The organism is Microbacterium sp. (assembly GCF_052099035.1).
In the GTDB taxonomy this organism is placed as follows: Bacteria; Actinomycetota; Actinomycetes; order Actinomycetales; family Microbacteriaceae; genus Microbacterium.
Genome location: NZ_JBQDSX010000002.1, coordinates 1 through 57303, shown reverse-complemented (window position 1 = coordinate 57303; position 57303 = coordinate 1). Strand labels below are relative to the sequence as shown.

The window sequence follows — 57303 nt, the reverse complement described above, 5'->3', positions numbered from 1 at the left end:
CCGTTCGACACGCTCAAGCTCAAAACCGGTGGTGGGCACGGCGGGCACAACGGCGTCCGCGACGTTGCCAGCGCGCTCAGCACGGCAGACTTCCCGCGTGTGCGCGTCGGCATCGGGCGTCCCCCCGGGCGCCAGGATGCTGCCGACTGGGTGATCTCGCCCTTCAGTAAGAACGAGCGCGAGTCGCTGCCCGTGCTCGTCTCGGACGCCGCTGACGCCGTCGAGCTGCTGGTCTCAGAGGGGCTGCTCGCCGCACAGCAGAAGCATCACGCTCCGCGCTGACTGCGCTGCCGACGCATGCGCCGGCGGGTTATGAGAACTGCGACACGGCGCCGGAGCCCGCGCCGCTGGCCAGTGTGATGCTGAGAACGATGAAGAAGATCATCGGTCCGATCACGCCGAGGATCAGCGCGATGACTCCCCACACGCGTCCCTGACGCTTCGCGATCGCCATGATGCCCAAGACGATGGCGGCGATCCCGGCCAGGGTGCCGACCCAGAATCCGATCTCGCCCATCAACACCTGGTCGCGCACGGGGGAGAGGGCCGCGAGGTCGGATGCCGCGGAGTCGATCTCATTCGCGATCGACGGGAGACGGAATCCGATCTGGTAGCCGGCCACGCCCGCGATGATCGGCATCACGATAGCCGCGACGATCGAGCACACGAACGCGATCACGCCGAGTACAGCAGATTTCGGCGCTGTCGGCTGTGGGCCTCCCGGCTGCGGGGCCTGGAAGGGCCCGGCCGGAGAGTTGTATCCACCGACGGGCGCGCCATATCCACCGACGGGAGCGGCATAGGCTCCCGGAGGCGCCTGATAGGCCGGATTCTGGTACGCCGGTGCCGGTGGCTGCGCCGGTGGGGCCAGGTAGTGCTGCCCCTCCGGCGCGGCGGGAATCGGCGGAACCGGGTTGGACGGCGGCGGAGGAAGCTGCGGATCTGTCACGCCCCCATCTTAGAGGGCAGGGCAGCTCCGGCAGTCAGACTCGACGGAGCAGGCCCACCCGGTCGTAGACATCGGCGAGGGTGGCATTGGCGACAGCCTCTGCGCGTTCTGCATTCGCAGCGAGGATGCGGTCGAGCTCGGCGGGGTCGTCGAGCAACTCGAGGACGCGCTCGCGCACGGGCCCGAACTCGGACGTGACCACTTCGGCCAGGTCCTTCTTGAAATCACCGTAGCCACGCCCCGCGTACTCGTTCTCGAGCGATTCCACTTGGCGACCGCTGAGAGCTGCATAGATGGTGAGCAGGTTCGATACGCCCGGCTTGTTCTCGCGGTCGTAGCGCACGGAGCCCTCGGCGTCGGTCACCGCGCGCATGATCTTCTTCGCCGATTTGGCCGGCTCGTCGAGAAGCCACAGCACTCCGGCATCCGACTCAGCGGACTTCGACATCTTCGATGTCGGATTCTGCAGGTCGTAGATGCGTGCGGTGTCCTTCTGGATGACCGGCTTCGGGATGGTGAAAGTTTTGCCGAATCGCTTGTTGAAGCGCTCAGCCAGGTCACGGGTGAGCTCGACATGCTGCTTCTGATCGTCACCGACGGGGACCAGTTCGCTCTGATAGAGGAGGATGTCGGCGGCCATGAGTACGGGGTAGGTGAACAGACCCACCGAGGTGGAGTCCTGCCCGAAGCGTGCGGATTTGTCCTTGAACTGCGTCATGCGGCCGGCTTCGCCGAATCCGGTGATGGTTCCCAGCACCCAGGCCAGCTCGGCGTGTGCCTGTACGTGCGACTGCACGTACAGCGTGGACTTCGACGGCTCGATGCCCGCGGCAATGTACTGCGCCGCCGTGCGACGGGTCTTCTCGCGCAGCTCTTTGGGGTCCTGAGGGACGGTGATCGCGTGCAGATCGACAACGGAGAAGAACGCGTCGTACGAGTTCTGCATGTCCCGCCACTGCAGCAGCGCCCCGATGTAGTTGCCGGCCTGCAGAGAGTCGGCGGAGGGCTGCATTCCTGAGTAGAGACGAGGCTTGTTCACAGCTCCAATCCTACGGGCACCCAGGATCAGTACGAGTAGTCGACCACCACGGGCGCGTGGTCGCTCCAGCGTTCTGCATAACTGGCGGCACGGGCGACGCGGTAATCGATGACACGCCCGGCGAGGGCGGGTGTTGCGAGGTGGTAGTCGATGCGCCATCCGGTGTCATTGTCGAAGGCCTGCCCACGCGCCGACCACCATGTGTACGGGCCATCGACCTCGCCGTGGAACCGGCGCCCGACATCGACCCAGCCGAGCCCCGTGCCGACCGTGCCGTCGACACCGGTCACCTCGGTACCGGCCTCGCCGAGATAACGATCGAAATAGGTACGTTCTCGGGGAAGGAACCCGGATTTCTTGCGGTTGCCGCGCCAGTTCTTGATGTCGAGCTCGCGATGACCGACGTTGAGGTCACCGGTGACGACGGCGAATGCGCCATCGCCCCCGAGCTCTGACAGCCGCGTATCGAAGGCGTCGAGGAACTTCCACTTCTCGTCTTGCTTGGGAGTGTCTGCTTCGCCGGAGTGCACATAGGCGCTCACGATTGTAAGCGGCTCGTCACCGAGCAGAAAATCTCCCTCGATCCAGCGGCCCTTCGAATCGAAGTCGTCCGCGCCGAAGGCGGTACGCGAGGCGAGAGCAGGTGTCCGGCTCGCGATGGCGACGCCAGCGCGACCCTTCGTCGTCGCCTCGTCGTGAATGATCGACCAGCCAGGGAGGGCAGCTGCGAGATGGTCGTCCTGTGCGCGCACCTCTTGCAGGGTGAGCACATCGACCTCGGCAGCATCGAGCCACCCGTTCATGCCGTTGCGGACCGAGGCCCGGATTCCGTTGACGTTGACCGAAGCGATACGCAGATGAGGCATGGAACCAGCCTAACGAGGGCCGGTGACATCCCCCGATTCGGTCTCCTCGATCGCCGCGGTGAGCGTCGCTTTCGCATGGCGCACGGCACGTCGGGCGAAGGGACGTCGATACCATCGCGCTTCGGCGTACGCGTCGCGTGCACGTCGCAGCTGCACGCGTGCGGCGAGTACCAGCGCCTCTTGCTCCGCGAGGCGAGCGGCCGCTTCGTCCGTGATCTCGAGGGGATGGTCGTTGTCAGCGGCGGTCACCGCTATCCATGACGCTGCGACGAGGATGACGCTCGAGAGAAGCCGGCACCACAGCAGCAGAGCGATGATCACGGCGAACGAGGCGAGGAGCGGGTTGCTGGGCACGCGTGTGAGCAGCGCGCCGGCGGTGAGCTGGAGAAGCACCATCGCACCCGCGCCGATCAGGGAGGCCGGCCAGATGAAGCGCCATCGTAGATCTGCGCCGACGAGGAAGCGGACGAGGCTCGCGAGCGCTCCCGCGTCGATCACGAACGCGCTGACGATCCACAGTCCTCGCCCGGTACTGGACAGCAGCCAGGTGTTCTTGTCCCACTGGAACAGATCGACCAGCGAGTCCAATGCCCACGAGCTGAATGTGCTCAGTGCCGCGCCGGCGACGAGCGCAAGTCCGAACATCACCCCGGCGAGCAGATCGCGGGCTTTGAGGATCCAGTACGAGCGCGTATCGAAGGGCAGTCCGAAGATGTCACGGATCGCGCGACGCGTGAAGGTCACCGCGGAGATCGCCGTCCATGCGGCGAAGCCCACGGCGATAGCACCGGTGATCGTCAGCAGGCTGGTGCTGCTCTGTGCGATCGTCACTACGTCTTTTTTGCTGAGCAGACCCGATGTCCCGATCAGTCCGGGCAGGTAGCTGTTGACCAACTGGATGAGGACATCGATCGCGCGCGAGCTGGCGCCGAGCCAGAGTCCGACGCCGGCAAAACTCACATAGAGCGCCGCGAACAGCGAGAACAGGACGTAGTAGCTCATCCCTGCCGACAGCAGGAATCCATTCCCGCGGAGGAACCCTCGCCACACCCGAACGGGGAAGGTGGCGAGAGTGCGATCCTTCAGATCGGTCGCGCGCTCGATGGGCTGTTCGAATCGTTGACGCAGGGGGACGCGATCTTCGGACACGTTCTCACCCCTCTCGGCGAACGACCTCCCCACTCGGGGGAGTAGGGCAGTCTCAGACGCGGCCGCGCAGGACCGCCTGCTTGACCTCGGCGATCGCCTTGGTGACCTCGATGCCGCGGGGGCACGCCTCGGTGCAGTTGAAGGTCGTGCGGCAGCGCCACACGCCCTCCTTGTCGTTGAGGATGTCCAGGCGGGCGTCGCCGTTGTCGTCGCGCGAGTCGAAGATGAAGCGGTGCGCGTTGACGATGGCAGCCGGTCCGAAGTACTGACCATCCGTCCAGAAGACCGGGCACGACGAGGTGCACGCCGCGCACAGGATGCACTTGGTGGTGTCATCGAAGATCGCGCGGTCCGCGATCGACTGCACGCGCTCCTTGCCCTTCTCCGGAGTGGAGTTCGCCACGAGGAAGGGCTGCACCTCGCGGTAGGAGGCGAAGAACGGCTCCATGTCGACGATGAGGTCCTTCTCGAGCGGCAGCCCCTTGATCGCCTCGACGTAGATCGGCTTCGAGATGTCGAGGTCCTTGATCAGCGTCTTGCAGGCGAGGCGGTTGCGACCGTTGATGCGCATCGCATCCGAGCCGCAGATGCCGTGCGCGCACGAGCGGCGGAAGGACAGCGAACCGTCGACCTCCCACTTGATCTTGTGGAGCGCATCGAGGACGCGGTCGGTGGCGAACAGCTCGACGTCGTAGTCGACCCAGCGCGGTTCGGCATCCTTCTCGGGGTCGAATCGGCGGACGATGAACGTGACGAGGAAGGACTGGACGGCCGGATCAGCGGCGGCAGGAGCCTCTGCGACAGCATTCGACATGGTCAGTACTTCCTCTCCATCGGCTGGTAGTTGGTGATGACAACCGGCTTCCAGTCGAGTTTGATGTGGTCGGACGGAGTTGACGAGTGCGGGTCACCCGTGAGGTACGCCATCGTGTGCTTCATGTACTTCTCGTCGTCGCGCTTGGGGAAGTCGTCGCGCATGTGGCCACCGCGGCTCTCCTCACGGTTCTGCGCGGCGTAGACGACGACCTCGGCGATGTCGAGCAGGAAGCCCAGTTCGACGGCTTCGAGCAGGTCGGTGTTGAAGCGGTGTCCCTTGTCGTCGACGTAGACGTTCTTGTAGCGCTCGCGGAGCTCCGCGATGACGCCGAGCACGTGCTCGAGCGACTCGTGGGTGCGGAACACCTGAGCTCCGAGGTCCATCTCGTCCTGGAGCTTCTTGCGCAGCACGGCCACGCGCTCGGTGCCGTTGCTGTCGCGCAGCTGCTCGAGCAGGCCCGAGACGAAGGCCGCCGGGTTCTCGGGGAGCGGCACGAACTCCGCGGTCTTGGCGTAGGCGACGGCGTTGTTTCCCGCGCGCTTGCCGAACACGTTGATATCGAGCAGTGAGTTGGTGCCCAGGCGGTTCGAGCCGTGCACAGAGACGCACGCGCACTCGCCGGCGGCGTAGAGGCCCGGGACGATGGTGTCGTTGTCGGAGAGCACCTCGGCGTTGTTGTTGGTGGGGATGCCGCCCATCGCGTAGTGCGCGGTCGGCATGACCGGAACCGGCTCCGTGACCGGGTCCACACCCAGGTAGGTGCGCGCGAACTCGGTGATATCCGGCAGCTTCGTCTCGAGGACTTCGGCACCGAGGTGCGTGCAGTCGAGATACACGTAGTCCTTGTGCGGACCAGCGCCGCGTCCGTCGAGGACCTCCTGCACCATGGAGCGCGCCACGATGTCACGCGGTGCGAGGTCCTTGATGGTGGGGGCGTAGCGCTCCATGAAGCGCTCACCGGACTCGTTGCGGAGAATCGCTCCCTCACCGCGGGCACCCTCGGTGAGCAGGATGCCGAGACCGGCGAGGCCGGTCGGATGGAACTGGAAGAACTCCATGTCTTCGAGCGGCAGGTTCTTGCGCCAGACGATCCCCACGCCGTCGCCGGTGAGGGTGTGCGCGTTGGAGGTGGTCTTGAAGATCTTGCCGAAACCGCCGGTCGCGAAGATCACGGCCTTGGCCTGGAAGACGTGCAGCTCGCCGGTGGAGAGGTCATAAGCGACGACACCGGCGACCTGGGTACCGCCGTCCTCGCCTACGACCGTGATCAGATCGAGCACGTAGAACTCGTTGAAGAAGTTGATGCCGAGCTTGACGCAGTTCTGGAACAGCGTCTGCAGGATCATGTGGCCGGTGCGGTCAGCGGCGTAGCACGCACGGCGCACCGGAGTCTTGCCGTGGTTGGCCGTGTGGCCGCCGAAGCGACGCTGATCGATCTTGCCCTCGGGGGTGCGGTTGAACGGCAGCCCCATGTTCTCGAGGTCGATGACCGCGTCGATGGCTTCCTTGGCGAGGATCTCAGCAGCATCCTGGTCGACGAGGTAGTCGCCACCCTTGACGGTGTCGAATGTGTGCCATTCCCAGCTGTCCTCCTCGACGTTCGCGAGGGCTGCCGCCATGCCGCCCTGCGCGGCACCCGTGTGGGAGCGCGTCGGGTAGAGCTTGGAGATCACGGCCGTCTTCGCACCGGGACCTGCCTCAATCGCCGCACGCATGCCGGCGCCGCCGGCGCCGACGATCACGACGTCGAACTGGTGGTAGTGCACACCGTCGCGGACGACGGAATCCTGAGTCTCAGTAGTCACTCTTCAAGCCTTCTCTTCTACTTGCCCAGAGCCTGGCACGACTCCCACAGGGAGCTGGTGTCGGTCACGCCCAGGCAAGGGTCGAATGTGAACACGACGAGTGTGCCGAGGATGATGAGGAGTCCGGCGGCGAGTGCAACAGCGCCGACCAGAGTCTTTCGGACCTTCTCGTGCGTCACGTAGTCGTTGATGATCGTGCGCATGCCGTTGCCGCCGTGGATGAACGCCAGCCACAGCATCACCACGTCCCACCACTGCCAGAACGGTGAGGCGAACTTACCGGCGACGAATGCGAAATCCAGCGCGTGGATGCCTTCGCCGGTCATGAGGTTGACGAAGAGGTGGCCGAAGATCAGGACGATCAGGACGACACCGGATGCTCGCATGAACACCCAGCCCCACTTCTCGAGGTTGACGCCACGGCGACGGCGCGGCTGATCGGTACCGGCTTGTGCGGCGATGGTCTGTGCGGACATCAGTGGCCTCCGCCCATGCTGGAGAATGCGAGTGAGAGGTGGCGGCCGGCAAAGCCCGCCATCAGAACGACCCAGACGGCCAGCACGCCCCAGAACAGCTGACGCTGGAACCGCGCGCCCTTCGACCAGAAGTCGACGAGGATGATGCGGAGGCCATTCATCGCGTGGAACACGATGGCGGCGACGAGCACGACCTCGCCGAGCGCCATGATCGGGTTCTTATACGTGCCGATCACGGCGTCGTACGCCTCGGGGGAGACCCGGATGAGTGCTGTGTCCAGGACATGGACAAGCAGGAAGAAGAAGATGGCGACTCCGGTGATGCGATGAAGCACCCACGACCACATGCCCTCACGACCGCGGTACAGCGTGCCGCGTGGAGCCTTGGACGTGGTTTCCGAAATCGACGGTGTCAAGCGAGTGCCTGCGGACACGGTCGTCCTCCCTATCGGTGCGAGGTCGGCAGCATGTACTGGGTCTGAACCGACCTCAGGGCATGCCCGATCGGGTTCCATCCTATTCCTGTTCAAACGCTGGGAGCGACGAAGGGTGGCCTAACTGTCTTGACGTCGAGATTTCTCCCGCCCGCTACGCTGAACGCATGACCTCGGCCTTCGATGACTTCTACGCAGTGATCCCCGCAGGCGGCATCGGCAGCAGACTGTGGCCGCTCTCCCGTGCGGACGCGCCGAAGTTCCTCCACGACCTCACCGGCTCCGGCAACTCGCTTCTGCGGGATACCTGGGATCGCTTGGAGCCGATGGTCGGTCCGGACCGCATCGCGGTCGTCACGGGCCGCGCGCATCGGGCGGCCGTCGAGGCTGAGCTGCCCGGCATCCAGGACTTGAACGTGTTCCTCGAGTCCGAGCCTCGCGACTCGGCAGCTGCCATCGGGCTCGCCGCCGCGATTCTGCACCGTCGAGACCCGGACGTCATCATCGGCTCGTTCGCGGCTGATCATGTCATCCGCGGACTGCGCACGTTCGAGTTCGCCGTGGAGCAGGCTGTGGCCGTCGCCCGCGACGGATACATCTGCACCATCGGCATCCAGCCGTCGGAGCCATCGGTCGGATTCGGCTACATCCAGAAGGGCGACGAGCTCATCGTGGACAAGGCGCCCGAGGCCGCCACGGTCGTGCGCTTCGTCGAGAAGCCGGATCTCGAGACCGCGAAGGAGTATTACGCGGATCGTTCCTTCTTGTGGAACGCCGGCATGTTCATCTCCCGGGCCAGCGTGCTTCTGGATGAGCTCGCTCAGAACGAGCCGGAACTGCATGCCGGACTCCTCGAACTCGCCGAGGCGTGGGACGACCGGGACAAGCGCGGACCGGTCGTCGATCGGGTCTGGCCGACGCTCAAGAAGATCGCCATCGACTACGCCGTCGCGGAACCCGCGGCCGAGAAGGGGCGACTGGCTGTCATTCCCGGACACTTCGACTGGGATGATGTGGGGGATTTCGCCTCGCTGACCAAGCTCATCAGCAACGGACGCAAGAACGACCTCGCCGTGCTCGGGCCCAGGGCCCGCGTGCTCTCGGATGCCGCCACCGGAATCCTCGTCAGCCAGACTTCCCGCGTGATCAGCCTGATCGGCGTGAAGGATATCGTCGTGGTCGACACTCCTGACGCACTGCTGGTCACGACAGCGGAGCACGCGCAGCGCGTCAAAGGTGTGGTGGAGTCGTTGAAACTCACCGGGCGCGGCGACGTTCTGTAGCACCTGATCCGGGTCTATTGCGAGTTCATAACCATTAACCGTCTGCACTGCTGTCGCGGTGTAACACTGGGTAACTTAGCCGGACGGGGCCTTGCGATCGGCGCAGGCCAGTAGTCGTGGAGGCTTACGTGACCATTTCCACCCGAAAGCGCGCTCTTGCCGCGCTCGTGGCGACCGGCGTCGCCGTCGCACTCGCAGGCTGCGGAGCCGCGCCTGAGGACAACGGCGGCGGTGAAGCCGGCGGGGAGACCATCGACTTCCTGCCCTGCATCGTCTCGGATGCCGGCGGATTCGACGACAAGTCGTTCAACCAGCTCTCCTACGAGGGCGTCGTGCAGGCCGCCGACGAACTCGGCGTCGAGTACAAGAACGTCGAGTCCAACAGCGAGACGGACTTCGCACCGAACATCGAGAGCCTCGTGTCGCAGGGTTGCAACGCGATCGTCTCGGTCGGTTTCGCGCTGTCTGCGGCCACTGTCGAGAGCGCACTCGCGAACGAGGACATCGACTACATCCTCGTCGACGACGCTGCTGACAATGACTTCGACGGCGAGAAGGATGCCGAGAACGTCAAGCCGCTGCTGTACGACACGGCACAGGCCGCTTTCCTGGCGGGCTACCTGTCGGCGGGCTACTCGGAGACCGGCAAGGTCGGCACGTTCGGCGGCATGGAGTTCCCGACCGTGACGATCTTCATGGACGGCTACAAGCAGGGCGTCGACTACTACAACCAGGAGAACGGCACCGCCGTCGAGGTCGTGGGCATGACGTCGTTCACCGGTGGCTTCGACGCCGGCCCCGAGGCCAAGTCGGTCGCGCAGAACATCATCGACCAGGGTGTCGACGTGATCCTGCCCGTCGGAGGCCCGATCTACCAGTCGGCGCTCCAGGTCATCAAGGAGTCCGGTCGTGACATCGCGCTGATCGGTGCGGATGCTGACCTGTTCGTCACCGACCCGACCACCGCCGACTACGTGCTCACCTCGATCCTCAAGGACATGAAGCTCTCGACCTACGAGGCGACCATGAGCAGCGCAGAGGGTGAGTTCGACGCCGAGCCCTACATCGGCACACTCGAGAACAAGGGCGTCGGCATCGCCGACCTCCACAACTTCCAGGACAAGGTGGACCCGGCACTGTGGACCGCTGTGCAGGACCTGCAGGAGCAGATCATCTCCGGTGATGTCACTGTGACGTCGTACCTCGAGTGATCGAGTATTGATGAACGAGGGGAGGTCGGCCACCCGCCGACCTCCCCTCGCCTTTGCCTGGCTTCCACAGGAGCCTGGGCGGAAGTAACTTCGCTGGTTAGGATCTGACACATGAAGCTTGAATTGCGCGGCATTACGAAGAGGTTCGGCGCGCTGACAGCCAACGACCATATCGACCTCACGATCGAGCCGGGGGAGATCCACTGTCTCCTCGGCGAGAACGGTGCGGGGAAGTCGACGCTGATGAACGTGCTCTACGGCCTGTACCAGGCTGATGAGGGCGCGATTCTGCTGAACGACGTCGAACAGCACTTCGCCGGTCCCGGTGACGCCATGGCCGCAGGCATCGGCATGGTGCATCAGCATTTCATGCTGATCCCCGTCTTCACGGTGGCCGAGAACGTCATGCTCGGCCATGAGGAGACCACCTTCGGCGGTCGTCTGGATCTCGCGGCTGCGCGCGCGAGGGTGCGCGAGATCTCCGATCGGTTCGGCTTCCACGTCGATCCGGATGCCATCGTCGAAGACCTTCCCGTCGGCGTGCAGCAGCGCGTGGAGATCATCAAGGCGCTCTCTCGTGATGCCAAGGTCCTCGTGTTCGACGAGCCGACCGCCGTGCTCACCCCGCAGGAGACCGACGAGCTGATGGCGACGATGCGTCAGCTGCAGGAGACGGGCACATCGATCGTCTTCATCACCCACAAGCTCCGCGAGGTCCGCGAGGTCGCGGACCGCATCACCGTGATCCGTCTCGGCAAGGTCGTCGGTGAAGCATCGCCCACGGCGAGCAATGAAGAGCTCGCTTCGCTGATGGTGGGGCGCGCTGTGGAGCTCACCGTGCACAAGGAGGAGCCGAAGCTCGGCGAAGAATCCCTCGTCGTCACCGATCTCACGGTCACAGACCCCTTCGGCACAGTGCTCGTCGACGACGTATCGTTCTCCGTCCGCGGCGGAGAGGTGCTCGTGATCGCGGGCGTCCAGGGCAACGGCCAGACCGAGCTCACCGAGGCGATCGTCGGACTCCAGCCCCGCGTCAAGGGCAGCGTGCGGCTCAACGGTGAGGAGCTGATCGGACGCTCGGTGCGTGACATCCTCGACGACGGCGTCGGCTTCGTGCCCGAGGATCGCAGCACCGATGGCATCGTCAAAGAATTCACGATCGCCGAGAACCTCATGCTGGACCGTTCGGTCGGCGCCCCGTTCGTCAAGGCGGGAACGCTGCAGCTGCAGCTGCTGGACAGCTTCGCGAAAGAGAAGATCACCGAGTTCGACATCCGTACACAGGGCCCGACGCAGCCGGCCGGCCGTCTCTCCGGCGGAAACCAGCAGAAGGTCGTGCTGGCCCGCGAGCTCAGCCGCGAGCTTTCTCTGTTCGTCGCAGCCCAGCCGACGCGCGGTGTCGATGTCGGCTCCATCGAATTCATCCATAAGCGTGTCATCGAGACGCGCGATTCCGGCATCCCAGTCGTCGTGATCTCCACCGAGCTCGATGAGGCGGCAGCCCTCGCCGATCGCATCATGGTCATGTATCGCGGAAAGGTCGTCGGCGTCGTGCCGGGTGACACCAGCCGCGAGCAGCTCGGACTGATGATGGCCGGCATGGTCGAGACCACAGAGGAGACCAGCGCATGAGCGGCACAGAACTGAAGCCGATCCCCGCAGCTCCTGCGGACTTCGGCACCGACCCCACGGATATGGAACCATCGCGCTGGCACGGGGCGTTCCGGAGGATCGTGATGGGCAATGGGCTCATCTCGGTGCTGTCGGTCATTCTGGCGCTGATCGCCGGTTCCATCATGATCGCGTTCACGGATCCCGATGTGCAGCGCACGGCCGGGTACTTCTTCTCACGGCCGCAGGACATGCTCGCCGCGATCTGGCAGTCGATTTCCGGCGCGTACGTTGCGTTGTTCCAGGGTGCGTTCTACAACTTCCGCGTCGACGGTTTCGCCGCGGGCATCAAGCCGCTGACGGAGACCCTCAAGTTCGCGACACCTCTCATCGCCGCCGGTCTTGGAGTCGGGCTCGCGTTCCGCGCCGGCCTGTTCAACATCGGCGGCCAGGGGCAGATGCTCATGGCCGCGGCCGCCGCCGGCTGGGTGGCCACGAGCATGAACCTGCCGTGGCCGCTGCATATGCTGGTCGCCATCGTCGCCGGTGTCATCGCGGGAGCGATCTGGGCCGGCATCGCCGGCATCCTCAAGGCTCGTACGGGTGCGCATGAGGTGATCGTGACGATCATGCTCAACCACATCGCCTTCTACCTTTTAGCCTGGATGCTTGCCACACCGGGGATTCTGCAGGCGCCCGGGTCCAACAACCCGAAGACCGCGGCCATGGCCGAATCGGCTGTCCTCCCGGACATCCTGGGCCCGCGGTACAACCTGCACGCCGGCTTCATCCTCGCGCTGATCGCCGTCGCCTTCACCTGGTGGCTGCTGGAGCGCTCGAGTCTCGGCTTCCGATTCCGTGCGGTGGGGGAGAACCCCACAGCGGCGAAGGTCGCAGGCATCAGCGTCGGTCGGATGTACTTCCTCGTCATGGTGATCGCCGGCGGGCTGGTGGGCATCGCTGGTGTCAGCCAGGTGCTCGGCACCGTCACCAGCGGATTCGGCGGCGACATCGACGCCGGCATCGGCTTCGATGCGATCACCGTCGCGCTCCTGGGGCGCTCCACACCGCTGGGCATCCTCGCCGCCGGCATCCTGTTCGGTGCATTCAAGGCGGGTGGATTCGCGATGCAGGCATCGGAGAACGTGCCGATCGAGATCGTCCTCGTCGTGCAGTCGCTGATCGTGCTGTTCATCGCCGCACCTCCCCTCGTGCGTGCGATCTTCCGACTACCGCAGCCCGGCGCACGCAAGAAGCCGAGAAAGCCGAAGAAGAACGCGGCACAGATCACTGAGGAGGTGTCGGCATGAGCATCACAGCTGAAACAGTGGTCAGTGACGAACAGCGTCACGTCACCATCACCTCCTGGAAAACGCCGATCATCTTCGGCCTGTTCACCGTGCTGTTCGCGCTGCTCCCGCTGCTCGTCCCGCGCGAAGGCGACAGCACATTCCGGCTCGTCCGGTCGGCGAACGCAGCCATCCAGCTGCCTGAACTCGTCGTCCCCGCCAATGCCACAGCGTGGATCGCCGTCGTCCTGCTCGCGCTGGTCACCGTGCTGTCCGTCGTCTGGACGCGTGCGGGGCGCAAGCTTCCGCTGTGGCTGACGGTCGTCTACGTCATCGTTCTCCTCGTCGGATTCCTCGCGTGGGCATCGGCCGGCGGAACGCTGCCGATGATCGGTCTCCTCGGCGGTGCACTGGCACTCGCAACACCACTGATCTTCGGTGCGCTGGGTGGTGTGATCGGTGAGCGCGTCGGTGTCGTCAACATCGCCATCGAGGCCCAGCTCCTGGCCGGAGCCTTCATGGCCGCGCTCGTCGGATCAGCCACGCAGAGCGTCTGGGCCGGACTGATCGCGGCGATGGTCGCCGGTGTGCTCGTCTCGCTCGTGCTCGCCGTGTTCGCCATCACCTACTACGTCAACCAGGTGATCGTCGGCGTCGTGCTGAACGTGCTTGTGGCGGGACTGACGACGTTCCTCTACCGTCAGGTACTGAGCGCGAACCCGGAGGCGCTGAACTCGCCGCCGCTGTTCCCCGTGCTCCCGATCCCGCTGCTCAGCGAGATTCCGGTGCTGGGACCGGTGCTGTTCCGCCAGACGATCATCGTGTACCTGATGTACGTCACTGTTTTCCTGGTCTGGTACGGCCTGTACCGCACCCGCTGGGGGCTGCGCCTTCGCGCTGTGGGCGAGCATCCGCAGGCGGCGGACACCGTCGGCATCAAGGTCGCACCGACCCGCTATTGGAACATGATGCTCGCCGGTGCGATCGCCGGCATGGGAGGTGCGTTCTACACGCTGGTGACGAATCCGCAGTTCGGTCGCGAGATGACCGCGGGGGCAGGTTATATCGCCCTGGCTGCGGTGATCTTCGGCAAGTGGGACCCGGTGCGTGCGACGCTTGCCGCGCTGCTGTTCGGCTTCGCCACGAACCTGCAGGGGGTGCTGTCGGTGATCGGCTCCCCGGTCCCCAGTCAGTTCATGCTGATGCTGCCGTACATCGTGACGATCTTCGCCGTGGCGGGGCTGGTGGGGCGCTCGCGTCCGCCGGCAGCTTCCGGCGAGCCGTATATCAAGAGTTAGAGGAGCTATGACTGACATCGACTGGGACGAGCTTCGTCACGTCGCCACCGAGGCCATGCAGAAGGCGTACGCGCCGTATTCGCGTTACAAGGTGGGAGCGGCGGCACTCGTGGCCGACGGCCGTATCGTTTCCGGATGCAACGTCGAGAACGCGTCGTACGGCGTCGGGCTGTGCGCCGAGTGCGCCCTGGTCGGCGACCTGCACATGTCGGGCGGAGGAAAGCTCGTCGCATTCGTCTGTGTGAACAACGACGGACAGACGATCATGCCGTGCGGCCGGTGCCGTCAGCTGCTGTTCGAGCACTCCATGCCGGAGATGCTGCTGGAGACCGTCTCCGGCATCCGCACAATCGATGAGGTGCTGCCCGATGCGTTCGGGCCGCGCGACCTGGAGGATGTCCGATGACCGAGCCGTTCGATGCGATCGACGTCATCCGCGCGAAGCGCGATGGCGGCACCGTTCCCGAGCCCGCACTGCGGTGGATGGTGGATGCCTACACGCGCGGGTACGTCTCCGATGCGCAGATGGCATCGTTCGCGATGGCGATCCTCCAGCGCGGAATGGAGCGCTCGGAGATTCGCGTACTCACCGACGCCATGATCGCGTCGGGCGAGCGGATGAGCTTCGGCGACCTCGGCAAGAAGACGGTCGACAAGCACTCCACCGGTGGCGTCGGCGACAAGATCACGCTCCCGTTGGCCCCGCTGGTGGCGTCCTTCGGCGTCGCCGTGCCGCAGTTGAGCGGCCGCGGCCTCGGCCACACCGGGGGGACGCTCGACAAGCTCGAGTCGATCCCCGGGTGGCGGGCGGCGCTGTCGAACGAGGAGATGTTCGCACAGATGCAGGGCGACGTCGGTGCCGTGATCTGCGCTGCCGGCTCCGGCCTCGCTCCCGCGGACAAGAAGCTCTACGCACTGCGCGATGTCACCGGCACGGTAGAAGCGATTCCGCTGATCGCGTCGAGCATCATGTCGAAGAAGATCGCCGAAGGTACCGATGCGCTCGTCCTCGACGTCAAGTTCGGGTCCGGGGCATTCATGCAGGACATCGATCGTGCCCGAGAGCTCGCCCAGACGATGGTCGCGCTGGGGACTGATTCCGGCGTCGCCACGACGGCACTGCTGACCGACATGAACGTGCCGCTGGGGCTCGCGATCGGGAACGCGAACGAGGTGCGTGAGTCCGTCGAGATTCTCGCCGGCGGTGGCCCCGCCGACGTTCGTGAACTCACGATCGCCCTCGCTCGCGAGATGCTGGCGCTCGCAGGTCTTCCGGATGCCGATGTCGAAGCAGCCCTGGACGATGGGCGCGCCATGGACACCTGGAAGGCGATGATCCGGGCGCAGGACGGCGACCCGGATGCCGCGCTCCCCGTCGCACGCGAGACCCATGTCGTCACCGCTGCGACAGATGGCATTCTCACCCGCATGGACGCCCTGCCATTCGGCGTCGCAGCCTGGCGCCTCGGCGCCGGTCGCGCTCGGGCGGAAGACCAGGTCATTCACTCGGCCGGCATCGATCTGCACGTCAAGCCCGGTGACCGAGTCACGGCAGGACAGCCGCTGTTCACGCTGTCGGCCGAGGACGAAACCCGGTTCGCCCGTGCCCTCGACGCTGTTGAGGGCGCCTGGTCGGTCGGAGAGACCGCGCCCGAAATCGGTCCTCTCGTCCGCGAGCGCATCACCGCGTAGGCTGTAGCGCGGCCCATCGGTGTCCAGGTTTTTCTGAGAGGACGATATCCATGTCGATCGCATCCGACGGTGACGTCACCATTCAGGGCGTCTCGTTGCGCTCGCTGCCGAAGATCTCGCTGCACGACCACCTCGACGGCGCTGTGCGTCCGGCGACAGTCGTCGAGCTCGCCGCGCAGATCGGACTAGACCTTCCGGTGGCCTCGAACGGTGCCGCACTGGATGCGCGGGGCTTCGGGGACTGGATCGGTACGCAGGCGGAATCGGACTCGCTGGTGAATTATCTGAAGACGTTCGACTTCACCGTCGGCGTCATGCAGACCGCCGAAGGTCTGACCCGCATCGCTCGTGAGTTCGTGGAAGATCTCGCCGACGACGGCGTGATCTACGGTGAGGTGCGCTGGGCCCCGGAACAGCACGTGTCGGCCGGGCTGTCGCTGGATGAGGCTGTCGACGCCGTGCAGCAGGGCATCGAAGAGGGCGAAGATGCGGCGGAGTCTGCCGGGCGCAGCATCCGCGTCGGTCAGATTCTCAGCGCGATGCGCCAGAACGACCGTGCGCGAGAGATCGCCGAGCTCGCACTCGATCACCGCGAGGACGGAGTGGTCGGCTTCGACATCGCCGGCCCCGAAGACGGCTTCCCCGCATCCGATCATCGCGAAGCATTCGAACTGCTGGCATCGAATTTCATGCCCATCACTGTGCACGCGGGAGAAGCGGCAGGTCTGGCATCCATCCGCAGCGCACTGCTGGACGGGCGCGCACTTCGCATCGGGCACGGCGTGCGTCTTGTCTCGGATCTGGAAGTCATGAACCGCGATGGTGACGAGGTGCAGGTCAAATTCGGCGACCTCGCCCGCTGGGTGCGCGACCGGGAGATCCCGCTGGAGCTTGCCCCATCATCGAACCTGCACACCGGAGCCATCGAGGCGTGGGGGACCGAGCTTGCTGATCACCCCTTCGACCTGCTCTACCAGCTGGGTTTCAACGTCACGGTCAACGTCGACAACCGCACGATGAGCCGTACCTCGCTCACCCGAGAGCTCGCACTGCTCGTGGATGCGTTCGGATACGACCTCGACGACCTGGAGACCTTCCAGTTCAACGCCGCAGCCGCAACGTTCCTCCCGGTTGAAGAGCGCGAGGAACTCGTCGAGATGATCGCCGAGGGCTTCCAGAACGACTGACACCCTCCCTCTAGGATGAGACCCGAGAGGGGTGCATCATGGGGGAAGACAGTCGTCGCCGCAGGCGAGCGACGCACGAGCGGCGTCGAAGGTTCAATGGTCGCCTGCTGCTGGTCGTTGCGATCTGTGCGGTCGTCGTTCTGGGGGTGACGTTGACGATCGTCCTCTCGACGATGCGTGCAGGCTCAGTCCAAGCCGACGACGCAGCCACCTCGGCGGCGTCTTCGACGCCCACACCCGAACCGACCCCGCTCTCGCCGGCGGAGCAGTTGCTCGCCGATGCGAACGATCCGACGGCTTGCGCAGCCGTCTTCTCCGGGGAGGGCATCACGGATGCGCCGATGCTGCAGCATCAGGCGACGCTCTATGCCGGGCTGCCTATTCCGGCTCAGGAGGGCATGGCATTCGGCGGCTGGTACGCCACCGAAGACGCAGCGGCGGCGTTCGACCCGGCATCCCGGATCAACGGTGCCGAGGAGGTCGCGTGCGAAGATCAGGTCGTCGAGCTCTACGGCTCGTGGATGCCGGCCGATCAGAACGCCGCGGCCGGCACCGAAGTGCCGATCCTGATGTACCACCAGTTCACCGCCAATCCTGACGGTGAGGACGGATGGCTTCGAGGGAACTACGCGTACATCGGCGACTTCGAGGCGCAGATGAATCACATCGCCACGACCGGTTTCTACCTGCCGACGTGGGATGAGCTGAGTGCTTTCATCGATGGGCGGCTGTATCTTCCGCCGCGGTCGGTCATCATCACCGATGATGATGCGGACCAGACGTGGTTCGATCTGGCGGCCCCGGTCGTCGCGAACAACAAGGTGCTGGCAACCTCGTTCATGATCACGGCGTACCGGCAGGATCCGCCGCCGTCGATCTACGTGCAGCGTCGTTCGCACACCCATGACATGCATCAGGCGGGGGAGAACGGCGAGGGGCGCATGGTGAACTGGACAGCGGATGAGATCGCCGCCGACCTGAACACCTCCGGTGACATCCTCGGAGTGCGTGAAGTGATCGCCTACCCGTACGGGCACTACAACGACACGGCCAAGGCAGGGGTTGCCCAGGCCGGATACGAGATGGCTCGCACGATCGAGCCGGGAACCGTGGGCATCGGCACCGACAAGCTCGCGCTGCCTGTCGTGCGCATCGACTACGGGATGGGCCTTGACGCGCTGATCAACCTGATCGGCTGAGGGAGATGAGTTCTCCCCGCGTCTTCATCGCCGGCCCCGCTTCGTGGAACCAGCTCGTCGTGCTCGATCGACTCCCTGACCCCGTGCCGCACATGCAGTTCGCTGAGGACACCTGGGAGACAGTCGGCGGGACGAGTGCGGGCAAGGCTCTGAGCTTTGCCGACGCGGGCGTCGAGGCGATGCTCTACGCGCTCGTCGGCGACGATGCGGCAGGGCGCCGTGTTCAACAGGCGATGTCTGCGGCCGGAGTCTCCGTCAGATGGGGCACAAGTGCCCAGACCGAGCGTCATCTCAACCTGATGACGCGTGCCGGCGAGCGCGTGTCGCTGTATCTGGCTTCCCCCTCGGAACAGAACGGTGATGTTCCCCAGGACGTGCGCGTGGCTCTGGGGAGCGCCGAGGTCGTCGTGCTCGATCTCGCGTCTGAGTCGTCACGTCTCCTGCCGATCGCGGCCGAGGCCGGAGCGCGGGTGTGGGTGGATGTGCACGACTACGACGGGGTGAATGAGTTTCATCGACCGTTCCTCGCCGGAGCGGATGCCGTCTTCTGCAACGACGACAAACTAGACGATCCCGTAGCGTTTCTGCGGTCTCGCGTGGACGGCGGCGCATCCTTCGCCGTGTGCACGCTCGGCGCTGACGGGGCCGTGGCGGTGGATGCCGACGGCGCGGTGATCGAAGTTCCGGCGATCCCCGTGGAGGTGGTCGATACCAACGGTGCCGGCGATGCATTCTTCGCCGGTGTGCTGTCTGCTCGGCTGGGCGGTGCGTCGCTCGCGGCAGCCCTCGAGTCCGGCACACGATCCGCATCAGTGGTGCTGGGCAGCAAGCATCTGCATCCGCTACTCGATGCCGTCCTCGGTGCGTGATCAGATCCGGTAGCGGATTAGCGGGGCGGGATCTGGGTGAATGGGACGAGCAGTTCCGTCACCGTCGCTCGCATCTCCTCGGCGGAGATCGTCGGGGTGCCATCACCGCTCTGCGGGCCGTAATCGCCGAACGACGCGTGTGATGCACCCTCGATCTCGACCAGCTCTGCGCCTGCGGGCAGCAGATGCCGTGCGCCCGCGATCTTCTCCGGCGTCGAGAGCAGGTCTTCGCTGCCGGCCAGGCTGAGCACGCCGAGGTCCGCATCCGAGAGATCCGTGGCGCAATACGATCCGAACAGCACCAGAGCATCGGCATCCTCCGCGAGCTGGCACGCGCGCACTCCACCGAGCGAGTGCCCGCCGACACCCCATTCGTCAATGTCGGGCGCGGCCGAGGTGAACGTATCGAGCCCGCGCAGATCGAAGAACGCCAGGTTCAACCACGGGCGTGTGATGACGACAGTGGTGCCTTCTGCTGCGACGTCCTGAAGAATCGCGACGTACGCCCAGGGGTCGACCTTCGCTCCGGGGATGAAGACGAGTCCGGTCTCCGAGACCCCGTCAGCGGGGGAGAGGACGATGCCCTCGGAGGTGTCGTCGATCGTGATCGACGGGTTCGCCCTGGCTTCAGCGAGCGGGCCCTTTTCGGCAGGCATGACCCCGATCTGCGTCCACGCGAGCGTCCCGCCGATGGCGATGACGATAACCAGGACGACGCTCCACAGGACCCGCTTGAGGATCCGACGCTTCTTCTTCTGCACGACCTAAGACTACGGACGCGCCACGCCGGGGTGCGTCGCCAGGTACTCCTCGAATGCTTCCGCGGACGTGCGAGACGGTGTGAAGCCGAACTCCTGCGTGAGTCGTCTGTTCGCGAGCACGGGCCGGTAGCGCAGAAAGATCACCTTCTCCGGGCCGTGCGGGGTGAGGCGCAGCATCCGCCCCACGCGAAGCGCGACAGACAACGCCCACGCCGGAACCGTGAGGCACGGCTTCCCGAGTCGCGCAGCGATCTCGGAAACGGTCATCGCGCCGCTACCTGCCACGTTGTAGATTCCCGGGCGTCCGTCGGTAGCGGCGCACACCATGGCCGCGGCGACATCATCCACCCACACGAACACGAAGGGCGAGTCCGACCCGGCGATCCGCAGGATGCGCCGACCGTCCCACAGCGCCGTGATCTGGTTGCGGACATCGGGACCGAGGATCGTGCCGATTCGGAAGATCACCTGCTCGAGCTCCGGGTTGGTTCGCCGACGCTCCGCGAGCATCTCCTCGACGAGCCGCTTGTGGCGCGAGTACGGGAAGACATCGTTGCCGCGCAGCGGCTGGGACTCATCGATCCACGCCGGATTGTCGGGATGGTAGCCGTAGGCAGCACCGGAGCTGGAGACCACGATGCGCCGCACACCGGTCTCGACACAGGCCGCGAGCACGTTCGCGGTGCCGGTGACGTCGACGCGGTATTCGAGGTCGACATCGGCGCCCGGGTTCACGATCGCCGCGAGATGCACGACCGTGTCGATGCGGTGCTCGCGCAGGACGGGGGCGATGGCGGCGGCATCCGTCACATCCATAAGCGCCGTGCGGATGCCGTCGCGCTCCGAACCCGCGCGCAGATCGGCCGACACGACCAGCTCGACGTCCTCGCGGGCTGCGAGCAGCTCTGCGACGTGCGAGCCGAGAAATCCACCACCGCCGGTGATCAGCACGCGGGTCATGATGCGCGCTTCACGGTGCTGCGTCTGCTCGCGTCTCCGGTGGCAGAGCCCGTGCGCTTTTTCGTGTGCCGCGCCCAGAGGGCTGCGACGATGAGCCCGGCGGCGATATCCCAGATGCCCCACCATCCTGCGACGATCGCCATGCCGCCGAGGCCGCCGAAGAACGCGAACACCAGTCCGAGTCCGAGTCCGGCGTTGCGGATGCCGACCTCGAACGTCATCGCTTTTCGCTCACGCGTGCCGAGCCCGCCGACGACCGCCGTGCCGTAGCCGAGCGCCAGGGCGACGGCGTCGTGCACGGTGACGACCAGCACGATGATCCCGAGCACCTGCATGAACACCGACCAGTTGCCGACGAGGGCGACGACGATGAATCCGACCAGGGCGAGCAGGCTGAACCACTTCACGAACGGGTGCGCTTTCGCTGCGACCTTCGGCAGCTTCGCACGCACGAAGAGCCCGACGGTGAACGGCAGTCCGATGATGAGTACGATCTCCAGCAGCATCTTCAGCGGATCGAGGGCGACCTGCTCGAGCACGGCGCGCGCGGTCGGATGCAACGACCCCCAGAAGGCGATGCTCAGCGGCATCGCGACGATGTACAGCAGGTTGCCGACCGCGGTCATCGACACCGACAGGGCCACGTTGCCCCCCGAGCGATGTGTGAGCACCTGCGAGATGTTCCCCGGTGGGCAGCAGGCGACGAGGATCATCCCCATCGCCATCGAGGCCGTCACCGGCAGCACCAGCGTCAGACCGAAGGTCACCGCGGGCAACAGGAGCAGCTGGGCGAGGATCGCAATGATGAAGGGCTTCGGGTGCTTCGCCACGACCCGGAAGTCCTCTGGCGCCGTGTCCAGCGCGATGCCGAGCATGATGAGACCCAGCACGACATTCAGCAGGGTCAGCGACCCGGGAGTGAAGCTCAGGACGACATCGTCGACGTTCATGCCGATTCCAGCATGTTCCGCTCCGCGCGCACGGCTCCGCGGTAGGCATCCTTGTTGACGTAGTACGACATGCGATCCAGCGCCAGATACCGGTATCCGCCCGTGACGTCCGGCCAGGGCGACCCTGTGACCCTGGCACGGAAGCGCTCGGCTCGTGCCGGGTCGTTCTCGACGGCCGCGAGGTAGCTCGCCAAGAGCTCGGCCTGCTCGTACCGGCCCTGCCAGCCGAGACCGGATGCCTCGACCATGCCCATCACGTACAGGCCGTTGAACATCGCCGGGAAGATGTTGAGGAACAGCCGCGGCGACGCTGAGCGCCACGACAGGTGCTCACGATCGACGAACGGATAGCCGAGGGAGTAGCCGGTGGCGAGCAGCACCAGGTCGTAGTCACCGGAGGTGCCGTCGCGGAAATGCACCGTCTGACCGTCGAAGCGGTCGATGTCGGCACGGACGCGCAGGTCACCCTGGCCGAGGTGGTTCAGCACCATCGTGTTGACGATGGGATGCGACTCGTAGATGCGGTAGTCGGGCTTGGGGAAGCCGAAGCGCACCGGATCGCCCGTGAAAGCCTTCAGCACCCGTGAGTCGAGGGCCTGCTTGATGCGTCGCGGCAGCGGGCGACCCTGATTGAGGGTGTCACTCGGCCTGCCGAACAGGTAGCGCGGCACGAAGTAGTACCCGCGCCGCACGCTCATATCGACGGATGCGGCATGGTGCACCGCATCGACGGCGATGTCGCATCCGGAGTTTCCCGCACCGATGATGAGCACCCGTTTGCCGTCCAGCTGCGCGGCGCTCTTGTAGAAGTGGGTGTGCATGATCTCGCCGTCGAACTCGCCGTCGAAACGCGGGATGCTGGGCTCCGCGAGGGTGCCGTTGGCGAGGACGACGCCCGCGTACCATCGCGTCTCCTCACCGTCCGGCCCACTCGAGGTGAGGTCCCACCCGCCATCGCGCGGCTCGAGACGGGTGACCATCGTGTCGAAGCGGAACAGCCCCCTCAACTCGAAATGGTCGGCATAGGAACGGAAGTAGTCCTGCAGCACGGTGTGACTCGGGTAGTCGACCTCCGAGTCCATCGGGAACTCGGCGAACTCGGTCGTGGTCCGCGACGAGATCAGGTGTGCGGACTCGTACATCGAGCTGCGCGGGTTCGTGATGTCCCAGAGACCTCCGACATCGTGGGATGCCTCGTACCCGTCGACCTCGATTCCCTGTTTCTGCAGCGCCCGCGCCGCCGACAAACCGGATGGACCCGCGCCGATGACGGCGTATTCGTTCATAGTGCTCCCCGCACGACGGTGTGCTCGATCTGACGCCCCCCAGCTAATCGACCCTAACCGAAATGCCGCACGGAAAGGGAATCAGAGCGTGTGCAACTCCTGCTGGCGAGCGGTGAACACATCGTGCACGGACCCGAAGAGCGGATGCTCGGGTTCGAGCCCGGTCACCGTCGCAGTGAGGACGCCGGCGTCTTCGCCGCGCAGCATCCGCTGCAGCTCGACGGACTGCTCATCGGCAGGGTCATCGAAGGCGAGGGCCGCGGCGACCGCGGCCACCAGCGCCGACGTCGGAAGTCCGAGCTCGGCCGCCTGCGAGGCGGGTCCGATGAAGCGCTCGTGGCGCGAGAGTTTGCGCATCGGCTGACGTCCCACCCGGTGCACGGTATCGACCAGTTCCGGGTTGCGGAAGCGGTTCAGGATCGTCGCGCGGTAGTCGGCGAGATCGGCAGGATCAAGGCCGTGCACCGCAGCGAGCATGGCTGAGGTCTCTTCGAGAGCGGCTTCGACGCGGGCTGCGATCGACGGATCGGCCAGAGCATCGGAGATGCGCTCGATGCCCGCCTGCGCACCGAAATATGCGGTTGCGGCATGGCCGGTGTTCACGGTGAAGAGCTTGCGCTCGATGTAAGGCCCCAGGTCGTCGACGAAGTGCGCACCGGGGATGTGCGGCAGGTTGCCGCCGAACGGTCCCTGCTCGATCGCCCACTCGAAGTACGGTTCGACGGTGACATCGACCCCGCCACCTTCCGGCTGGGCCGGGACGATGCGGTCGACCGCCGTGTTCGCGAACACGGCGCGGGCCAGCAACTCCACAGCGTCGTCGCCGGCGACCTTCTCGATCTCCGCACGCAGCTGATCGGTCGCACCGATCGCGTTCTCGCACGCCATGATCTTCACCGGCGCGAGGTCGGGGGAGCGGCGGGAGAGCCCGGCGACGATCGCCGGGGCGATGAACCGCAGCACGGTCGGGCCGACGGCACACGTGACGACGTCTGCGGTCGCGACCTCGTCGGCCACGGCATCCGGGTCTTCCGCGCTGTTGAGCGCCCGATACCCCGTGACCACGCGGTCCACCCCGCCGGGGCCCGCCTCATGCACCGTGTACGAGTCCGTGGCATTGATGGCGTCCACCAGGGCGCCGGCGACGTCGGAGAAGACGAGATCGTATCCGCCCTCGTGCAGCAGCAGGCCCACGAAGCCGCGGCCGATGTTGCCGGCACCGAAGTGGACCGCCTTCATGCCTCGTTCACCGCCGAAAGGAGCTCGAACAGCTCGTCCGGCGTCTGGGCCGCATTGAGCTTCGCGACATCGTCCTCGTCGGAGAACAGGATGGCGATCTGCGAGAGGATCTCGAGGTGCTCATCCCCGCGACCGGCTATGCCGATGACGAAGGTGGCCGGGTCGCCCGCCCAGTCCACGCCGCCGTCGTAGCGGACCACGGACAGCCCTGAGGCGAGGATCGCCTCCTTGGTCTCGTTCGTACCGTGCGGAATCGCGAGCCCGTTGCCCATGAACGTCGAGACGGTCTCCTCTCGCTGCCGCATCGCATCGACGTACGCGGGGGTGACGGCACCGGCGGCGGCGAGGATATCGGTCGCCTCCTGCAGCGCCTGCTCCTGGGTCGCTGAGCCGGGGTGGATGCGGATCTGACCGACCGTGAGAACGCTCATTCTTGTTCCTCCTTCTGGGACTTGACCATTTCGACGACCTCTTCATACTGCGGCGCGTTCATGAAATTGTCGACCGAGACATGGTGCGAGTTCGGAGACTTGTCCCGCGCGCGATCGGTCAGCTGCTGCTGAGTGATCACGAGGTCGGCCGTCCCGTCGAGGTTCGCGATCGCCTGGTTGGTGACCTTGATGTCCGTGATGCCGGCCTTCTTCAGCTTGTTGCGCAGGACGCTCGCGCCCATCGCGGAGGAACCCATTCCGGCGTCGCACGCGAACACGATGCTCTCGATCGGTGCGGTAGCGACGGCCGTGGCCGTTGTCGCCGGTGCACTGGACGCTGCCAGATTCGACAGGTGCTCGGACTTCTTGCCCTTGTTCGCCTCGGTCTGTGCGATCGCGGCGCCGAAGGAGTCGCCCTCGGCCGCCAGGTCGCGCTTGCGCGATGCCCGCAGGATGAGTGCGGTGAGGAGGAACGTCACCACAGCGGCGATGAGGACCGACAGGAAGACGACCACGAGGTTCCAGACTCCGGGGCCGATCGCCGCGGCGCCGACCGCGATGATGCTGCCGGGGGCGGCGGGGAAGGCGAGTCCGCCGCCGAGGATCATGTTCGTCGCGACACCGGAGGCGCCGCCGACGATGAGGGCGAGGATGGTCATCGGCTTGCTCAGCGCGTAGGGGAAGTAGATCTCGTGGATGCCGCCGAAGAACTGGATGATCGCCGCTCCCGGTGCGGATGCCTTCGCAGCCCCCACACCGAAGAACGTGAACGCCATCAGCAGTCCGAGACCGGGGCCGGGGTTCGCCTCGATGAGGAACAGGATCGACTTGCCCGTCTCCGTCGCCTGCTCGATGCCGAGAGGCGTGAACACGCCGTGGTTGATGGCGTTGTTCAGGAACAGCACCTTCGCAGGCTCGACGATGATCGAGACGATCGGCAGCAGCTGGAGGGAGACCAGCCAGTCGACAGCAGCGCCGAGAACGGTGCTGATGCCGAGCATCACGGGGCCGAAGGTGAAGAAGCCGACGACGGCGAGGATCATGCCGAGGATGCCGGCGGAGAAGTTGTTGACCAGCATCTCGAAGCCGGCCTTGATCTTGCCGTCCCAGATCTTGTCCATCTGCTTGGTGATCCAGGCCGCGAGCGGTCCCATGATCATCGCACCGAGGAACATCGGGATGTCGGTGCCTACGATGACGCCCATCGTGGCGATCGTGGCGACCACGCCGCCGCGCTCGGCGTAGACCATCCGGCCGCCCATGTTCGCGATCAGCAGCGGAAGCAGGTAGGTCACCATCGCGCCGACGAGTCCGACCTAGGCAAAGAAGTTGCCTCCGTCGCCCTCGGCGAGCGCGGTCATGGCGCCCTCCCACTGGATGCTGGCGGCATTGCCGCCGCCGCCGATGATCTCGGCCACAGGTGCCCAGTGCCACGCGGGCCCGAACGGGCTGTCCGCGCCGAAGAAGCCGGCCGGGATGAAGAGCATCGTGATGAAGCCCCAGGCGATGAACGCCGCGATGTTCGGCATGATCATGCCGGACAGGAACGTGCCGAAGCGCTGCACCGCGACGCGGGCGCCTCCGGGCTTGGTGGGTGACGACGTCGTCATGATCTCGTCTCTTTCTGGTGAGAGGGGAGGGATGCCGCAGCTTCTGCCACGGCGCTGCGTGCACCGGCCGCGTCATCGGCGGCAAGTGCGATCTCGGCGAGGCTCCGTGCCTCATCGAGGGTGCGCTCGGAGAGCGCGAGTCGAACATCGGCGAGGGCGGCCGGTGCCATGGAGAGGCTCGTGGCACCGAGTCCGACGAGAACGACAGCCAACAGCGGGTCGGCGGCGGCCTCACCGCAGATGCCGACCGGTTTGCCGGTGCGTGCGCCGGCAGTCCCGACCTCGCCGACCAGTCGCAGCACGGCAGGGTGCCAGGGGTCCTGCAGATTCGCGACCGAGCCGAGCATGCGATCGGCCGCCATCGTGTACTGGGTCAGGTCGTTCGTTCCGACCGAGGCGAAGTCGGCATGTGCGAGAACGCGGTCGGCGAGCAGCGCGCTCGCCGGGATCTCGACCATGACGCCCGCGGTCTTGATTCCGTACTCCCGGGCGAGGGTGGTGAAATACTTCGTCTCCTCGACGGTCGCCACCATCGGTGCCATGACCCACAGATCGGCGGAGGTGGCGGCATCCGCTTCGGCGAGCGCGGTGAGCTGCTCGCGCAGGATGTCTTCGCTCGCGCGCAGCGATCGCAGCCCGCGCATTCCGAGCGCGGGGTTCTCCTCGTGCGCATCGTTGAGGAAGGCGAGCGGTTTGTCCGCGCCGGCATCCAGCATGCGGACGACGACCTTCTTGCCTGGGAAGGCCTCCAGCAGCTCCCGGTAGGACGTGCTCTGTTCGCTGACGGTGGGCGCTTGGGATGCCGAGAGGAACAGGAACTCGGTGCGGAAGAGTCCGACGCCTTCAGCACCGCGGGCGACGGCTTCGGCCGCGTCCGCGGGCTTGCCCAGATTCGCCAGGAGCATGATGGCGGTGCCATCGGCGAGAGCACCGGGCGATGGCGGAGCGTCGACAGCCGCGGCGCGCGCGGCAGCCCGGGTCGCCGCACGTTCGAGCTGCTCATCCGAGGGATCGGTCGTGACGGCTCCGGCGGCAGCATCCACGATCACGGTCTGGCCGTTCTCCAGCGTCGCAGCGCCCGTGGCGCCGACGATCGCGACGATGCCCTTCTCGCGCGCCAGGATCGCCGTGTGAGAAGTGGGACCGCCGTCGGTGGTGATCAGCGCCAGCACCTGCTCGAGGTTCAGCAGTGCCGTGTCGGCGGGTGCGAGGTCGCGGGCGACGAGAACGAAGGGATGACCGGGGTCGGGGACGCCGGGAGCATCGACACCGCGCAGATGTGCGAGGACGCGTTGCGCGATGTCGTCGAGGTCAGCCGCACGTTCACCGAGATAGCCTCCGACCGCCTCGAGCGTGGCGCGGAACCCAGCGAACGCATCGTGCACGGCCCACTCCGCAGTGCCGCCGTCGTCGATGCGCGCGTCGACCTCGTCCTGCAGCGTGGGGTCCTCGGCGATCATCGCCTGGGCCTCCAGGACCTCCTGCGCCGACCCGCCGGCAGTCTCGGCACGCTGCTGCAGCTCGGCGGCGACGGCTGTCACGGCCTCGCGAGCGCGGGCGCGTTCGGTGTCCGTTCCCACCGCACTGGGTGTGTTTTCGGGTGCCGGCAGCGCATCTGCCATGCGCACGACCGGGCCCTGAGCGACGTTCTGGCCGATGCCTACTCCACGAAGCTCGGTCATGCCGTCGCCTGGTCGTGATCAGTGGTCAGCAGTTCGGTCAGCGTGTCGAGGATGCCTTCGGCTCCCTCGCCGTCCGCGGTGAGCGTCACATAGTCGCCGTGCTCGACCGCGAGGGCGATAACGCCGAGGATGCTGGCGGCGTTGACCGCCTTGCCGTCGCCTTTCGCGATGGTGACGGGGATGCCGGACTCCTTCGCAGCCTGCGCGAAGAGCTTCGCCGGTCGGGCGTGCAGGCCGTGGGAAGAGCCGATCCGGACAGTGCGTGCGACCTCGGTCATGATGTTCCTTTCGCCGTGGATGGGGAGTCGGACAGAGCAGGGGGAGTCAGCGCCGCTTCGGCGATGGCGAGCGTTCGCAAGCCATCCCGATCGCTGAAGACGTCGTCAGGGAGAACGGCCACGCGCGCTGGGGTGGCGGAGCGGATCGCATCCGTGCGATCGGCGAGGTGAGGGCCGATGAGCACGAGATCCGCGAATGTCGTGCTGACGCTGCTTTCGGCACCGGCAGAGGCCTGCCAGTCGTGACCGGCAAGGAATGCCGCACGCCGCAGCCGCTGGGCGACGAAGGTGCTCGACGCGCCCGCGCCGCACACCACCAGGATCTTCATCGATTCCACCTCTTGTTCGTGCCTCCATGACGCTCCCTCCATTCTGGGAACTTCCTGAGAGCGGCGCCACCAGGTTCCTTTCCGCCCCTGCGGAACGTGGGGTTCCGCCCGCAGGCGGGTGCAGTGCTGGCATCATGGGAGTCATGTCGCGACAGCGTCAGGACCGGCTCCTGCAGACCCTGCTCCGGCAGGACGAATGGGCGACGGCCGCGAGCCTCGCTGATCTGCTGGGAGTGACGCCGCGCAGCATCCGCTCCTATGTCGCGTCTCTGAACACCCGCACGACCGGCGCCGATGCCGTCGAATCAGGACCTGCCGGCTACCGGGCCGGGCCCGGGGCCCACGATGCGCTGCGAGCACGGCCGTCGGGGGAATCAGCGCCCCGCGATCGCCTGCACACCCTCGTGCGGACACTGCTCGATGCCTCCGATGGCATCGACGTCTACGAGACCGCGGACCGCATGCATGTGAGCGAGGCGACGTTCGAGGCCGACCTGGCACGGGTTCGAGGACTGCTGGACGGCATGGACCTGCGTCTCGAGCGCGACCGCGAGACGGTACGTCTGCACGGCGCGGAGGTCGCCCAGCGCAGACTCCTCAGCAGACTCGCGCACGATGAGATGGATGCCGGATCGTTCCATCCGGAGAGCATCCGCCGAGCGCTGACCGGAACGGCCGTCGCGGCACACGCCGTCGGGCCGTTCAAGACGGCGCTGGTGCGCGAGCTCGGCGGCCTCGGCTACTACGTCAACGAGCTGGCGATCTCCGACGTTCTGCTGCACATCGCGATCGCCGCCGACCGGGTCTCCGGTGGCCGTGCGCTGGAGACTCCCGTCGCCGGTACCTGGGACGAGATTCCCCGACTCGGTGCGGTGATCGGCGAGCTCACCTCCGAGCACTTCGGCGTGACGCTGGGCGAGGGAGACAGCGCGCACCTGGCAACGCTCGTGCTCACCCGCGCGATTGCTCCTGGTCAGGATGCTGCCGCTGACGCCGTGCGCAGCGGTGTGGATCCCGTGATCGAGGCGGCGGTGCGCGCAGAGATCGTGCAGGCGGCGGCCGACTACCAGGTCGACCTGGTCGATGAGAAGTTCATCCTGCGCCTCGCCCTGCACGTGCAGAACCTGCTGCGTCGCGCCGAAGAACAGGCGTGGACCCGCAACCCGCTCACGCGCTCGCTCAAATCCTCGTACCCGATGATCTTCGAAGTAGCCGTCTCGATCGCCAGCGGCCTGCACGACCGACTCGGCGCGCCGATCCACGACGATGAGATCGCCTACATCGCGATGCACATCGGCGGGAGACTGGAGCGCAGCAGGAAAGCGGAGTCGATCCTCACCGCGACGATCGTGTGCCCCGGCTACTACGAACTGCACGAGCTGCTGCGCTCCAGCGTCGACCGGTCTCTGGGGGCATCCGTCGAAGTGACCGGTGTCGTCACCACCGTCGACCCGGACTGGGCGGGCATCGACACAGATCTCGTGCTCACCACGATCGACCCCGGCACGAGCAGCGAGCGATTCGTGCGCATTCAGCCGTTCCTCACCGACGCTGACATCGAACGCGTTTCGCAGACCGCTGCGCGACTGCGACGTGCACGGCGATTGAACCGGCTGCGCGCGGAGCTCGCGCGTTACTTCTCACCGGACGCGTACATCCATCCCCTGGCTGATGAAGGCCCGGAAGCGATCATTCGCCGGCTCGGCGGGACGCTGGTCGCATCCGGGCTCATCGGTGAGGACTACGTCGAGAACACGATCGCCAGGGAGCGGATGTCTTCGACGGCGTTCACCGACGCACTGGCGGTGCCCCACGCGCTGCAGATGACCGCCGCGCGCACAGCCATCGCGATCGGCGTCGCCGACGGATCGGTGGCGTGGGGAGACGGGCGTGTTCAGGTGGTTGCGCTCGCCGCGTTCAGCGAGAGCGACCGGGCGGCGTTCCAGATGGTGTTCGAGCAGCTGGTCGAAGTGTTCAGCGAGCGGGAGAGCGTGCAGCGGATCGTGCGCAGGGGCACGACGTTCGAGGCGTTCCTCGACGAGCTCGTCGCCGTCATCGACGGCTGAGCGTCGCCGATCGATTCGTTGGATCGAGCACGGCGGCGAGCTCGGTCAGGACTCTCTGCGCTCCCGCGGAGTCGGGCGTCTCGAGCCGCACCTCGTCTCCGGCACTCAGCGCGAGATCCATGACGGCCAGGATGCTGCCGACGTCGACGGTGCTTCCGGCTTCGGTAGTCAGCGTGACCGGTTCGGGGTGTGCCAGCGCGAGGCGTGCGAGCTCTGCCACGGGCCGTGCGTGCAGCCCGTCGTGTGCGCTGATGATCACCCGTCTGATCGGCATCGATGCCTCCTCTTCGATCGATGCTACCCACGCTCAGGCGGTAACGGCCACGATCGCTCGCACCAGGACGACCAGCGCGCCGATCCACGCGCACCACAGCATGACCGCACGAGCCAGCGCCACAGGTACGCGGCGCACCAGGAGCGCACCGCAGAGGATTCCGGCCGCCGTGCACGCACCGAGCAGAGCGATGTCCCACGCGGGCGCAGCGGGCAGGCCCCGCAGCAGCACGGAGGTCAGCCCGTACCCGAGAAGAATTACCTGCGCGCTGGCAGCGAACCGCCGCTGATCCCAGCGCTCCGCGATCGCATACGCCGCCAGCGCTGGACCGGACAGCCCGCTGGCGGCATGCATGAATCCGGCTGCCGCACCCGCCACGATCGTGCCGCGCCGGCCACGGAACACCGCGGATGCTGGGACGCTCAACCGTGGTCCGAGCAGTGCGACGATCGCCAGAGCTGCGATCGCGAACAGCAGCGCGGGCTCTGGCAGCAGCCTCGGCATCAGTGCCCCGAACGGCGCCGCGACGAGCCCAGCGCCGAGAAGCCAGAGCGCGCGGCGCCAGTCGACCTCTCGCCACGCCGAGGGCAGCGCGATCGCCGAGGCGACCACGGCGAGCAGTACAGCCAGAGTCACTCCGTCGACCGGGCCGTACACCAGGACGACCGGTCCGATCAGGACGAGGATGAAGGCCAGACCGGTCAGACGCTGGATCGCCCCGGCAACGACGGCGGCGACGCCGACGAGAGCGAGGATCAGGAACGCTCCTCCAGCAGAGTGCGCACTCCTGCCTCGAGTGCGGTGACCGCAGTTGCCGCCTCCTCCGCGGAGGGTCCCTGCACGTCGAGGTACACCTTGAGCTTCGGCTCTGTGCCGCTGGGACGCACGATCACGCGCGACCCGTCGGCCAGACGGTATCGCAGCACATCACCGGATGGCTCCCCGGCGGGCGCCTGCAGCAGGTCCTCGACCGCCGCAACGGCCGTCATGCCGATCCGCGTCGGGGGCAGCGTGCGCAGGGACAGCATGACCGTGCCGATGATCGAGAGGTCATCCACGCGCACCGACACCTGACCGCTGGCGAAGTGGCCGTATGTCTGGCCGATGTCGGCCAGCAGGTCGGCGAGAGTCTTGCCCTGCTCGTGGGCCTCTGCAGCCAGTCCGAGCACGGCGATCGCTGCGGAGATGCCGTCCTTGTCGCGCACGGTCTCGGGATTGACGAGGTAGCCGAGAGCTTCCTCGAACCCGAACACCATTCCCGGTGCACGCGAGATCCATTTGAAGCCGGTCAGGGTTTCATGGAAATCGAGGCCGTGGTGTGCAGCGATCGCACCGAGACCGGGCGAGGAGACCAGGGAGCAGGCCAGTGATGCTCCTTCGACGCCCTGGGCAGCGCGTGCGGCACGGGCACCGAGCAGCAGCCCGATCTCGTTGCCGCTGAGTCGCCGCCAGCCGCCCTGCGCCGACGGATCGGGGATCGCGACCGCCAGGCGGTCGGCATCCGGATCATTGGCGAGGATGAAGTCCGCATGCGTGCGGCGCCCGGCAGCGAATGCCAGGTCCATCGCGCCGGGTTCTTCCGGGTTCGGAAACGCGACGGTGCGGAAGGTCGCATCGGGATTCAGCTGCTCGCCGACCGTCTTCGGCCGGGGGAAGCCCGCTGCATCGATGATGCGGGCGAACGTCTCCCACCCGACGCCGTGCATGGCTGTGTACACCCAGGTGATTCCGCGGGCAGACGAGGGTGCGGGGGTGATGGCCGCCGTCGCCGCGACGTAAGCCGCGATCACATCTTCACGGGCGACCTCGTACGCCGTGGAGCGGGGGAGGACACGCACATCAGCGGTGTCAGCAACGCGCTCGATGTGCGCTGCGATCTCAGCATCGGCCGGTGACACGATCTGCGACCCGTCGTCCGCACCGCCGAGGTACACCTTGTAGCCGTTGTCGTTAGGCGGGTTGTGGCTCGCGGTCACCATGACACCGGCATCCGCGTGGAGGTGACGCACGGCGAACGCCAGCACGGGCGTCGGCAGCAGTCGGGGGAGCAGGATCGCGCGCAGGCCCGCACCCGCGAACAGCTCGGCAGAGTCCAGTGCGAAGCGGCGCGAATTGCGCCGGCCGTCGTAGCCGATCACGACCGTGGGAGTGCGGCCTCCCGCCCGCTCGCGCAGATAGGCGGCGAATCCGGCGGCCGCCTGAGCGACGAGGACCCGATTCATCCGGTTGCTGCCGGCGCCCAGCGCGCCGCGGAGCCCGGCGGTGCCGAATGCGAGGCGGGTGCTGAAGCGATCATCGAGGTCTGCGGCAGCGGCAGCGTCTCCTGAAGCGGCACGGGTGATGACACCGGCCAGCTCATCGCGGGTCTCAGCATCGGGATCCTGACGCAACCAGGCGCGCGCCTGGGCCAGGCGCGCTTCGAGCGACTCGTCGGTGATCACAGCGTCTCCACCACTCGGGCCAGCAGCGCCGAGATCACCGGTTCCGCCTCCTTGCCGGCTTGGATGACCTCGTCGTGACTGAGGGGCGTCTTCTGGATGCCGGCGGCGAGGTTCGTGATGAGCGAGAGACCGAGAATCTCCATCCCGGCTTCACGGGCGGCGATCGCCTCGAGAGCGGTGGACATGCCGACGATGTGGCCGCCGATGGCCTTTGCCATCTGCACTTCTGCCGGCGTCTCGTAGTGCGGGCCGCGGAACTGTGTGTAAACACCCTCATCAAGTGACGGGTCGACGGTGCGGGCGACATCGCGCAGGCGCTGCGAGTACAGGTCCGTGAGGTCGATGAACGTGGCGCCTTCGAGGGGAGAGTCGGCGGTGAGATTGAGGTGATCGCTGATCAGCACCGGCTGGCCGGGCTTCCAGGTCTCGCGGATTCCGCCGGCACCGTTGGTGAGGACCATGATCCGAGCCCCCGTCGCCGCCGCGGTGCGGACGCTGTGCACGACTCGGCGCACACCGTGGCCTTCGTAGTAGTGGGTGCGCGCACCGATCACGAGGACGTGCTTTCCACCCGGGGTGCGGATGCTGCGCAGGGTGCCGACGTGGCCTTCGAGGGCGGGCCGGGAGAACCCGGTGACCTCGGTGGCAGGGATGGTCGCCACGGTCTCGCCGATGAGCTCAGCCGCCTTGCCCCAGCCGCTGCCGAGGGTGAGGGCGATGTCGTGCTTCTCGATGCCGGTCAGCCGCGCGATGTCTGCGGCGGCCCGGGCTGCGATCTCGAACGGGTCTGCGTCCGGAAGGTCGAGGGGATTGTCGTGAATCTCGGTCATGGATCCACTCTATGGAAGGTGGCGCCCGCTCAGCGAGGATTGCGGAAGAATGGAGGTCATGTCTTCGACTCCTTTCGAGCGCACTCAGCGCGTTGCCGTCCTCGGCGGCGGTCCCGGTGGTTACGAGGCGGCTCTTGCTGCAGCTCAACTCGGAGCCGAGGTGACACTGGTCGAGCGCGTGGGCGTCGGCGGATCCGCAGTGCTGACCGACGTCGTTCCTTCCAAGAGCCTCATCGCGACGGCCGATGCCGCTGTCGCGATCGCGGAGGCCAGCGACCTCGGTGTGCAGTTCTACGCCAAGGGCGGAAACGGCAAGCCGCTCAAGCCCGAGATCGCGATCAACCTTGCTGCGGTCAACAAGCGTCTGCTGGCGCTCGCGGGTCAGCAGTCCGAGGACATGCGCGCGACGCTGCTCGAATCCGGAGTGCGCATCCTCTCCGGACACGGGCGCCTCGAGGGTCCGAACGCGATCGTCGTGGCCACGGGAGTCGATGGCACGGACTTCGATCGCGTCGAGGCCGACACCATCGTCGTCTCGGTCGGCGCGTCTCCGCGTGAGCTCGATTCCGCGAAGCCCGACGGGAAGCGCATCCTCACGTGGACTCAGCTCTACGACATGAAGGCGCTGCCCGAGCACCTCATCGTGGTCGGCTCCGGCGTCACCGGTGCTGAGTTCGCCTCGGCGTATATGAACCTCGGCGCGAAGGTCACGCTCATCTCCAGCCGCGACCAGGTTCTTCCCGGCGAAGACCCCGATGCCGCTCACGTGCTGGAGAAGGTCTTCAAGCGCGGCGGAATGACGGTGCTGTCGAAGTCACGGGCGAACACGGTCGAGCGCACCGAGACCGGCGTGCTCGTCACTCTCGCTGACGGCCGCACCGTCGAGGGCAGCCACTGCCTGATGGCGGTGGGATCGGTGCCGAACACCACGGACATCGGACTCGAGGATGCCGGAGTCGAGCTGACCGAGTCCGGTCATGTGCGGGTCAACAAGGTCGCCCGCACTTCGGTGCCCAACATCTATGCGGTCGGCGACTGCACGAACTTCTTCCCCCTCGCGTCGGTCGCGTCGATGCAGGGCCGCACCGCGGTGTTCCACGCGCTCGGCGACATCGTCATCCCGCTCGAGAAGATCAAGATCACCTCGAACATCTTCACGGCGCCCGAGATCGCGACGGTCGGCTGGGGTGAGAAGGACCTCGAGCAGATGGACGGACTGGTCTACAAGCTGCCGCTCGCCGCGAACCCCCGAGCGAAGATGATGGGCATCAAGGACGGCTTCGTGAAGATCATCGCCCGCAAGGGCTCCGGCACCGTCATCGGCGGTGTGATCGTCGCCCCGAAGGCATCGGAGCTGATCTACCCGCTCGCGGTCGCCGTCGAACGCCGTCTGACGGTCGACCAGGTCTCACGCGTGTTCGCCGCCTACCCGTCGCTGTCGTCGAGCATCACCGACGCGAGCCGCGCGATGCACCTCGTCAATATCAGCTGATCAGCAGGAGCTGGTGCCCGGCGGCGACCGTGGTGCCGGCGGCGGCGTTGATGCTGCCGATGACACCGTCCTTGTGCGCCTGCAGGGGCTGCTCCATCTTCATCGCCTCGAGGACGACGACGAGGTCGCCCTTGACGACCTGCTGTCCCTCTTCGACGGCGATCTTGACGATCGTGGCCTGCATGGGCGACTTCACCGCGTCACCGGATGCTCCGGCCGAAGCGGTCGTGGCATGGCTGCGCCGCGACGGCGGGACAGCTGCCGGGCGGCCCGCGGTTCCGGCGGCGACGGTGATGCGGTCGGGCAGACTCACTTCGAGCCGCTTGCCGGCGACCTCGACGACGACGGTGTGACGGGTCTCGGCGGCGACGGGCTCGTCGAGCTCGCCATCCCATGCCGGGATGTCGTTGTCGAACTCGGTCTCGATCCAGCGCGTGAAGATGCCGAACTGGCCACCCTCCGCGGTGAACGCGGCATCCCGGACGACCTTGCGGTGAAATGGCAGGACGGTGGGCAGGCCGGAGACCTCGAACTCGTCCAGCGCGCGGCGCGCGCGCTCGAGCGCTTCTGCACGGTCACGGCCGGTGACGATGATCTTCGCCAGCAGTGAGTCGAATGCGCCGGAGACCTCATCCCCGGCGGTGACGCCGGAATCGAGGCGGATGCCGGGGCCGCCGAAGGTCTTGAAGACGTGGACGGGGCCGGGCTGGGGGAGGAACCCGCGACCGGGGTCCTCGCCGTTGATGCGGAACTCGAAGGAGTGTCCCTGCGGCGTCGGGTCGTCGTAGTCGATGGTGCCACCGGCGGCGATGCGGAACTGTTCGCGCACGAGGTCGATTCCGGTGACTTCTTCGGAGACCGGGTGCTCGACCTGCAGACGCGTGTTCACCTCGAGGAACGAGACCGTGCCGTCGGCGCCGATGAGGAACTCGCAGGTGCCCGCTCCCACATAGCCGACCTCTTTCAGGATGGCTTTGGATGCCGCGTACAGCTGGCTGTTCTGCTCGTCGGTGAGGAATGGCGCCGGGGCCTCTTCCACGAGCTTCTGGTGGCGGCGCTGCAGCGAGCAGTCGCGCGTGGAGATGATGACGACGTTGCCCTCGGCGTCGGCGAGGCACTGCGTCTCGACGTGCCTCGGCTTGTCGAGGTACTTCTCGACGAAGCACTCGCCGCGCCCGAAGGCTGCGACGGCTTCGCGGGTGGCCGATTCGAACATCTCCGCGACCTCGTCGAGCTCGCGGGCGACCTTCAGGCCGCGTCCGCCGCCGCCGTAGGCCGCTTTGATCGCGATCGGAAGCCCGTGCTCCTTCGCGAATGCGATGACCTCGTCGGCTGTTTCGACCGGACCAGGGGTCCCTGGAGCCAACGGCGCGCCGACCTTCTCGGCGACGTGGCGGGCGGTGACCTTGTCGCCGAGCGATTCGATCGCCTCGGGCGAGGGGCCGATCCAGATCATCCCGGCACCGATGACAGCGCGGGCGAACTCTGCGTTCTCGGCGAGGAAGCCGTAGCCCGGGTGCACCGCGTCGGCGCCGGAGCGCCGTGCGATGGAGAGGATCTTGTCGATCTGCAGGTACGTCGATGCACTCGTGTCGCCGCCGAGCGCGTACGCCTCGTCTGCGAGCCGCGCGTGCAGCGCGTCCCTGTCCTGATCCGCGTAGATGGCGACGGAGAAGATTCCGGAATCGCGAGCGGCACGGATGATTCGTACGGCGATCTCACCGCGGTTGGCGATGAGTACCTTGTCGATGGGCATGAGTGCCAGCCTAGCGAGAAGAGGGCCGATCCCTTTGAGTAGTATCGACAAGAAACTCTGGAAAACGTAGCGCGATGTCTACGACCACAGATCCGTCCACACGACATCGAGTTCGCGGGCCAGGACGCGGATGGTCGACAGCGACATGCCCACGACGGTCGACGGATCGCCGTCCACACGGGTGATGAAGGCGCCGCCCAGGCTGTCGACGGTGAATGCTCCCGCGACGCGCAGGGGTTCTTCCGTGGCGACGTAGGCAGAGATCTCAGCATCGGTGATGTCGTCGGCGAAAGTCACGGCGGCCTCGGCGACGGCGCTGGCCTCACGGGCCTCATGCCCCGGCTGCACGCGGAACACCGAATGCCCCGAGTGCAGGATGCCGGTCCGGCCGCGCATCTCGTGCCACCGCCTGGTCGCCTCCTCGGCCGTGTACGGCTTGCCGTAGACACGACCATCCAGCGCGAACATCGAATCACCGCCGATCACGATGCCGTCGAAGTCCGGGTCCTGCGCTGACAGGCGGCGCGCCACGTCACCGGCCTTGGCGCGAGCGAGAAGCAGCACGAGCTCGTCCGGCGGCAGGTCGCCGCCGCGTTCGGCGGCGGCCCGGGCGGTGACCGCATCCTCGTCGGTCTCAGGGGCACGCGTGAGCGGCTCGATTCCCGCCTGGCGCAACAGCATGAGGCGGGCGGGGGAGGTGGAGGCGAGGCAGACGTGCATGAGCACCACGGTATCGCCGTCCGAACCGTATCCTCGAAGTATGGCCTCTTCTGTACCTCCCCTGCTCGATCTCGACATCACCGGCATCGCGCACGGCGGTACCTTCATCGCCCGACACGAGGGTCGGGTCGTGTTCGTCTCGGATGCGATCCCCGGCGAACGCGTTCGTGCGCGCATCACGGATGGTGCGAAATCGTCCTTCTGGCGGGCCGAGACCGTCGAGGTATTGGATGCTTCGCCGCACCGCCGTCCGCATGTCTGGCCAGAAGCCGATATGTCGCATGACCCGGAGGAGCGTGCGGGCGGCGCCGATCTTGGGCACATCGATCTCGATCACCAGCGCACGCTCAAGCGGCAGGTGCTCACCGAGGCGCTGGACAAGTTCGCCGGTCCGGGGTTGGAGGCTCCGGTCGTCTCTCCCGTGGACGACACCGACGGCACCGGATGGCGCACCCGTGTTTCGCTGCACGTCGATGCCGATGGGATCGTCGGACCCTATGCTGCGCGCAGTCACCGGGTGATTCCTGTCGCCTCGCACCCGCTGGCGCGTCCGCTTGTGGCTGCCGAAGCCCTGTCGCTGAGGAATGCGAAGCCTGGCCGCATCGACCTGGTCGAGTCCTCCGATGGCGAGGTTCACGTGCTGCGGCGCCCGGAGCGGGGCAAGCGCCCCGCACCGCGGGTCATCGTCGAGCGCGTCGGCAATCGTTCGTTCCGCGTGGACGCCGACGGATTCTGGCAGGTGCATCAGAACGCAGCATCCGCTCTCGATGGCGCCGTACGAGGCGCCCTGGAGGGGCGCATCGACCCGGATGCCGTTCATTTCGACCTCTACGGCGGTGTCGGACTGCTCTCATCGTCGCTTGCCGCGGCCGGCGCGACCGACATCGTGACCGTCGAGTCGAGCGCGCGGGCGACCGCCCACGCACGGGAGAATCTCGCCGATGTGGATGCCACGGCGGTAACCGCACGCGTCGACCGCTATCTCGCATCGCTTCCCGATGGGACGCGGGCCGGAACGATCGTCCTCGACCCGCCGCGCGCGGGTGCGGGGCGCGCGGTCGTCGAGGGAGTGCACGCACTGAGCCCGGATGCTGTCGTCTATGTCGCCTGCGACCCTGTCGCGCTCGCGCGTGACCTCGGAACCTTCCGCGGCCTGGGCTGGGACGTGCAGTCCCTCGAGGCGTTCGACCTCTTCCCGCACTCCCACCACCTGGAGACCATCGCCGTCCTCAGTCGTTGATCTCTCAGCTGATCGATAGCATGTACACATGAGCACGGTCGCACTCATCGATGATCACGAGTCCGTCCGGCTCGGGCTGGAACTGGCGTGCGAGCGCGCGGGCAGCTGTGACGTCGTCTTCTCCGGCAGCACGGTCGGAGCGTATCTGCACTGGCGCTCGTCCACCGGCGCACCGCCTCCCGATGTCGTCGTGCTCGATCTGACGCTGGGGGATGGCACCACCGTCACCGAGAACGTGACAGCGATCGTCGACGACGGCGCGAACGTCGTCATCCACAGCGTCGCCGACCGCCCTGCCGCCGTGCGTGAGGCGCTCGCCGCGGGCGCTGCGGGTGTGGTGAGCAAGTCCTCGGCGCTGGATGATGTCCTCGATGCGATTCGCACCGTCGCACGTGGTGACGCGCTGAACAACGTGGAGTGGGCCAGTGCGGTCGAGGGGGATCGTGAGTTCGCCGACGCGCAGCTGTCGGTGCGTGAACGAGATGTGCTGCGCCTGTACGCGACAGGACTGCCGTTGAAAGCAGTCGCCGACCGACTCGGCGTCGCCTACTCGACCGCGAAGGAGAACATCACGCGTGTGCGTGTGAAGTACGTCGAGGTCGGCCGCCCCGCTCCGACCAAGGTCGATCTGCTCCGCCGCGCGATGGAAGACGGCATCGTCGCGCCAGACGGAGCCGCCAGTGCCGGCTGACGCAGCGCTGCAAGCCGCGTGGGGACGGATTCCGTCGCCGGGCACCGCCGAGACCGAGTTCGAGCGCTTCACCCGCAAGCGCATGGAGCGCATCCTGGCGACGGTGGCGGCTATCGGATCGGCGATCCTCAGTGCCCAGGCTCTGCTGGCGGCGTTCGGACGGCTCACGGACGGAGTCTCCGGCGTGCAGATCACGCTGGTCATCGTCGTCTACGTCCCCCTCATCGCCATGCTCATCGCGTGTGTCGTCGGACGCGGTGTCCGTGTGTGCGCAGGCACATTCGCGATCGTCTACGTCGTCGCCCTCGCGGCATGGCCGACCGTGACCGGTATGGGGGCTGATCATCCCGGTCAGCCGTGGATCTTCTTCCTCGTCAACATCGGAGTCGTCGCGGCGATGCTGGCATTCCGGCTGTGGGCGCAGATCGTCTGGGCGTTCGGGGTGCCGCTGGTCTACGGCTGGGTGCGCCTGGTCGAGGGGGAGTTCACGGGTTCGTACTGGACGACGACGGCATTCGATGTTTCGTTCACGATCATCCTCGGTCTGGTCATCGTGGCGCTCGGGTGGATGTTCCGTTCCGTCGCAGCGGGGGTCGATGAAGCCCGCGCCCGCGCAGTCGGATCGTATGCGTCGGTCGCCGCGAGTGCGGCCGCCGAGGAGGAGCGCGTCGCGATGGCAGCGCTCATGCATGACAGTGTGCTCGCCGCGCTCATCGCCGCGGAGCGCGCCGATTCGGACCGTGCACGGGACCTCGCGGTGGCGATGGCCCGCGAGGCGTTGACGAGACTTGCCAACACCGAAGCTGTCGTCACCCAGGAAGGCAGTGATGACCCGGTCGCAACCGCGCTGATCGTCGCCGAGCTGCGGCGCGCGCTCTCCGAACTCGGAGCGGACGCGATCGTGGAGGAGCGTGGAACGGCAGGACTCATCCCGGGGCGTGCAGCTCGCGCGATCGTCCTCGCCGCTCGTCAGGCCATGGGAAACGCGATCGAGCACGCTGCCGGGCGGGGGATGCATGTGATCGTGGAAGGGCGCGGTGACGATGGCGTGACCGTCACGATCCTCGACACCGGTCCCGGGTTCGATATCGACGCCATCGGAGAGGACCGGCTCGGCATCCGCGCCTCGATCATGGCGCGCATGGCCGCCCTCGCGGGACACGCGACGATCGAATCCGGCGATTCCGGAACGCGGGTCGATCTCGAATGGGAGCGCACATGAACCGCTCGGTGCGCGGTGTAGCAACCGGCCTCGCGGTCGGATTCGCGATCTACTTCGCCGTTCGCGCGGCGTGGTGGACGGTGCAGCCGATCGCGCCCCTGCTGATGGCGGTGTCGATCATCCTCTACCTCTGCGTGGTGATCGCCGCGGTGCTCGTCGACTCCGATGACAGTCCGCGGATGCCGGCGTGGCTCGGAATCGTCTCGATCCTCGCGGGCGCCGGGATTCCATTCCTGGTGGGTGCATCTCTGCTGCCGATGGACAGGACAGCGCCGTTTGCCACCTGGTACGTCGGTGCAGTCGGTCTGCTTGCCGTCGTCTGCATCGTGCGCCGACGGCTGTTGATGGGGTGGCTCGTTCTGCTCGCGCTCTTCTTATCGGCATCTGTTCAGATGGGGATGTTCGTAGCCCTCGAGCTGGGGCTGGTCGGGTCCACCATGTGGGTGGTTGTCGCACACCTGCTCGTGCTCTTCTGGGACAGGGCCGTCAGCGACACCGAGCATCTCGCCGAGATCCAGCGCGCGGTCTCGGTGTGGCATGCGACGCAGATGGTCAGACAGCGCGAGCGGCGCATCAGGGTGAAGTACGCACTCGGTGCGGCGGGCCCTGTGCTCACCCGAACCGTTGCATCCCACGGCCAGCTCACCGAGGACGAACGCCTCGAGGCACGATTGGCCGAGGGGCGGCTGCGTGACGAGCTGCGCGGGACGAGCCTGCTCAACGATGCCGTGCGTCAAGCCATTCATGACGCCAGGCTCCGCGGAATCGCCGTCACCGTCTTCGATGAAGGCGGGCTGAACGAACTCGACGAGGAGCGCCGCGATGCGATCCGCGATGAGCTCGCTGTCATCGTCACCCGAGCCGTCTCCGAACGAGTGATCATCCGCGCTGCCCGCGATGCGCACACCGCCGTCACCGTGGTCGGACGCACCGGAACGGGGGATTCCTCCGATGAGGATGCCGTCGGTCTCTGGCATGAGATCCCGCGCGTTCCCGACCTGGACAGCACAGACGCGTGAAGCGATGAGAAGGGCGGAGGGCGGCGAAGCCACCCCCCGCCAGATGCGGTGCAGTTACCCGAAAACTCACCGCGGGGAGATCGATCACCGTCTGCCTACCCTGGGGCAGAGAGACCGATCGAACGCGAAGCGTTGGTATCAGTCTTCCGGGGCGCAAGGTATTTGTCTGTAGGTACTTTGGGGGACAAGGATTCGCGTGAATGCGTCATGATGGAGCGATGGATCTGCGCCGAAGAGGGACGAATCTCCCCAAGATGGGCGATTTCAATCGATCGGTGATCCTCGAGGCGATTCGGCGAGCGGGTGATGGCTTGAGCCGCACTGAGCTCGCCGGTGCGACAGGGCTCTCCGCCCAGACGATCACCAATATCACGCGCAGGCTGCTCGATGACCAGTTCATCGAAGAGGCGGGCCGGACGATCCAGGGGCCGGGGAAGCCCCGCACGACGCTCCGACTGAAAGCGACGAGCCGCGTCTCGATCGGAGTTCACCTCGACCCGGCGATGCTCACGTTCGTCCTCCTCGACCTCACCGGTGCCGTCGTCGCGCGCACTGCACGGCGGATGCCGGCCGATGATGCGCGCCGGATCATTGCTGCAGCGGCCGCCGAGATCGAGGAGCTGATCGCGGACTCCGGAATCGATCGCGAAGCCATAACCGGCATCGGGGTCGCGACACCCGGCCCTCTGGATCCTGCGCGCGGCACGGTCATCGATCCTCCGAAGCTGCACTCCTGGCATCGGGTTCCGTTGCGCGCCGCGCTCGCCGAAGCCACGGGGCTTCGTGTGATGCTCGAGAAGGATACGACGGCCGCCGCCGTCGCGGAGCTGTGGACGGGGGATCATCCTCCCGATGGTTCATTCCTGCTCGTGTACCTCGGGATCGGTATCGGCACCGCGTTGGTGATGGACGGCGATGTGGTGCGGGGCGCATCGCACAATGCGGGAGAAGTCGGCCACATCATCGTCGACCCGGATGGACCGGAGTGCGCGTGCGGACAGCGCGGGTGCGTCGAGGTCGTCTGCACGCCGCAGGCGGTCGTCGAACGCGCGGAGCGAGCAGGAGTGTTCGCCGATGATCGCCTGGGCAGCGACGCGGGGTCGGTCGATGCGCGCTTCACGGACCTCTGCGACAAAGCCGCAGCCGGGGATCACATGGCCATCAGCGTGCTCGAGGGGTCGGCACAGCACTTCGCCGTGCTGATCTCAGCGCTCACGAACATGCTCGATGTGGACTGCGTCGTGCTCGGCGGGCCGTTCTGGTCCCGGTTGTCATCGCTGTTCCTCGCGCAGCTTCCGCACCTTCTCGAGCGGCAGAGCGCCACCAGGGCGGTGCGGGACCTTCCTGTGCGCGGTGCGGTCGTCGGCGACGACGTGGGTGCGGTGGGAGCCGGCTGCGTCGTACTCGATGAGGTGCTCTCACCTCGTGCGGCCGCGCTGTTCCTCGACTCCTGACGTGCGTCGTCGCCGATTGGTGGAGCCCAGCTCTTGACAGGGGTATATCGAATCGATTGACTATTTGCACCCTGACATTGGAGTCTGCTGCGAATGCATGACACGACTGCGCTGATCGAAGCTCGTATTCGACGCTTCATTCATGAGCGGCTGCGTCCGAGCGTTCACACGGATCTCACGCCGCTGACGGTGGCGAGTTGGGGTGTGCCAGGGGAGCCGGTGCCGTTCGCCGAAGCCATCGACCAGGTCTACGAACCGTTCTTCGTGGGGACGCGGTGGGGGAGACCGTGGAGTACGACCTGGTTGCGGCTGAGTGGAACGGTACCGGAGGCACCCGGGGCAGAACTGCTGATCGATCTCGGCTTCATCGCTTCCGAGCCCGGCTTTCAGGCAGAGGGAACGGTCTATCGAGCCGACGGCACGATCGTGAAGGCCATCGAGCCCCGCAATGCGCACGTGCCGTTGGATGGTGCGCCCGGCGATGCGATCGAGCTGTACCTCGAAGCGGCCGCGAACCCGGACGTCGCCGACGGGTTCCGCCACTTCCACCCGACCAAGCTTGGCGCATGGGAGACGGCGGGCGATGCGCCGCTGTACGAGTTCCGCCAGGCCGATATCGCCATCCGAGACCGTGAGGTCTGGGAATTGCTGCAGGATGCGACGGTGCTATCGCAGCTCATGGGGGAGTTGCCGGAGCAGTCGCCGCGCCGCGCCGAGATCCTGCGGGCGCTGGAGCGCATGGTCGACGCAGCCGACCCGGATGACATCTCCGGCAGCGCATCCGATGCGCGCGCGGAGCTCGCCGACGTTCTCTCGAGCCCGGCATCCGCCTCGGTGCACCGCGTGCATGCTGTCGGACACGCGCACATCGACTCGGCCTGGTTGTGGCCGGTGCGCGAGACGCAGCGCAAGATCGCGCGGACCTTCTCGAACGTGCTCTCGCTGCAGCAGGAGACCGACTTCGTCTTCGCCGCATCCTCAGCCCAGCAGTACGCGTGGGTGAAGAAATACCAGCCAGAGCTGTTCTCGCGCGTGCGGGCTGCCGTGGCATCCGGTCGCTTTGCCCCCGCAGGGGGAATGTGGGTCGAATCCGATACGAACATGCCGGGCGGCGAAGCCCTGGCGCGTCAGTTCGTGCGCGGTAAGCGCTTCTTCATCGAAGAATTCGGCGTCGAACCGTTGGATGTCTGGCTACCCGACTCGTTCGGGTACTCCGCCGCGCTCCCGCAGATCGCGCGCGCGGCAGGATCGCGGTGGATGCTGACGCAGAAGATGTCGTGGAATGAGACGAATCGGATGCCGCACCACACCTTCCTGTGGGAGGGGCTGGACGGTACGAGGATCTTTACGCATTTCCCGCCGGTGGACACCTACAGTGCGCAGCTGACCGGGGCCGAACTCGCCCGAGCAGAACGGCAATATGCCGAGAAGGGCATGGCCAATACCTCGCTCGTTCCCTTCGGATACGGCGACGGTGGAGGCGGCCCGAACCGCGAGATGATCGCGGCGGCCGAACGTCTGAGATCGCTCGAGGGCTCCCCGACGGTGACACTGTCGAGCCCCCGGGAGTTCTTCGAAGCGGCAGAGAGCGAGTACGCGCATCCGCCGGTGTGGTCCGGGGAGATGTATCTGGAGTTCCACCGCGGCACGTACACGTCGCAAGCGCGCACCAAACGGGGAAACCGTCGTAGCGAACATGCGCTGCGGGCGCTCGAGCTCTGGGCGACGATGGCAGCCCTTCACGGCGCCGACTATCCGTATGACGAGCTCGACGATCTGTGGGAGACGGTGCTGCTGCAGCAGTTCCATGACATCCTGCCCGGCACGTCGATCGGGTGGGTGCACCGCGAGGCAGAGCGCCGGTATGACGAGGTGCTCGAGGCGGCGGAGCGACTCACTGTCCGCGCACTCGGAGCGCTGGTGGGCGAGGGCGCCGAAACTTTCGTCGCGAATGCCGGACCGTTCGCGCAGGGCGCGGCGGAGGCCATGGGGATCGCCGCGGTCGTAGCGGACAGCGGCATTGCGGTCGCGTCGCGCTCGAGTGACGGTTTCGAGCTGTCGAATGAATACTTGTCCGTGCAGATCGACGGGGCGGGGCTGATCCCCTCGCTCGTGGTTCGTGCGACCGGGCGCGAGACGATCGCGCCGGGGCAGAAAGGAAACCTGCTGCAGCTGCACCGTGACACTCCGACTCAGTGGGATGCCTGGGATATCGATGAGCACTACCGTCGTCACGTCATCGACCTGACCGATGTCGAGTCCATCGAGCAGATCCCCCATCCCTCTGCCGCAGTCGTCTGCGTGATCCGCGGCCGGGGGGCCACGCGGATCACGCAGACTTTGACGCTCGCCGCAGGGGCGCGAGCGTTGGAGATCGAGACCGTCGTCGACTGGCATGAGCGCCAGAAGCTGCTCAAGCTCGCGTTCCCGCTCGATGTTCACGCTGACCGTGCGAGCTCGGAGATCCAGTTCGGGCACATCCAACGGCCGACCCACGCCAACACGTCGTGGGACATGGCGCGGTTCGAGACGGTTGCGCACCGATGGGTCCACGTCGGCGAAGCAGGTTTCGGCGTCGCGGTTGCGAACGACGCCACCTACGGCCATGACATCACGCGCGCGTCACGAGACGGAGGGGGCACCGTGACGAATGTGCGGCTGTCGCTGCTGCGCGCGCCGCTGTATCCGGACCCCGAGGCTGATCAGGGCGAGCACACCTTCCGGGTCAGCATCCGCCCCGATGCGACGATCGCGGATGCTGTGCGCGAGGGCTACCGGTTGAATCTGCCTGCGCGCGAGGTGAGCGGAGCTCAGGCTGTCGAACCGCTGCTTTCGGTCTCATCGGATGCCGTCGTCATCGAAGCTGTGAAGCTCGCAGAGGACCGCAGCGGAGACGTGATCGTACGGCTCTATGAGGCGCACGGCGGACGCGCGTCAGCGACGCTGTCCACGTCGTTCGCATTCGCTGACGTGATCGAGACGGATCTTCTCGAGCGCGAGGTGGATGCTGCGGCTCTAGTCGCAGCCTCGGGCTCAGACGTCGATCTCACGCTGCGACCGTTCCAGATCGTGACGCTGAGCTTCCGCGCCCCGCAAGCCCCGGCTCGTTGAGCGACACTTCGACTCGCTCGCGCTCGCTCAGTGCGGGTCTGCGCGAGACGAAACGCCCGTTCGGAAATCCCTTTCGCGGGTCGTTGAGCGAGCGGAGCGAGACGAAACGCGTTGAGCGAGCGCAGCGAGTCGAAACGACGACACCGCCTCAACCCCTCGCACTACCGCGAGAACCGCCCCCACGGAATGTCCCGGCGCAACGGTTTGCGCAGCGGGCGCTGCGTGCGCTGCCACGCTGAGATGCTGGGCTCGTCGGCGACAGCATCCGCGGCTTCACGCTCGTACGCATCGGTGACCACCGCGATGAGGGCTGCGAGCTCTTCCTCGTTCGCGTTGCCGCGCACGATGCGCAGGCTGGGGGTCGGACGTTCCTCGGTCACAGTGGGATGTTTCCGTGCTTCTTCGGCGGCAGCTCGGAGCGCTTGGCACGCAGGGAACGCAGTGACTTCGCGATCGCGACGCGAGTGTTTGCCGGTTCGATGACTCCGTCGATCTCGCCGCGCTCAGCGGCGAGGAACGGGGAGGTGACGCTGTAGGTGTACTCGTTGGCGAGGCGCGTGCGGACGGCGGCGACGTCTTCGCCGGCTTCTTCGGCCTTGCGGATCTCACCGCGGTAGAGGATGTTCACGGCGCCCTGGCCGCCCATGACCGCGATCTCGGCGGTCGGCCATGCGAGGTTCACATCGGCGCCGAGCTGCTTGGAGCCCATCACGATGTATGCGCCGCCATAGGCCTTGCGGAGGATCACCGTCACCATCGGGACCGTGGCTTCGGCGTACGCATAGATGAGCTTGGCGCCGCGGCGGATGACGCCGGTCCACTCCTGGTCGGTCCCGGGCAGGTAGCCGGGAACATCCACGAGGGTGACGATGGGAACGGAGAAGGCATCGCAGAAGCGGACGAATCGGCTGGCCTTTTCGCCCGCTTCGATGTTCAGGGTTCCGGCCATCTGCGAGGGCTGGTTGGCGATGATCCCGACGGTACGACCCTCGATGCGTCCGAAGCCGATGAGGATGTTGGGCGCGAACAGCGGCTGCACTTCGAGGAAGTCACCGTCGTCGACCACGTGCTCGATGACGGTGTGCATGTCGTAGGGCTGGTTCGCGGAGTCCGGGATGATCGCGTTGAGAGTGCGATCGGCATCCGTCGTCTCGAACTCGAAGACGCCCTCGTATGACGGCAGCTCAGCCATGTTGTTGTCGGGCAGGAAGCCGAGCAGTGTGCGAGCGTAGTCGATCGCATCGTCCTCGTCATCGGCGAGATAGTGCGCGACGCCGGAGCGGGTGTTGTGGGTGAGCGCGCCGCCGAGTTCCTCCATGCCGACGTCCTCGCCGGTGACGGTCTTGATGACGTCGGGGCCGGTGACGAACATCTGGCTGGTCTTGTCGACCATGATGACGAAGTCGGTGAGCGCGGGGCCGTACACGGCGCCGCCGGCTGCCGGGCCCATGATGATCGAGATCTGCGGGATGACACCGGAGGAGCGGGTGTTCAGACGGAAGATCTCACCGTACTTGCTGAGAGCGAGCACACCCTCCTGAATGCGGGCTCCGCCGGAGTCGAGGATGCCGATGATGGGCATGCCGCCCTGCAGGGCGTACTCCATGATTTTGATGATCTTGTCGCCGGAGACCTCACCGAGCGATCCGCCGAACGTTGTGAAGTCCTGGGAGTAGACCGCGACGGTGCGGCCGTGGATGGTGCCGATGCCGGTGACGACAGAATCGCCGTACGGGCGGTTGCGGTCCATGCCGAATGCGGTGGTGCGGTGGCGCACGTACTCATCGAACTCGACGAAGCTGCCGGGGTCGACAAGGAGCTCGATGCGCTCGCGGGCGGTCATCTTGCCCTTGGCGTGCTGCTTCTCGAGTGCGATCTTCTCGGGCTCGGTGACCGCCTCGTCGAATCGGGCCCGGAGGTTGGCGATCTTGGCAGCGGTCGTGGAGAGGTCAGGGGTGTCCGTCACGGATTCCACACTAGTAGCGGCGAGGTCGGTGGCGTTGGATGCCTCGCACAACGGACCGGGGGATCCTTTGGTTGGTTCCTGTCATCGAGCCGTCTTGCAGGCTGTGCAGTACAATCACTACATGGCGTCTGGAGGTGCACGATGTTCACCATGACCGCTCGAGACTTCAACCAGCAGGTCGGTCGCGCGCAACGTGTCGCCGATGGCGAACCCGTGATGGTCACACGCCATGGCGAGCCGGCGTACGTGCTGCTGAGCATCACGGAGTACGAACGCTTGAACCGTGCGCGCGGGACCACGCTCTCGATGATCGACGAGCTCGAAAAACTCGGGCAGGTGACAACTGCGACCCGCTCGGTGCGGGAGCTGGCGCGTCCCACAGCGACGTCCGAGGTGAGTACCGCCGACATCGTTGCCGATGTTCGCGGCCACGATCGAGGGTATTGATGCTGTCGTATTTCGATACTTCCGCGGCCGCGAAGATGATCTTGCGTGAAGAGCACTCAGATTCGCTGTTCGACGAGTTGGCTGGCGATGTGGATCGTGTACTTGTCGCGTCGTGGCTGCTCCATACCGAGTTGCACTGCGCTGTCGCGCGTCGCGGTAGCGACATGCCTCTTGACCGAGTCGATGATGTGCTGCAAACGGTGAGGCTGGTCGATCTTTCGCGGCAGGACATGATCGCGGCAGCTCGACGTGCACCCCTTCGAGCAGCAGACGCCATTCATCTCGCTGTCGCACTTCGCCTGGCGTGTGATGAGGTCATCACGTACGACGTAGAGCTGGCGAATGCCGCCCTGCGGGCGGGGCTGCGAGTGAGCTCACCGGGGCTCTGATGCAGATGCTGGAGATCAAGCGTAGGATCGCGTCCGTGAACGACCCGCTGGAAGACTACGGCGTTGAAAGCGCAGACAATCTTTTCGCGCGCGCGGCTGGTCCCGATCTTGATCCGGAGAGTGCCGAAGAGTTCGTCAGAATAATGGATGAGATCGTTGCCGATCGTGCTCACGACTTCGGGCGACCCGTCGAGTTCGACTTCAATGAGGATGGAACGTCAGATGGTCGATGAAGAGATGCGTTCCGGGTGACAAGTCGCGCCAGTGATACGGAAGCCGTCGGCTCGTCCGGTGTAGTCCTCAAAGTGAGTCTCCGCGAACTGCTCAGGCGCGAGCGATGCAGTCATCTCGTTCGCGAGCCCGATCGAGACACCTCCTGCTTCGATGGATCCCTCGACGAAGAGCCCACCAAGGCAGCCGTTCACGGCATATGCGTGGTAGTAGGTGCAGTTCATGTAACCGCAGGTGAAGTCGGCCGGTCGGCAGCCATCAAGCAAACACTGCCGGAGAGCAGCACGTCGTGACCTTCTGCCTCCCACTGTGCGTCGAGCTGTTCTTCTTTCGTGGGATCGGGGTCGAGACCCAGAAGACCCTCAGGTAGGCCTCGATCTCTTCGGAGGGTGGATCCGGTGGCAGTGCTTGCAGTATTGACATGTCCGTCGACGATGTCGGTGAACCACCGGCGACGGAGAGGTCATTGGCCGAGAAGAAGGTGATGCCAAGCCCGGCGACCGGGCGACAACTGTAGCCGCACCTGCGAACAGTCATATCCGCGCCGTTTTGTTTCGTCGAGGCCCGATGACTTCGACAGAGGTCGGGTACCGTGCACCAGCCCTGGGGTATCCAAACCAACCGTGGAATCGGTCCACGTCGTTCCGTCCCAATATCGCAGCCGCTCCGACTTGATCGGGTCAGGATGCCAGCCCGAAGGTAGTTGCTCACTCAACGTGGTAGACCTTCATCACTTCATCGCCGTAGTCGTTGATGACTTTGATGGCGATCTTGCCTGTGGAGGGACGATCGAATGGCATCGACGTCGTGCGGTACAGCTGCTCCCACGCGTCCACATCGATATCGGCTTTGAGCGCGACCTTTAGCTTCTTCATCGGGTCATTACCGCCGGTGAAATAGCAATGCCGCACGAAGAACGACTCCTCGTTGTAATTCGTGTCGATCATCCACAGCGCGATGTCCTTCGTGTCGCGTGAACGGACGTCGTTGATCGCGGCGTCGTAGACGTCGACGCCGAAGAGTTCGGCCTCAAGGCGGCCGGAGTCGTCCGATGCTGGGCGGATCTGAACGTCGGGTTCACCGAATACTGTGAAGAGGTTGCCCGCTCCGGTCCTTTTGAGAGCGTCGCCCATCAGGAGCTCCGCGTTCATACGCACTATGAGAACCTTCAAACGCCCGAGTTTGCGCTCGCCAGACACATTCGCGAACCCGTCTTCGCTGATGCCGATACCTGTGTCACCGACCCCTACGACTTCAGTCACGTTCGGCTCGAATGAGAAGCCGAGCACACAGAGCAGGCCGACGTCTGGATCGGCCAACGCCTCTCTCGCGGCATCTCGCACGAACCCGGGGCTCACCGTCCCGTACTCAGGTCCGATCGCGATTGCGACCTTTCCGCCCGATTGGGATGCCGAGACCGGCGAAGCGTTGTCCTCGGCGTCGGTTCGTTCACCGATCGCCTGCACGTGCGTGCCAGCGTGCGCGTCGAGCAACGCGAACTCGATACGCTCCTTGCGACGACCGTTCTGGATGCCCGCGTTCCGAAGGTTCTCGATGATGGTCTGCATGTAGTCGGCGCCCATCGCATCCGCGGAGCCGGCCCGTTCGCTGCGTGATAATTCGCCTCTCTGATCGATCGTGCGGTAGGGGGAGAGGCTCTCGACGGTGAAGCGGCCGGTGACACGGACGCGCTTCTTGTCTTCGTATGGTTTGTCGTACAGCATCTCGAAGTCTGCGTGCTTCTTGATCGCGGCGTCGATGTCTCCACGGGACATTCCATCGTGGATGTCGGGGTTGTTCGCGATCGACTTCAGCGTGATGTGTTGCACCCGCTCGTAAACGAAGCCCTGACGGATGTCGCCCTTCGTCTCAGCCGGGGGCATGGCCTTGCCTGATGCCTGAGCCTCTTTCGTTCGGCCTTCGGGAGAGTCGGCGAGCAGGTAGTAGGGGAACCTGCCGCCCATGAGTCGCTGGCGAGCGAGCGCCAGCGCAACGCGTGATGTGTCCATCGTGATCCAGCGACGTCCCCACTGCTCAGCGACGTACGCTGTTGTGCCGGAACCACAGGTCGGATCGAGGACGAGGTCGCCGGGGTCCGTGGTCATGAGCATGCAGCGCTCGATGATCGTCGTCGAAGTTTCGACGACATACGCCTTGTCGCGTGCCCCGCCGATATCGCCCCAGACCTCCGTGTACGGGTACGCCGGAAAGTCATCCAGGAAGCGTACGTATGCAGCGGATGAGTTGCCAGCAGCCACACGATTAGCTAGCAGCAGTCGCGTCATTCCTTCTTCGCTGGTCTTCCAGCGTGACTGCATGTTTGGACGAAACACCTGGCCGTCGAGATGAACAGGGAACCACGATGCGGCGCCTTCTCCCTTGTCGCGCCCCATGCTCTGGCTTGTGAGATTGTCGTGGCGGAACAGACGCGCACCCTCTGGCAACAGAGTGAGGTTCTTCTTCTCTGCAGCTTTCAGACTTCGTCGTGAGCCGTCAGGGAGCTGAACGCGTGTGTACATGCCCGCGCCGTCCCCTCCACCGACCTTGCTCCGCAGCAGCGGACGATACTTTGAGTGCTCGCGGTTTTTGGCGTACCAGTGTACGAAATCGACTGTCCCTCCGATGAAGTCACCCGTTGCACTGCTGGTCTTAGAGACAGAGATTGTCGTGATCCAGTTTTCCGCACCGAACACTTCATCGAGTTGCGCCCGCACGCGGTGTACGTTCTCGTCACCGATCTGCACAAACACCGACCCTGAATCGGTAAGCAGATCCCGCGCGACGACGAGACGGTCGCGCAGGTACGACAGATATGTATGGATGCCGTCCTTCCAGGTGTCACGGAACGCTTTGATCTGCTCGACCTCGCGTGCGGCATCCTTGCCGTCTTTCACGTCGCGCTTGCTCGCGGACACCTGCCAGTTCGAATTGAACTTGATGCCGTACGGCGGATCGATATAGATCATCTGCACCTTGCCGCGCAGCCGTTCGCGTTCGGCTAGAGATCCCATCGCCTGTAACGAGTCGCCCAGGATCATGCGGTTCGACCAGGCAGCATCGTGCTGGTAGTACTCGATCTGCTGCAGCTCGTCGAGGTCACCGTCGAAGTCGTCGTAGAACAGCATCTCGGGCTCGAGCTCATCGGACCTCGCGGTGTCACGCAGATTCTCGATGAGCACCCGGGGATCGATCTTCTCCTGGATATACAGCGGTGGCGCTTCGACGACGAGGTCATCCTCGTCTTGCTGGTCCTTGCCATGCCAGACGAGTTGCGGGTCCAGGGATTCGTTGCGCAATGCGCGCTCCGACGCTATGCCGGCGAATCGCGCGTATACGACGGGGTCATGCTCCAGCGACTCCGGATCGGCCCAGCGTTCGGCACCGTCGGCGGTCGGGATGTTCGTGCGCGAGGCCTCGTCGTGCGTGAATGCTTCGACGGGCGTCGATACTGAGTGAGCGGGCTTACGCGCCATCGTCATCCTCCGTGAATCGCACGCGTCTGGTCGGACGCGTAGAGCGGGCCGGAGAGAACTCGAGATTCTCCGGATCGCCGATGATCGCTTCGTCGGCGTACAAGGCGTTGATTGCCTCGCGCAGCGTGCGTTGTAGGCCGATCACCGTCTCAATCTCCAGGTAACCCCAGCGACCGAAACCTCCGTGGTTGTTGACCGCGACGCACCAGACATTGCGTGCCGTCTCAGCTTTCACCTGACGCAATTGCTGATTCTTTTGACCGCCGGAAACCTCGACGATCAGAGTCCGCTCCAATTGCTCGGGATCGCCGGGATCCGGGGCCAGCCTCAGCAGGAAGTCGGGAATGTACCGGTGCGTCATTCCTTCGTGCACGTACGGGATATCGAATCCGAGTCGATCGTTCTTCGCATACGAGGTGACCACACCGTCGTTCGCCAGCATTTCGCACTCGTAGGCGAGCAGGTTCTCCCAGGTGTTCCCGTCGCGCCCGTCGAGGGTGACGTGACTCACTTCGCTCGTCCTCGTCTCGTAGACGCGCTTGCGCGTGACGAATCGCACATCGCCTGTGTCGCCGATGGGAGCGGAGCGGTCGAAGATCGGCTGTACCAGTTCGCGCCGGTTGTTTCCCTGCCAGAAGATGCAGCGGGCGAGTGCCTCGGCTGCGCGTCGCAGTTCATTCTCACTTCGAGCCAGATGCCATGCCTCGAACCCAGAACCGTACTCGAGTACATCGTCTATCCACTTGCGCGCGAAATCTAACAGGCGCGGGAACAGCCAGGGACGCGGGTTGGTGCCGCCGTCCGTGAAATGCAGATCGAGTGTGCGCTTGGCGAGTTCGAAGGCTACCCGTGCGTTGCGGCGCCCCTCGGTATCCGTGTTGAAGTCGTCGACCTCCCCGGTGCCGAGCACGCCGGCGGTCTCCGTCATGGTCGGAACTTGGCTCTGGTCGACGCGAAACGGTGTGGCATCCGATGTGTCGAGCCACATCTCATCGTCCGGTATCTCGATGCGGTAGCCACTGAGTCGAGGGAAACGAATCCGCAGGTCTTCGCGACCTTCGACGCTGCCCACCTCGATGGCGGGCGGTGGCGGGAGCGGATCCTTGCCGGCACGTTCACCGGGAATGAACGCGAACGGGATTCCATACACATTTGCGTACTCCGGTTCGAAGCGACCCTGCTCATTGAGTGCCCAACTGCGGCGGCGGAGTCCGCGGCCGATCACCTGCTCGCAGAGAAGTTGGGAACCGAACGCGCGTATGCCGAGGATGTGCGTGACGGTATTCGCATCCCAGCCTTCGGTGAGCATCCCCACGCTGACCACGCAACGGATGTGCTCGCCGAGCGTGCCCTTTTTGCCGACGGTGTTCATCACCTCACGGAGGAGGTCCTGTTCGGTGAGCTGGTCAGTATCCGCACCCGGATGCTGTCTCCGCCACTCGTCTTTGAACTTGGCGATCTCTGATGCGGCTGCCGCGAGAAAATCCTTTGGAAGCGAATTCCCCGACTCAAGTGCTGCGGAGTCGATCAATAGAGTGCGCGGGCGGGTACGCCAGCCCGCACCATCAGTGTTATCGAAGAGCGACAGCTGTCCATGTCGATACTGGCGCTCGCCATCTAGCTCGACTTCCTTGCCGGCGATCCATTCGGTCATGAGGCGCGATACGACGGTATTCGGACAAACCAGAATCATTACTGGTGGCGGTTCGCCGTAGCCTCGCAGGTTCTCCTCCCAGCGTTCGAACTCGCGCTGGTAACTGCGGTACAGGCTCTCCAGCGCAGCCTGGAGCTCCTCCGGCGGTGCCCAGTTGTCGGGAACCGATGAGGCGCGTTTAGGAAGTCGATCGCCAATATGGCTCCACAGAGCGCGGAATGTCGTCTCGTCGCCGATGGCGTTGTCGTCGACCGGCAGCCTCGGAATCTTGACGATGCCCGATTCGATGGCATCCATGAGTGAGAAGTCGCTCACCGTCCACGGGAAGATGTAACCCTCGTTCCAGCCCGATCCACCAAGGTAGAACGGAGTGGCAGAGACGTCGAAGATCTGCTTCACCCCGTACCCCTTGGCATTCCGGATCGCTTCTAGCCCGCGGAACCAGACACGTGCATCTTGATTTCGATCGCTGTCATCTTTGCTGAGTTTGCCCGTCTGGATCGGACGGCTCTGGTAGCAATGGTGCGCTTCGTCGTTGAGTACGACGATCTGGCCGGGATCCTTCCCAAGATCCCGAAGAACACGGCTTACGATCTCGGGTGCGGTCTCGACGTAGCGATCCGTCTCACCCGGTGCAAGGATTTCACGCGTGACTCTTGAGACGCCTTCGAATTCCTTGCGGAGGCGGGGAAGGAATTGATGGTAGTTGACGATCACTAGGCGCGCTTCGCCGAGTCGAGGACGCAGCTCCGCGGGGACGAGTTCACGTTCGTCGTAATAGTTCCCACGACTCTCAGGGCGGAGTACCTGCAGCCGGTCGCGGATGGTGATGCCTGGAGCGACGAGCAGGAACTTGTTCGCGAACCGTACGTCGCGGGGGGTTACGGCCTTGTTTAGCGTTTGCCAAGCGATCAGCATCGCCATGAGCACTGTTTTGCCGGTACCTGTTGCCATCTTCAGCGCGATGCGGGGTAGCCCTGAGTTGTGGTCGGCGTTGGCGACATCGATCCTCAGACGCCAGTCGGTGTATCCGCGGCGACCCGCAACCTCAGCAAGGAAGATCGCAGTTTCGGCGGCATCCCGCTGACAGAAGAGCGTGCGATTCTCACGGTCCGCTTCTGCCCAATGCAGTAGCAACTTGCGGCTGATCGGAGTGACTCCGTCGTATCCGCGGGTCCGCCAGAGCTCCACGTCGCGACGGAGTCCGTTGATGGTGTCATTAACGTCACGGCGTTCACCGGTCAGGTCGAAGTCGATCTCCAGTTGTTGCTGACTAGCGGCCTTCCCGCGGCCTTTGCGTTCTTGTGGGATTGCGATGAATGATTCGCTGGGGCGCCTGCCAGCCCGTTTCTCACCGGTGGGTCCGTTCGGACCCAGAAGAAAGTGTTCGGTCGGCGGATTGTACGGACCATTGAGTATCGGATTGAGGAGGCTGTCGACGGCTACTCCTGACAACGTGACGCACCCCTTTGCAGCCTGTGGCGCCAGTGGCGCATCATCTCTCAAAATAGGGCATGAAAGCCATGCTATTCAAGTCAGCGCTGCCAAGTGTAATGGCTTGGATGCTTGGATGATGCGGGATCCCAAGTCACGCGCTTCCCAGCGTGTCGGAGAAGTGGTGCGGTCCCTACGCAACGACGCAACGATTAGCAGGACGAAACTCGCAGAGCGAGCGGACATCGATGTTCGACATTTGGCACGAATTGAGGCTGGCGAAGGCAACCCAACCCTGTTCGTGCTGATTCAGCTTGCGACTGCTCTCGACGTGAAGCCCGAGACATTCGTGAAGGGCTTAACAGCTACAGATCTGCCTGAGAACCTCAAGCCTTATTCAGAGGCCGACTTCCGCAGGGAGCTGCGCCGCCGCGAAGGCGCGTAGCGCGGTATGCGGTTTCGACTCGTCGCTGCGCTCCTCGCTCAACCCGTTTCGTCGCGGTCGCTGCGCTCCCTTGCTCAACGACCCGCGGTGCAGTGTGCTGTTTGCTCAACGCCCCGCGGTGCAGTGTGCTGTTTGCTCAACGTCCCGCGGCGCGGTGTGCTGTTTGCTCAACGCCCGGCGGTGCAGGCAGCACCGCGCATCACACGACGAATCTCCACACGTACTCCAGGCCGTCCGTCGGGCGGAAC

The 57303-nt window shown here is 65.5% G+C and carries 51 protein-coding genes and 1 pseudogene (1 of these 52 only partly in view); 23 read left to right on the top strand and 29 right to left on the bottom strand.

The features are described 5' to 3' along the window. Positions 1-282, top strand: the 3' end of a protein-coding gene (gene pth / locus ACTIAO_RS01495; protein WP_441904565.1) for an aminoacyl-tRNA hydrolase. 300 nt of this gene lie to the left of the window's left edge; 282 of the gene's 582 nt are visible here — the last part of the coding sequence; its start codon lies beyond the left edge, outside the window; the stop codon is at positions 280-282. Positions 283-310: 28 nt separating this feature from the next. On the opposite strand, the gene ACTIAO_RS01490 is transcribed toward pth, so the two are convergent. The 8 genes from ACTIAO_RS01490 to sdhC are packed head-to-tail and all read right to left on the bottom strand — an operon-like array spanning position 311 to position 7535. Further along, entirely contained in the window at positions 311-949 is a 639-nt protein-coding gene (locus ACTIAO_RS01490) for a hypothetical protein (RefSeq protein WP_441904564.1), read from the bottom strand. 34 nt (positions 950-983) lie between these two features. Then, the gene (trpS, locus tag ACTIAO_RS01485) at positions 984-1988 is read right to left on the bottom strand and encodes a tryptophan--tRNA ligase (RefSeq protein ID WP_441904563.1); all 1005 of its coding nucleotides are present in this window, start codon (positions 1986-1988) and stop codon (positions 984-986) included. 26 nt (positions 1989-2014) lie between these two features. Further along, on the bottom strand, positions 2015-2854 hold the full coding sequence (locus ACTIAO_RS01480; protein WP_441904562.1) for an exodeoxyribonuclease III: 840 nt from the start codon (positions 2852-2854) through the stop codon (positions 2015-2017). A 9-nt stretch (positions 2855-2863) separates the two neighbouring features. Then, on the bottom strand, positions 2864-4003 hold the full coding sequence (locus ACTIAO_RS01475) for a YihY/virulence factor BrkB family protein (RefSeq protein WP_441904561.1): 1140 nt from the start codon (positions 4001-4003) through the stop codon (positions 2864-2866). Between the two features lie 52 nt (positions 4004-4055). Then, complete coding sequence (locus ACTIAO_RS01470; protein ID WP_441904560.1) at positions 4056-4817, bottom strand: succinate dehydrogenase iron-sulfur subunit; 762 nt, start codon at positions 4815-4817, stop codon at positions 4056-4058. Between the two features lie 2 nt (positions 4818-4819). Continuing rightward, the gene (sdhA, locus tag ACTIAO_RS01465) at positions 4820-6625 is read right to left on the bottom strand and encodes a succinate dehydrogenase flavoprotein subunit (protein WP_441904559.1); all 1806 of its coding nucleotides are present in this window, start codon (positions 6623-6625) and stop codon (positions 4820-4822) included. Positions 6626-6642: 17 nt separating this feature from the next. Then, on the bottom strand, positions 6643-7101 hold the full coding sequence (gene sdhD / locus ACTIAO_RS01460; RefSeq protein WP_441904558.1) for a succinate dehydrogenase, hydrophobic membrane anchor protein: 459 nt from the start codon (positions 7099-7101) through the stop codon (positions 6643-6645). Then, positions 7101-7535 carry a succinate dehydrogenase, cytochrome b556 subunit gene (gene sdhC / locus ACTIAO_RS01455; RefSeq protein ID WP_441904557.1) on the bottom strand — a complete coding sequence of 145 codons (435 nt, stop codon included), beginning with the start codon at positions 7533-7535 and terminating at the stop codon, positions 7101-7103. Before sdhC ends, sdhD begins: the two co-directional genes overlap by 1 nt. A gap of 167 nt (positions 7536-7702) precedes the next feature. Between sdhC and ACTIAO_RS01450 the strand changes: the two genes are divergently transcribed. The 10 genes from ACTIAO_RS01450 to ACTIAO_RS01405 all read left to right on the top strand — a co-directional run bounded on the left by ACTIAO_RS01450 (position 7703) and on the right by ACTIAO_RS01405 (position 19174). Next, positions 7703-8818 (top strand): mannose-1-phosphate guanylyltransferase, encoded by a 1116-nt coding sequence (locus tag ACTIAO_RS01450; RefSeq protein WP_441904556.1) that lies wholly within the window; start codon positions 7703-7705, stop codon positions 8816-8818. 128 nt (positions 8819-8946) lie between these two features. After that, positions 8947-10029: a BMP family lipoprotein gene (locus tag ACTIAO_RS01445; protein WP_441904555.1), complete on the top strand. Its 1083-nt coding sequence runs from the start codon at positions 8947-8949 to the stop codon at positions 10027-10029. Positions 10030-10140: 111 nt separating this feature from the next. Beyond that, positions 10141-11661 (top strand): ABC transporter ATP-binding protein, encoded by a 1521-nt coding sequence (locus ACTIAO_RS01440; RefSeq protein ID WP_441904554.1) that lies wholly within the window; start codon positions 10141-10143, stop codon positions 11659-11661. Then, positions 11658-12950 carry an ABC transporter permease gene (locus tag ACTIAO_RS01435; RefSeq protein ID WP_441904553.1) on the top strand — a complete coding sequence of 431 codons (1293 nt, stop codon included), beginning with the start codon at positions 11658-11660 and terminating at the stop codon, positions 12948-12950. The genes ACTIAO_RS01440 and ACTIAO_RS01435 overlap by 4 nt, the downstream gene beginning before the upstream one ends. Beyond that, positions 12947-14227 carry an ABC transporter permease gene (locus tag ACTIAO_RS01430; RefSeq protein WP_441904552.1) on the top strand — a complete coding sequence of 427 codons (1281 nt, stop codon included), beginning with the start codon at positions 12947-12949 and terminating at the stop codon, positions 14225-14227. Before ACTIAO_RS01435 ends, ACTIAO_RS01430 begins: the two co-directional genes overlap by 4 nt. Before the next feature lie 7 nt (positions 14228-14234). Continuing rightward, positions 14235-14633: a cytidine deaminase gene (locus tag ACTIAO_RS01425; RefSeq protein ID WP_441904551.1), complete on the top strand. Its 399-nt coding sequence runs from the start codon at positions 14235-14237 to the stop codon at positions 14631-14633. Further along, entirely contained in the window at positions 14630-15919 is a 1290-nt protein-coding gene (locus tag ACTIAO_RS01420; protein ID WP_441904550.1) for a thymidine phosphorylase, read from the top strand. Before ACTIAO_RS01425 ends, ACTIAO_RS01420 begins: the two co-directional genes overlap by 4 nt. Positions 15920-15969: 50 nt before the next feature. Then, entirely contained in the window at positions 15970-17106 is a 1137-nt protein-coding gene (locus ACTIAO_RS01415; RefSeq protein WP_441904549.1) for an adenosine deaminase, read from the top strand. A gap of 38 nt (positions 17107-17144) precedes the next feature. Next, positions 17145-18305: a polysaccharide deacetylase family protein gene (locus tag ACTIAO_RS01410; protein ID WP_441904548.1), complete on the top strand. Its 1161-nt coding sequence runs from the start codon at positions 17145-17147 to the stop codon at positions 18303-18305. 5 nt (positions 18306-18310) lie between these two features. Next, on the top strand, positions 18311-19174 hold the full coding sequence (locus ACTIAO_RS01405) for a carbohydrate kinase family protein (RefSeq protein ID WP_441904547.1): 864 nt from the start codon (positions 18311-18313) through the stop codon (positions 19172-19174). A gap of 17 nt (positions 19175-19191) precedes the next feature. Here ACTIAO_RS01405 and ACTIAO_RS01400 read toward each other — a convergent pair whose 3' ends face one another. The 10 genes and pseudogenes from ACTIAO_RS01400 to ACTIAO_RS01355 all read right to left on the bottom strand — a co-directional run bounded on the left by ACTIAO_RS01400 (position 19192) and on the right by ACTIAO_RS01355 (position 28700). Then, complete coding sequence (locus tag ACTIAO_RS01400) at positions 19192-19935, bottom strand: alpha/beta hydrolase (protein WP_441904546.1); 744 nt, start codon at positions 19933-19935, stop codon at positions 19192-19194. A 9-nt stretch (positions 19936-19944) separates the two neighbouring features. Beyond that, positions 19945-20895 carry an SDR family oxidoreductase gene (locus ACTIAO_RS01395; protein ID WP_441904545.1) on the bottom strand — a complete coding sequence of 317 codons (951 nt, stop codon included), beginning with the start codon at positions 20893-20895 and terminating at the stop codon, positions 19945-19947. After that, positions 20892-21845, bottom strand: a complete 954-nt coding sequence (locus ACTIAO_RS01390) for a bile acid:sodium symporter family protein (RefSeq protein ID WP_441904544.1) — start codon at positions 21843-21845, stop codon at positions 20892-20894. The genes ACTIAO_RS01395 and ACTIAO_RS01390 overlap by 4 nt, the downstream gene beginning before the upstream one ends. Further along, positions 21842-23131 (bottom strand): flavin-containing monooxygenase, encoded by a 1290-nt coding sequence (locus ACTIAO_RS01385; RefSeq protein ID WP_441904543.1) that lies wholly within the window; start codon positions 23129-23131, stop codon positions 21842-21844. The genes ACTIAO_RS01390 and ACTIAO_RS01385 overlap by 4 nt, the downstream gene beginning before the upstream one ends. Before the next feature lie 81 nt (positions 23132-23212). Further along, complete coding sequence (locus ACTIAO_RS01380; RefSeq protein ID WP_441904542.1) at positions 23213-24370, bottom strand: mannitol-1-phosphate 5-dehydrogenase; 1158 nt, start codon at positions 24368-24370, stop codon at positions 23213-23215. Further along, positions 24367-24801, bottom strand: coding sequence for a PTS sugar transporter subunit IIA (locus tag ACTIAO_RS01375; protein ID WP_441904541.1), 435 nt, complete (start codon positions 24799-24801; stop codon positions 24367-24369). Before ACTIAO_RS01375 ends, ACTIAO_RS01380 begins: the two co-directional genes overlap by 4 nt. Beyond that, a pseudogene (locus ACTIAO_RS01370) lies at positions 24798-26411 on the bottom strand (PTS mannitol transporter subunit IICB). The gene ACTIAO_RS01375 and the pseudogene ACTIAO_RS01370 overlap by 4 nt, the downstream one beginning before the upstream one ends. Continuing rightward, positions 26408-28093, bottom strand: coding sequence for a phosphoenolpyruvate--protein phosphotransferase (ptsP, locus tag ACTIAO_RS01365; protein ID WP_441904540.1), 1686 nt, complete (start codon positions 28091-28093; stop codon positions 26408-26410). The pseudogene ACTIAO_RS01370 and the gene ptsP overlap by 4 nt, the downstream one beginning before the upstream one ends. Beyond that, a complete protein-coding gene (locus ACTIAO_RS01360; RefSeq protein ID WP_441904539.1) occupies positions 28090-28371 on the bottom strand; it encodes an HPr family phosphocarrier protein in 282 nt (93 codons plus the stop codon). The genes ptsP and ACTIAO_RS01360 overlap by 4 nt, the downstream gene beginning before the upstream one ends. Next, positions 28368-28700: a PTS sugar transporter subunit IIB gene (locus tag ACTIAO_RS01355; protein ID WP_441904538.1), complete on the bottom strand. Its 333-nt coding sequence runs from the start codon at positions 28698-28700 to the stop codon at positions 28368-28370. The genes ACTIAO_RS01360 and ACTIAO_RS01355 overlap by 4 nt, the downstream gene beginning before the upstream one ends. Positions 28701-28843: 143 nt before the next feature. Here ACTIAO_RS01355 and ACTIAO_RS01350 point away from each other — a divergent pair, with 143 nt between their 5' ends. Further along, positions 28844-30766 (top strand): BglG family transcription antiterminator, encoded by a 1923-nt coding sequence (locus tag ACTIAO_RS01350; RefSeq protein WP_441904537.1) that lies wholly within the window; start codon positions 28844-28846, stop codon positions 30764-30766. On the opposite strand, the gene ACTIAO_RS01345 is transcribed toward ACTIAO_RS01350, so the two are convergent. The 4 genes from ACTIAO_RS01345 to ACTIAO_RS01330 are packed head-to-tail and all read right to left on the bottom strand — an operon-like array spanning position 30753 to position 34311. Beyond that, positions 30753-31040: an HPr family phosphocarrier protein gene (locus ACTIAO_RS01345; protein WP_441904536.1), complete on the bottom strand. Its 288-nt coding sequence runs from the start codon at positions 31038-31040 to the stop codon at positions 30753-30755. The genes ACTIAO_RS01350 and ACTIAO_RS01345 overlap by 14 nt on opposite strands. A gap of 33 nt (positions 31041-31073) precedes the next feature. Then, on the bottom strand, positions 31074-31796 hold the full coding sequence (locus ACTIAO_RS01340; RefSeq protein WP_441904629.1) for a TSUP family transporter: 723 nt from the start codon (positions 31794-31796) through the stop codon (positions 31074-31076). Then, a complete protein-coding gene (locus tag ACTIAO_RS01335; protein WP_441904535.1) occupies positions 31796-33481 on the bottom strand; it encodes a phospho-sugar mutase in 1686 nt (561 codons plus the stop codon). Before ACTIAO_RS01335 ends, ACTIAO_RS01340 begins: the two co-directional genes overlap by 1 nt. Continuing rightward, on the bottom strand, positions 33478-34311 hold the full coding sequence (locus ACTIAO_RS01330) for a purine-nucleoside phosphorylase (protein WP_441904534.1): 834 nt from the start codon (positions 34309-34311) through the stop codon (positions 33478-33480). Before ACTIAO_RS01330 ends, ACTIAO_RS01335 begins: the two co-directional genes overlap by 4 nt. Positions 34312-34360: 49 nt before the next feature. On the opposite strand from ACTIAO_RS01330, the gene ACTIAO_RS01325 reads away from it, so the two are divergent. After that, positions 34361-35803, top strand: coding sequence for an NAD(P)H-quinone dehydrogenase (locus tag ACTIAO_RS01325; protein ID WP_441904533.1), 1443 nt, complete (start codon positions 34361-34363; stop codon positions 35801-35803). Here the strand turns inward: ACTIAO_RS01325 and ACTIAO_RS01320 are convergent. Beyond that, positions 35796-37559, bottom strand: a complete 1764-nt coding sequence (locus ACTIAO_RS01320; protein WP_441904532.1) for an acetyl/propionyl/methylcrotonyl-CoA carboxylase subunit alpha — start codon at positions 37557-37559, stop codon at positions 35796-35798. The genes ACTIAO_RS01325 and ACTIAO_RS01320 overlap by 8 nt on opposite strands. Positions 37560-37637: 78 nt before the next feature. Continuing rightward, positions 37638-38279 carry a Maf family protein gene (locus ACTIAO_RS01315; RefSeq protein ID WP_441904531.1) on the bottom strand — a complete coding sequence of 214 codons (642 nt, stop codon included), beginning with the start codon at positions 38277-38279 and terminating at the stop codon, positions 37638-37640. A 40-nt stretch (positions 38280-38319) separates the two neighbouring features. On the opposite strand from ACTIAO_RS01315, the gene ACTIAO_RS01310 reads away from it, so the two are divergent. The 6 genes from ACTIAO_RS01310 (at position 38320) to ACTIAO_RS01285 (ending at position 47016) form a co-directional block, all read left to right on the top strand. Continuing rightward, positions 38320-39519, top strand: a complete 1200-nt coding sequence (locus ACTIAO_RS01310) for a class I SAM-dependent RNA methyltransferase (protein WP_441904530.1) — start codon at positions 38320-38322, stop codon at positions 39517-39519. 28 nt (positions 39520-39547) lie between these two features. Further along, positions 39548-40210: a response regulator transcription factor gene (locus ACTIAO_RS01305; RefSeq protein ID WP_441904529.1), complete on the top strand. Its 663-nt coding sequence runs from the start codon at positions 39548-39550 to the stop codon at positions 40208-40210. Further along, positions 40200-41432 (top strand): sensor histidine kinase, encoded by a 1233-nt coding sequence (locus ACTIAO_RS01300; protein ID WP_441904528.1) that lies wholly within the window; start codon positions 40200-40202, stop codon positions 41430-41432. Before ACTIAO_RS01305 ends, ACTIAO_RS01300 begins: the two co-directional genes overlap by 11 nt. Further along, complete coding sequence (locus tag ACTIAO_RS01295; protein WP_441904527.1) at positions 41429-42451, top strand: hypothetical protein; 1023 nt, start codon at positions 41429-41431, stop codon at positions 42449-42451. Before ACTIAO_RS01300 ends, ACTIAO_RS01295 begins: the two co-directional genes overlap by 4 nt. 254 nt (positions 42452-42705) lie before the next feature. Next, positions 42706-43905, top strand: a complete 1200-nt coding sequence (locus ACTIAO_RS01290) for an ROK family transcriptional regulator (protein WP_441904526.1) — start codon at positions 42706-42708, stop codon at positions 43903-43905. A gap of 93 nt (positions 43906-43998) precedes the next feature. Further along, the gene (locus ACTIAO_RS01285; protein WP_441904525.1) at positions 43999-47016 is read left to right on the top strand and encodes an alpha-mannosidase; all 3018 of its coding nucleotides are present in this window, start codon (positions 43999-44001) and stop codon (positions 47014-47016) included. A 161-nt stretch (positions 47017-47177) separates the two neighbouring features. Here ACTIAO_RS01285 and ACTIAO_RS01280 read toward each other — a convergent pair whose 3' ends face one another. Together ACTIAO_RS01280 and ACTIAO_RS01275 are read right to left on the bottom strand one after the other, a co-directional pair. Beyond that, positions 47178-47396, bottom strand: coding sequence for an acyl-CoA carboxylase subunit epsilon (locus ACTIAO_RS01280; RefSeq protein ID WP_441904524.1), 219 nt, complete (start codon positions 47394-47396; stop codon positions 47178-47180). Next, positions 47393-48982: an acyl-CoA carboxylase subunit beta gene (locus ACTIAO_RS01275; protein ID WP_441904523.1), complete on the bottom strand. Its 1590-nt coding sequence runs from the start codon at positions 48980-48982 to the stop codon at positions 47393-47395. Before ACTIAO_RS01275 ends, ACTIAO_RS01280 begins: the two co-directional genes overlap by 4 nt. Before the next feature lie 150 nt (positions 48983-49132). Here ACTIAO_RS01275 and ACTIAO_RS01270 point away from each other — a divergent pair, with 150 nt between their 5' ends. The 3 genes from ACTIAO_RS01270 to ACTIAO_RS01260 are packed head-to-tail and all read left to right on the top strand — an operon-like array spanning position 49133 to position 50051. Beyond that, the gene (locus tag ACTIAO_RS01270; RefSeq protein ID WP_441904522.1) at positions 49133-49429 is read left to right on the top strand and encodes a type II toxin-antitoxin system prevent-host-death family antitoxin; all 297 of its coding nucleotides are present in this window, start codon (positions 49133-49135) and stop codon (positions 49427-49429) included. Beyond that, positions 49429-49818: a type II toxin-antitoxin system VapC family toxin gene (locus ACTIAO_RS01265; protein WP_441904521.1), complete on the top strand. Its 390-nt coding sequence runs from the start codon at positions 49429-49431 to the stop codon at positions 49816-49818. The genes ACTIAO_RS01270 and ACTIAO_RS01265 overlap by 1 nt, the downstream gene beginning before the upstream one ends. A 35-nt stretch (positions 49819-49853) precedes the next feature. Further along, positions 49854-50051 (top strand): hypothetical protein, encoded by a 198-nt coding sequence (locus tag ACTIAO_RS01260; RefSeq protein WP_441904520.1) that lies wholly within the window; start codon positions 49854-49856, stop codon positions 50049-50051. Positions 50052-50512: 461 nt separating this feature from the next. On the opposite strand, the gene ACTIAO_RS01255 is transcribed toward ACTIAO_RS01260, so the two are convergent. The 3 genes from ACTIAO_RS01255 to ACTIAO_RS01245 are packed head-to-tail and all read right to left on the bottom strand — an operon-like array spanning position 50513 to position 56631. After that, on the bottom strand, positions 50513-50764 hold the full coding sequence (locus ACTIAO_RS01255) for a DUF2510 domain-containing protein (protein ID WP_441904519.1): 252 nt from the start codon (positions 50762-50764) through the stop codon (positions 50513-50515). Further along, on the bottom strand, positions 50757-53522 hold the full coding sequence (locus ACTIAO_RS01250; protein ID WP_441904518.1) for a site-specific DNA-methyltransferase: 2766 nt from the start codon (positions 53520-53522) through the stop codon (positions 50757-50759). Before ACTIAO_RS01250 ends, ACTIAO_RS01255 begins: the two co-directional genes overlap by 8 nt. Next, on the bottom strand, positions 53512-56631 hold the full coding sequence (locus ACTIAO_RS01245) for a BPTD_3080 family restriction endonuclease (protein WP_441904517.1): 3120 nt from the start codon (positions 56629-56631) through the stop codon (positions 53512-53514). The genes ACTIAO_RS01250 and ACTIAO_RS01245 overlap by 11 nt, the downstream gene beginning before the upstream one ends. Positions 56632-56746: 115 nt before the next feature. On the opposite strand from ACTIAO_RS01245, the gene ACTIAO_RS01240 reads away from it, so the two are divergent. Further along, positions 56747-57055, top strand: a complete 309-nt coding sequence (locus ACTIAO_RS01240) for a helix-turn-helix domain-containing protein (RefSeq protein WP_441904628.1) — start codon at positions 56747-56749, stop codon at positions 57053-57055. The last annotated feature ends 248 nt before the right edge of the window (positions 57056-57303 follow it).

What these genes read in the sequence shown, in the direction of transcription:
- ACTIAO_RS01350 (WP_441904537.1), top strand. Translation starts at nt 28,844, where the DNA reads ATGTCGCGACAGCGTCAGGACCGGCTCCTGCAGACCCTGCTCCGGCAG.
- ACTIAO_RS01470 (WP_441904560.1), bottom strand. Translation starts at nt 4,817, where the DNA reads ATGTCGAATGCTGTCGCAGAGGCTCCTGCCGCCGCTGATCCGGCCGTC.
- ACTIAO_RS01290 (WP_441904526.1), top strand. Translation starts at nt 42,706, where the DNA reads ATGGGCGATTTCAATCGATCGGTGATCCTCGAGGCGATTCGGCGAGCG.
- ACTIAO_RS01305 (WP_441904529.1), top strand. Translation starts at nt 39,548, where the DNA reads ATGAGCACGGTCGCACTCATCGATGATCACGAGTCCGTCCGGCTCGGG.
- ACTIAO_RS01375 (WP_441904541.1), bottom strand. Translation starts at nt 24,801, where the DNA reads ATGAGCGTTCTCACGGTCGGTCAGATCCGCATCCACCCCGGCTCAGCG.
- ACTIAO_RS01435 (WP_441904553.1), top strand. Translation starts at nt 11,658, where the DNA reads ATGAGCGGCACAGAACTGAAGCCGATCCCCGCAGCTCCTGCGGACTTC.
- ACTIAO_RS01405 (WP_441904547.1), top strand. Translation starts at nt 18,311, where the DNA reads ATGAGTTCTCCCCGCGTCTTCATCGCCGGCCCCGCTTCGTGGAACCAG.
- ACTIAO_RS01250 (WP_441904518.1), bottom strand. Translation starts at nt 53,522, where the DNA reads ATGGCGCGTAAGCCCGCTCACTCAGTATCGACGCCCGTCGAAGCATTC.
- ACTIAO_RS01320 (WP_441904532.1), bottom strand. Translation starts at nt 37,559, where the DNA reads ATGCCCATCGACAAGGTACTCATCGCCAACCGCGGTGAGATCGCCGTA.
- ACTIAO_RS01410 (WP_441904548.1), top strand. Translation starts at nt 17,145, where the DNA reads ATGGGGGAAGACAGTCGTCGCCGCAGGCGAGCGACGCACGAGCGGCGT.
- ACTIAO_RS01480 (WP_441904562.1), bottom strand. Translation starts at nt 2,854, where the DNA reads ATGCCTCATCTGCGTATCGCTTCGGTCAACGTCAACGGAATCCGGGCC.
- ACTIAO_RS01330 (WP_441904534.1), bottom strand. Translation starts at nt 34,311, where the DNA reads ATGACCGAGATTCACGACAATCCCCTCGACCTTCCGGACGCAGACCCG.
- ACTIAO_RS01390 (WP_441904544.1), bottom strand. Translation starts at nt 21,845, where the DNA reads ATGAACGTCGACGATGTCGTCCTGAGCTTCACTCCCGGGTCGCTGACC.
- ACTIAO_RS01240 (WP_441904628.1), top strand. Translation starts at nt 56,747, where the DNA reads ATGATGCGGGATCCCAAGTCACGCGCTTCCCAGCGTGTCGGAGAAGTG.
- ACTIAO_RS01450 (WP_441904556.1), top strand. Translation starts at nt 7,703, where the DNA reads ATGACCTCGGCCTTCGATGACTTCTACGCAGTGATCCCCGCAGGCGGC.
- ACTIAO_RS01310 (WP_441904530.1), top strand. Translation starts at nt 38,320, where the DNA reads ATGGCCTCTTCTGTACCTCCCCTGCTCGATCTCGACATCACCGGCATC.
- ACTIAO_RS01420 (WP_441904550.1), top strand. Translation starts at nt 14,630, where the DNA reads ATGACCGAGCCGTTCGATGCGATCGACGTCATCCGCGCGAAGCGCGAT.
- ACTIAO_RS01270 (WP_441904522.1), top strand. Translation starts at nt 49,133, where the DNA reads ATGACCGCTCGAGACTTCAACCAGCAGGTCGGTCGCGCGCAACGTGTC.
- ACTIAO_RS01285 (WP_441904525.1), top strand. Translation starts at nt 43,999, where the DNA reads ATGCATGACACGACTGCGCTGATCGAAGCTCGTATTCGACGCTTCATT.
- ACTIAO_RS01325 (WP_441904533.1), top strand. Translation starts at nt 34,361, where the DNA reads ATGGAGGTCATGTCTTCGACTCCTTTCGAGCGCACTCAGCGCGTTGCC.
- ptsP (WP_441904540.1), bottom strand. Translation starts at nt 28,093, where the DNA reads ATGACCGAGCTTCGTGGAGTAGGCATCGGCCAGAACGTCGCTCAGGGC.
- sdhD (WP_441904558.1), bottom strand. Translation starts at nt 7,101, where the DNA reads ATGTCCGCACAGACCATCGCCGCACAAGCCGGTACCGATCAGCCGCGC.
- ACTIAO_RS01360 (WP_441904539.1), bottom strand. Translation starts at nt 28,371, where the DNA reads ATGACCGAGGTCGCACGCACTGTCCGGATCGGCTCTTCCCACGGCCTG.
- ACTIAO_RS01315 (WP_441904531.1), bottom strand. Translation starts at nt 38,279, where the DNA reads ATGCACGTCTGCCTCGCCTCCACCTCCCCCGCCCGCCTCATGCTGTTG.
- ACTIAO_RS01440 (WP_441904554.1), top strand. Translation starts at nt 10,141, where the DNA reads ATGAAGCTTGAATTGCGCGGCATTACGAAGAGGTTCGGCGCGCTGACA.
- ACTIAO_RS01385 (WP_441904543.1), bottom strand. Translation starts at nt 23,131, where the DNA reads ATGAACGAATACGCCGTCATCGGCGCGGGTCCATCCGGTTTGTCGGCG.
- ACTIAO_RS01355 (WP_441904538.1), bottom strand. Translation starts at nt 28,700, where the DNA reads ATGAAGATCCTGGTGGTGTGCGGCGCGGGCGCGTCGAGCACCTTCGTC.
- ACTIAO_RS01345 (WP_441904536.1), bottom strand. Translation starts at nt 31,040, where the DNA reads ATGCCGATCAGACGGGTGATCATCAGCGCACACGACGGGCTGCACGCA.
- ACTIAO_RS01415 (WP_441904549.1), top strand. Translation starts at nt 15,970, where the DNA reads ATGTCGATCGCATCCGACGGTGACGTCACCATTCAGGGCGTCTCGTTG.
- ACTIAO_RS01425 (WP_441904551.1), top strand. Translation starts at nt 14,235, where the DNA reads ATGACTGACATCGACTGGGACGAGCTTCGTCACGTCGCCACCGAGGCC.
- ACTIAO_RS01265 (WP_441904521.1), top strand. Translation starts at nt 49,429, where the DNA reads ATGCTGTCGTATTTCGATACTTCCGCGGCCGCGAAGATGATCTTGCGT.
- ACTIAO_RS01380 (WP_441904542.1), bottom strand. Translation starts at nt 24,370, where the DNA reads ATGAAGGCGGTCCACTTCGGTGCCGGCAACATCGGCCGCGGCTTCGTG.
- ACTIAO_RS01430 (WP_441904552.1), top strand. Translation starts at nt 12,947, where the DNA reads ATGAGCATCACAGCTGAAACAGTGGTCAGTGACGAACAGCGTCACGTC.
- ACTIAO_RS01295 (WP_441904527.1), top strand. Translation starts at nt 41,429, where the DNA reads ATGAACCGCTCGGTGCGCGGTGTAGCAACCGGCCTCGCGGTCGGATTC.
- ACTIAO_RS01395 (WP_441904545.1), bottom strand. Translation starts at nt 20,895, where the DNA reads ATGACCCGCGTGCTGATCACCGGCGGTGGTGGATTTCTCGGCTCGCAC.